The following is a 57,671-nucleotide window of genomic DNA, read 5'->3' on the forward strand; positions in this document are numbered from 1 at the left end:
TGGTGCGGTCGCAGGACTGCGCTGGAGCGAATCAACACGGCCACGACTTCGTTTAAGACACCGGCCAGTCAGCCGACGGTCCATCGCCAGCACATGTTTCGTCGCCGTACGTCAGGAAGGTTCCAGTGGCTCAAGACGTCCAGTACTTTGACCGCCGCGAAATGGAGTGTTCACACGATGTTTCACCGCGAATTCGGCCACCTCCCGAGACTGATCCGCGAGGCAGGCAACGTTGAGCGGACCAAAGTCATCGCTGGCCACTTCGACTTGATCGCTGGTGCATTGCACCACCATCACGGTTCTGAGGATCACCTGGTGTGGCCGCTGCTGAAGAAGCGAGCAGGCGCGGCTGCCGAGAAGCACCTGCGGTTGATCGAGGATCAACACGACGAATTGGCGGTCCGCCTCGAATGGCTGATCGAGGCGATGCGGAAGTGGGTCGCCGACGATGCCGCTGCGTGTGGACGGGAAACTGCCTGCGCTGCAGAAAGCTTCGCCGAATTGCTGGCCGAGCACATGGCAGCCGAAGAGGAACTGGTGGTCCCTTTCATGGAGCAGCACATCTCCGCGGCCGAGTGGGACGCGATGGTCGCAGAGGGCGCCGCCGGGGGCGACCCTGCGACGCTTCCGCTTGCTTTCGGAATGCTCATGTATGAAGGCGACTACGGAGTCGTGGAGCGAGCGCTGGGCAACATGCCCGCAGACGCGCGTCCGGCAGTCCGCGGCTGTGCTGCTGATTCCTATTCCCAACATGCCAGGCGTGTGTACGGCACGGCGACGCCGCTGCGCAGCACAGAACTTTGAGGACAAGGGGAGATTCAACATGCCAACTTACAATCATCCGTTGCTATTTGGCGCCTTGCTCGAGACCCCGTCCGGCCGACCGCTAGAGGTTCTGCGGCTCGCCGACAGCGCCGAGAGCTGTGGGCTTGACGTTGTCAGCTTGCCGGATCATCCGTATTGGCCCGATCGGTTGGACACGTTTACTCTGTTGTCGGCGATTGCCCAGCGCACCGCGCGAATCCGATTGTTGTGCAACGTCGCAAACTTGCCGCTGCGCCCACCCGCCTTTCTCGCGCGGGTTGGTGCCACCCTCGATTGGATCAGCGACGGCAGATTCGATTTGGGCATTGGCGCAGGTGCCCAACAGCTCTGGGATCTGATTGTCGCAGAGGGAGGCCCGCGACGAGGTGCCGCCGAGTCTGTCGATGCACTCGAGGAAGCTGTTCAGATCATCCGCGAACTCTGGTCACCTTCGGCGCGAGTGAGCTTTGATGGCAATCACTACCGGCTTGACGAAGCCGAGCCGAGCCCGCTCGCCTCGGGCAGCATCGGTATCTGGGTCGGCGGGTACCGCGCCCGCATGCTCGGGATCATCGGCCGGCTAGCGGACGGCTGGATTTCCAGTTCGCCCATGTGCAGCCCCGCCGACATCGCGGCCGGCAACGAGCTCATCGATGCGGCCGCAGAGTCGGCCGGCCGAGCGCGTGACTCGATCCGCCGCGGCTACAACATCGAGGTGAAATTCGATGCGTCAGATAAGGGCTTCTTGCAAGGGCGGTCTAACAAGATCGCCAAAGAGCTGGCGGAGCTGTCCCTGACGCAAGGAGTCAGCATGTACCTTCTGTATCGGGTCGAATCCGCAGATACGCTCTCTCGCTTCGCCGAGGAAGTCGTCCCTGTCGTGCGCGAAATGGTAGAAGCCGGTTAGTCATTGGGTGATTGCTTCCGGCAACAGCGTTGAGACGCCCCGGTCCTCGGCCTTGGGGTTCTCAGACATTCGCTTACGGTAGTCGCGAGGTGCTTCGCCGAACTTCGCTCTGAATAGTCGTGAAAAGTGGGAGGCGTTGTCGAGTCCCCAGTTGGCGGCGATTGAATGTACTGACAGATCGGCGAGCGCCGGATTGGTTAAATCCTTGCGACAGTGGTCGATCCGCCGATCACGGATCCAGCCCGATACCGTCTGACCTTCCTGCTCGAATAGCTTTTGCAGATAGCGCACCGAAATGTTGTGTGCCGCAGCAATCGTTGAAATGTTCAGGCCGCTTTCATCGAGATTACCCTCGATGAACGCACGGACCCGCAGCAGTAAACTCTTTCTGTCGGCGCAGATACTCCATTCGGTCGAGTCGGTCAACTGTTCGACAAACGAGGCGGCGAACATGTCGACTACGGCGTCGGCGAGATAGGCTGTGGAGCTGCCAAATTCGCCAGTTGAGCTCTTTCCTAGCTCGACGACGAAAGATGAGACCATCTGTCCCAGGCCGGCGTGGCCGTTAATTGGTTGGGCCGTGAGCTGCGACAGTTGTGGTCCTGGCAGCCGCAGCAAGTTGCGGCGAAACTGTACGGTCTGCATATGGAACGGGCCGCGCGTGATCAACTCGTACGGGCGCGCGGTGTCATAGACGACATAGTCGCCCGACTTGAGCACTGCCTCCCTGTCGCCCTGAGATACCAGACAAGAGCCTGCTAGCTGCACGCCGACCTTGACGTAATCGGGTGCGCCGCGGTCGATCAACTTCTCGGTACGTCTGACCGTAACGTCGTTGGCGACAAGCACCCGTCCCAGTTGCACCGCACCCAAGGTGGCCGGACGCAGGACCCCGTTGAATGCCTTGACGTCGTCCATCGACATCGCCACGGGCAGATAGTTCGCTGAGACAGCCTGACAAAATGCATCAAATCGCTTGGCGCCGGTACGTCCGTTGGTGCACAACATCGCTAACCCTTCGTGAGCGCCGAGCGAACCCGCGTAGCCGGTGCTCATAGACAGCTATATTCCCGAGAGCTAGAACGACTTTGTCCGCCCGCGTATTCGACAGCGACGCGTGTGTAGTGAAAACACCTGCACCGTAGGGCTTCCCGCCTAGTACTTTAAATGGCCACGATCGACCGGGATCTGGCATCCCGACAGCGCGGCCGAACCGCTACCGGCGAGCCAGGCCACAACGTCGGAGATTTCCTCGGGCACAAGACAGCCGAGCCGCTCCGGGTCGGTGATGCCCGAGGGTTGCAGGGGCATCGGTGACAGACTGTGCAGATAACTCGGGTAGCGGGCCAGAATGTCCGACATCCCTTCAATTCCGATCATCGGCGTCTTCACCGCGTAGGGGTGGACGGAGTTCACCCGGATTCCGTATTCGCCGACTTCGAGCGCCAATGCGTTGGTCAGCCCTACCACGCCGTGTTTGGAAGCGGAGTAGTGACCGTTGCCCGGAGTGGCTTTGATCCCCGTCGACGAACTCACAATGATGATCGAGCCGCCGTTTCCCGCCGCGATCATTGCCGGCACCGCTGCGCGGGTGGTCCGCCAGGTGCCGTTGAGGTTGACGTCGATGACGGTGTCCCATTGTTCCTCGGACATCTCCCAGAGCCGATTCCAACTCAACACACCGGCATTGGCCACCACGATGTCGAGGCGGCCGAACTGAGCGACTCCGTCGGCTACGACCTGTTGCAAAGCGGCCAGGTCGCGGATATCGACTGCACGGGCCAGCACGTCGCGGCCGGTGCTGTTGACTGCTCGCGCGGTCTCAGCCAGCTCGTCGGGGCTCGCCGGCGGATAGGTGACGGTCTCCGAGACCGGAGCGCACACGTCGATCGCGATGACGTCGGCTCCCTCGGCTGCCAGGCGTATCGCGTGCGCCCGGCCCTGCCCGCGCGCCGCGCCCGTGACCAACGCCACCCGTCCCTTTAGACTTCCCGCAACTTCTACCACCGCGATCCCTTTCCGGAAGGTAGACAGAGAATCTCGACGCCACCAAGTGCCCCTGCCCATTTCAGAACGCAAGCGGCGAGCCGCCGCGTACGGCCGCAAGATGTGACGCAGCACACTTTTCCGGTCTTCGATAGTTCCAGTGAATCAACGGCGGGCCACCGCTGCACGGCCGTGCCGAAACCTCTGCTTGGCAACCGGATTCAAACTGCGGTGGTGATAAACCCACCATGTCCCCGCACTAATACCCTCGTACTTCGGTGGGCCTCCGCGCGCGCCGCGCGGATAAATTCAGACAGTGTGACCACACGTATCGGGGCAATTTCCAATGGATTCGCCGGCGAAGCTTCTTCCGCCACGCCGGTCACCGAATCGGCGGCCGGTGACGCAGAGTTACGAATGCGTTTTGAGGGCGAGGTAATCCCGCTGCTATCGACGCTCAATCACATCGCAAAGCAGTTGACCAAGAACGCGGCTGATGCCGACGATCTCGTGCAGGAGACGATGCTTCGGGCCTACAGCGGATTTATCGCAAGGCAATCCCAAATACGAACCAAGGCATGGTTTGTCCGCATTATGCAGAACATTTGGATCGACGATTACCGTCGTGTGCAACGCAGGCCCATCGAGTGCCTGACCGGCGATGTGGCGGACTGGGAATGGAACGCCCGATACCGCTCGGCCTCGTATGCGCGAGATGCCGTCGAGTCCCAGGTCATCGCGACCTCCGCGGATACGCATGTCAGGGAAGCATTTCGGGCCCTACCCGACGAGCTGCGCCGGGCGCTGTACTACGCGTACGTCGAAGGACTGCCTCACAAAGATATAGCGGAGCTCGAATCAATTCCCCAGGGCACGGTGATGTCGAGGCTGCATCGTGGCCGCGGCCAGTTACGAAAGCTGCTTACCGAGCGCTTGTCGTCTGTGTATTTCGCGGCGCATGCCGACGACGCCGATGTGGCGTGAGTGTGATTAGCGGAATCCGAGACGACACAGCGCACTACGATAGCCAATAGTGACCGTGGCCGACTATCCACTAGAACGCGCGACCGAATTGGGACGGTTGGCCGCGCTGTTGGATGACGTGCAGTCGGGCCGCGGCCAGGTATGCGTTATCGAAGGGCCCAGCGGCATCGGAAAATCGCGATTGCTTGCCGGCTGTATGGATATGGCCGCGGAGCGCGCAATGCAGGTGCTGCGGGTGCGCTGCAGTGAGCTGACGCGCGACCATCCATTCGGTGTCGCTCAGAATTTGTTCGGCCCGACGCTGCTGCGATCTGACCCGGTGACGCGTGCTCGGCTCATGCAGGGGCCGGCGTCGCTGGCCGAGGCGCTGTTCAGTCAATGCGTCGCGACCGACGAATTCGCGGTGCTGCACGGGCTGTACTGGCTGACCGTCAACCTTGTCGAGCAGCGTCCGCTGGCGGTTTTCGTCGACGATCTGCCATGGGCGGACCAGTCTTCGCAGCGGTTCTTCGCCTACCTCGCGGAACGCTTGGACGATGTGCCGGTCGCCCTCGTCGTCACGATCAGAACGGGTGATCCGGGTTCGGAGTCCGCGCTGATCGGTTCGGTCTGGGATTCCGCGACCACCGCGGCAATCCGGCCCTCGACGCTGAGCCTGCAGGCGGTGGCGACGATGCTTGACCGAGCGCTTCCGGAGCACCGGGTGGACGACGATCTTGTCGCCGCGGTCATGGAGCTGACCGGTGGGAACCCATTCTTCGTGGGCGCGGTCACCGACGCGATGCGAGGGGGCGAAGACCCGACGTCGACTACTCCGGGATCGGTACGTCGCCAGATCATCCGTCGGCTGGCACGGTTGGGCTCACCGGCAAGTGCATTGGCCAAAGCGGGCTCGGTGATTGGTGATGACGCCAGCCTTCGCGATGTGTCGCGACTTGCCGGCCTGCAGGTTGATCGTGGGATCGTGCTGGCCGAACAACTCGCCGCCGCGAACATCCTGCAACGAGCCGACCCGGTAGTGTTCGCGCACAGCATCATTCGTGAAGCAACCTATGATCTGCTGCCGGCCGAAGAACGTTTGACATTGCATGCTCAGGCGGCGCGGATTCTGGCCGACGGCGGTGCGGAGTCGGAGGTCGTCGCTGAGCATCTGCTGCTGGCGGCGGCCGGCGGCGAGCCGTGGGTTCTGCAGGCATTGCGCGACGCGGGGCGTGCGGCGGCGCGAAAGGGCGTGCATACAGCCGCGCTTCGTTACCTGCGTCATGCGTTGCGGGTTGCTCCGATAGACCGGATCCCGCCGTGTCTGCTCATCGATCTCGGGCTGAGCGAAGCCGCGGCCGGTGAGGTGATCTCGTTGCACCGCTTCGAACAAGCGCTGGGCTTGATGGAGGACCCCGCCGAACGAGCCGATGCCTTGTACTCGCTGGGGGAGACGCTCTACCGATTCGGTCGATTCGCCGAGGCCGGTGCGACGTTCCGGCGTGGCGCCGAGTTCTTCGACGACGGGCAAGGCGACATTCGAATGCGGTTCGAGGGTGCCGCGTGGAGCGCTGAAGCTCATCTCGGACCGACCCAGAGCATGCCGGCTGAGGCGATCGGCGGCGACGGCCCGCATCACCGCATGGTCCTTGCGGTACAAGCACTTCGAGACTCGTTGAGCACGCCGCCGGCCGATCGAACGGTTCTGCTGGCGTTGCGGGCATTGAGCAGTGGAGCCCTGCTTGCCGACCAAGGCGCCCAGGGCCCCAGCGTCGATATGGCGACACTCGCGCTGCTGCATTGCGAGCAGCTGGTCGCAGCCAACGAGGTGGCCGACGCCACTGTCCAGGACGCCCTCGACCGGGGCGCGGAGCTGGCCTATGCCGAAGCGTCGCTGATACGAGGGCATATTCTCTACGCTCGCGGGCGCATAGTTGAGGCCGCAGCCGATGCGCAAGCTGCTCTGGAGCGCCTTGAACTCAGGGAGCATGTCTATGCGCACAGTGCGCGGGCAGTCGTCGTCCAGTGCATGATCGAACGTGGCGAGCTGGATGCGGCCCAGGAAATGCTCGATTACACGACCACTCATCTCACGGAAACGCCGGCGATCAAGGCGCATCTGCTGGTCGCCCGTGCGCGTCTTCGCCTGATATGCGGCGAAATAGATTCTGCGGTAATAGATTTAGATGAATTACGAGGATCCCTTCACGGCGAGTTGGACCAGAACCCGTCGATATTGCGTTGGCGCTCGCTTGCCGGCATCGCAGCACACCGGCTCGGCGATGTTCACGCGGCGTAACGACTATTCAACGAAGAACTCGACCTGGCCCGCTCCTTCGGCCTGCCGATCAGCATCGCCGTATCCACGCGTCGCAGGGCAAGCACAGAATCGGGCGAGCGGGCAGTGGCCAGTCTGCGGGAGGCGATAGAGATCCTGCAACCTACCGAAGCGCCGCTGCAGTTGGCGCGTGCTCATGCCGCCCTAGGCCGCCGGTTGCGGCGTCAGGCCCAGCAAGTGGAGGCGCGTAAACACCTCAAGGTTGCTCTGGACCTGGCGTACCGTTGCGGCGCAACAACATTGGAAAGATACACGCGCGAGGAGCTGGCGGCGGCAGGGGCTCGGCCGCGCCGGCCGGTGGTGACGGGAGTCGAATCCCTGACGCCCACCGAGGCGCGCATCGCCCGTCTTACCTCTCAAGGACTTTCGAATCGCGACATCGCCGAACAACTCTTCGTTTCGAGCAACACCATCGCATGGCACCTGCGAAACATCTTCCGCAAACTGGCCATTGATTCACGAGACCAGCTCGATGCACACCTGAACGAGCCTGGCCGACTCTGAGTCCGAAGTGTGACGGCGCTCACACTGTGCGGGTCCGAAGAGCTGAATAAATCGTGTCGCCATTCTCTTTCAAGAGGAAGACCGGTCATGAGAGGGAGTGCGGGATGGCGAGCATCTTCGATCCGGATGATTTGCATGCGATCACACGATCGGTGGCTGGACGCAACGACGGACAGGCCACGTGCGCGCAGATCGTCGACGAATTGAAGCAGATCTATCCGCGGTACGTCAGCGACAAGAACCCATGGCTGTTCAACAGGTCTGGCGGCGGGCAGGGCCAGCTGAAGGTGTTGCACTGTTCGATGTTTGAGTACCTCCTCCTCTATGGCACCCCGACCGGTACCCCACGCCGCTCGGGGCGCGAGTGGATTGAGGTGTGGGACTTCGTGTTCGACGGCGAACTTTGGTGCTGCGAGGAGGGCAAACTCGAGCCCACGGTTTATCGGCCCGGGCGCGTGGCCCACCTGGGCAAGGGCCGGACAATGGGCTGGGCGGTGCCGTCGGCGACATTCATGCTGGAGTACGCCCGCGGGCCCGTCCAGGCCATGCCGCCATTTGGCGTAGCCGACTCGATACTTAACACGCTCGCCTGCTGGACCGCGGGCGCGAGCGTTTCCCGGTCATGCCGTATGGCGTAGCCGATACCACCGAAATCAGCTCCTCTAGACTGATCAGTCGTTCTACCCAGGTGAAGGGGAGTGTTTTTGTGCTGCGTAGCCACGCTGCTGGTTCGCTACGGGATCGCGACGCCGGCCAGCAGGTGACGCTGGTCGGATGGGTGGCTCGCCGCCGCGACCACGGTGGCGTCATCTTCATCGACCTGCGCGACGCCTCCGGCATCGCACAGGTGGTGTTCCGCGCGGCCGACGTGCTGGAACAGGCGCACCGGTTACGCGCCGAGTTCTGCGTCGCGGTGCAAGGCGTCGTCGAGATCCGCCCGGAGGGCAACGCCAACGCCGAAATACCTACCGGCGATGTCGAGCTGAACGTCACGTCACTGACCGTGCTGGGCGAAAGCGCGCCGCTGCCATTCCAGCTGGACGAGCCGGCGGGGGAGGAGCTGCGGCTGAAGTACCGCTACCTCGACCTGCGCCGCGACGGCCCGGCCGCGGCAATTCGGTTGCGCTCCAAGGTGAATGCCGCCGCCCGCTCGGTGCTGTCGCGTCACGATTTCGTCGAGATCGAGACACCGACGATCACCCGTTCGACGCCGGAAGGTGCGCGCGACTTCCTGGTGCCGGCCCGGCTGCACCCCGGGTCGTTCTATGCCCTGCCGCAGAGCCCGCAGCTGTTCAAGCAGTTGCTAATGGTGGCCGGCATGGAGCGCTACTACCAGATCGCCCGCTGCTACCGCGACGAGGATTTCCGCGCCGACCGGCAACCGGAATTCACCCAGCTGGACATGGAGATGAGCTTCGTCGAGGTCGAGGACATCATCGCGATTTCCGAGGAGATCCTGACGGCGCTGTGGGGGCTGATCGGTTATCAGCTTCCGACACCGATCCCGCGGATCAGCTATGCCGACGCCATGCAACGGTTCGGCTCCGACAAACCCGACATGCGATTCGGGCTGGAGCTCGTCGAGTGCACAGAGTTCTTCTCCGACACCACATTCCGGGTCTTCCAGGCGCCGTATGTCGGTGCGGTGGTGATGCCGGGCGGCGCCTCACAGCCCCGGCGCACCCTGGATGGCTGGCAGGAGTGGGCTAAACAGCGCGGACACCGCGGGCTGGCCTACGTGCTGGTGGGCGACGACGGCGAGTTGAGCAGTCCGGTGGCCAAGAACCTGACCGACACCGAACGCGGTGGCCTGGCCGCTCACGTCGGCGCCAATCCCGGCGATTGCATTTTCTTCTCGGCCGGGCCGGCGAAGTCCTCGCGCGCTCTGCTGGGCGCCGCCCGCGGCGAGATCGCCAACCGGCTCAACCTGATTGACCCGGACGCCTGGGCGTTCGTCTGGGTGGTCGACCCGCCGCTGTTCGAGCCCGCCGAAGACGCGACCGCCGCCGGTGACGTTGCAGTGGGCTCCGGCGCCTGGACCGCGGTGCATCACGCGTTCACCTCGCCCAAGCCGGAAGACGAGGGCGCCCTGTCTTCCGATCCCGGTCGCGTGCTGGCCGATGCTTACGACATTGTCTGTAATGGCAACGAGATCGGCGGCGGCTCGATCCGTATCCACCGCCGCGACATCCAGGAACAGGTGTTCGCGGTGATGGGCCTGGACACGGCCGAGGCCGAGGAGAAGTTCGGATTTCTGTTGGAGGCGTTCACGTTTGGTGCGCCTCCGCACGGCGGAATCGCATTCGGCTGGGACCGCATCAACGCGCTGCTGTCCGGGGTGGACTCGATCCGTGAGGTGATCGCATTCCCGAAGACCGGCGGCGGCGTCGACCCGCTGACCGATGCGCCCGCGCCGATCACCGCGCAGCAGCGCAAAGAATCCGGAATAGACGCCAAACCCAAAAAGGTTGACGAAGCATGACGGACTCCAGCTCGATGGCCGAAATGGCCAAAACGTTCAACAAGGACATCGTCGTCGAATTTCGCGCCAATGCCGGCAAGGTGGGCGGGCAGTTCGAAGGTGCCAACCTGCTGCTGCTCACCACGACGGGCGCCAAGTCGGGTCAATCCCGGATATCCCCGCTGGCATATTTCAACATCGACGGCAAGCTGATCATCATCGGCTCGTTCGCCGGTGCGCCCAAGGATCCGGCCTGGGTGCACAACCTTCGGGCAAACCCGCAGGCGCACATCGAGGTCGGCACCGACGCATTCGATGTGACGGCACACGAACTGCCGCTCGCCGAGCGCGACCAGCTGTTCGACAGGGTCACCGCCGCGGCGCCGGGCTTCGCCGAATATCAGTCGAAGACCAGCCGGGTCATTCCGCTGTTCGAGTTGCAGCGCAGGTAACGCTTCTCGCGTTGCCGCCGCTGCTGGAGCTGCGGTAAATAAGCGGGATGAGCACTTCACTGCTGACGCGGCCGTTCGCGGGGAGAGCCGCCATGGTCGGCGGGTGGAAACGGGTCCGTGGCGTGTGGTTCTACCTGGTGCAGACCTCGGTCGCGGCGGGGCTGTCCTGGTACATCGCGCACGACCTGCTCGCGCACCCGCAACCGTTCTTCGCCCCGATCGCCGCGGCGGTGTCGCTGTCGACGAGCAACGTGCTGCGCGCCCAACGCGCCATCCAGATGATGATCGGCGTGACCCTGGGCATCGGGACGGGAACCCTGGTGCAGGGGCTACTCGGACCCGGTGCGGTCTCCATCGCGATCGCCGCGCTGATCGCGTTGTTTGCCGCGGTTTTCATCGGTCAGGGCTACATCGGCCAGGGGATGATGTTCGCCAATCAGACCGTCGTCTCGTCGATTCTGGTGCTCGCCCTCTACCGCAGCGGTGTCGGTTGGGAACGCATCTACGACGCGCTGATTGGTGGCGGCCTGGCCATCGTCGTCGCCATGCTGCTGTTCCCGGCCAACCCGCTCGTGGTGCTGCGCAACGCGCGCATCGAGGTGCTACGAACCCTGCACTCGGTGCTGGTCCGTACCGGCGATCTCGCCCGCGGCCGTGAAGTTCCCGCACCCGATTGGCCGTTGCCGGCCGTCGACAGGGTGTACGAACAGCTGGGCGGACTGATCCAGGCGCGGACCACGGCGCGCCAGGTGGTGCGAGCCGCGCCGCCGCGGTGGGGACTTCGCGACGCCGTCGCGGGTGCGGATCATCAGGCCGTGCACCTGGCCCTGCTCGCCGGGTCCGTGCTGCAGCTGGCCCGCGCCGTCGTGCCCGCCTCCCTTGCCGCCCCGGACGGCCGCCGCGAGCGCCTTCCGCAACCCGCCGAGGCGGTGCTGGACGACCTCGCGAAGGCGACCGCACTCGCCGACTCCGATCCCGTGACCGCAAAGGCGCATGTCGAGTCCGCCCGCCGGCATGCGGCGACGATGGTGTCGAACGCCCGCGAGAGAACCGAGGTGGTGCTCGCCGATGTCGTCGAGGCATGTGTCGACGATCTGCAGCGGGTGATCGAATTGCGCCAGGCCTGACCAGCTCAGGACGGGCCGGTCAGGAACTCCTGCACCAGCTTCTTGGGCGCCTGGGTCAGCCAGGCCTCGGTGATCAGCTCTTCGAGACCGCGCACGTCGATCTCGGCCAGCTTGACCAGCACCGCGGGATAGCCGTTGAAATGCGGGGTGGTGAAGTAGATCCTCGGCTCGTCGGCGACCAGCGCGAACTTGACGCCCTCATCGGACACCCGGACGCCGAGGAGGTCACCTTCGGGAGGCTCCGTGCCACTCGCGCAGAGCGCCGCGCGGTCCGACGGGCGCAGCGGTCGCTCCCACGCCAGCAGCTTCTTACCGACTCGCCAGTCATGCGGCGACTGCTCGGAGACCAGTGGCAGCTCACCGACGATCCGGGCGACGTCATCCCAGGTAGCCACAGATCGATTGTGCTCCCGCTATGGTGCGGTTGGCGCCGTATTGGTTAGCCTTCGCCAACCACCCATCCGGAGATGTCAGGAGGTCACTCGTTGTCTTCTGCAGTGGAAGTTCCGGCCACCCGCCGCCACCGCGTCACCCACCGCACCGAGTACCGCTATTCGGACACGGTGACCAGCTCCTATGGCCGCGGCTTTCTCACTCCGAGGGACTCGCAGCGGCAGCTTTGCATCGCGCACCGGCTGACGATCGACCCGACCCCCGCCGACATCTCCACCGGCGTCGACGGCTACGGCAACGTCAGCTCCTATTTCCATGTCACCGAGCCGCATCACACCCTGACGGTCACCAGCGACTCGATCGTCGACGTATATCCGGCGCCCCCCGAGCGCTGCAGCAACGGGCCGGCGATCGAACCGTGGGAGGCGGCCCGGCCGACCGGACGCAGGGGAGCGCTGGCGACCGAGTTCGCCCTGGACCTGAATCCGCCGGAGATCACCGATGAAGTCCGCGACTACGCGGCGCCCAGTTTCGTGCCCGGGCGCCCGCTGATCGAGGTGCTGCGCGACCTCGCGTCCCGGATTTTCACTGACTTCACCTACCGATCGGGGGCGACGACGATTTCCACGGGAGTCAATGAGGTTCTGGCGGCCCGGGAAGGGGTATGCCAGGACTTTGCGAGGCTGGCGATTGCCTGCCTGCGAGCCAACGGGTTGGCGGCCAGCTATGTGTCCGGCTATCTGGCCACCGACCCGCCGCCCGGAAAGGATCGAATGATCGGCATCGACGCGACCCACGCCTGGGCTGCGGTGTGGACTCCGCAGGCGCCCGGACAATTCGAGTGGCTGGGAGTGGATCCCACCAACGACCAGATGGTTGACCAGGGCTACATCGTCGTGGGACGGGGCCGTGACTACGCGGACGTGCCGCCGTTGCGCGGCATCATCTACACCGACTCGGAGCGCAGCGTGATCGACGTGGCCGTCGACGTCGTGCCGTTTGAAGGTGACGAACTCTATGCGTGACTTCAATTGCCCCAACTGCGGTCAGCGCCTGGCGTTCGAGAACTCCACGTGCCTGAATTGTGGCAGTGCGCTTGGATTTTCACTCGAACAGATGGCGCTGCTGGTGATCGCGGAGGATGGCGCAAGCGAGCATGTTGGCATCGTGGATGCCGCCGAGTTTCAATTGTGCGCGAATCTGCAAGTCGCCGAATGTAATTGGCTGGTCCCCGTCAACACTCCGCGGCTGCTGTGCACAGCATGCGTGCTGACCACCGAACGGCCTAACGATGCCGATACGGTCGGGCTGGCGGAGTTCGCCGCGGCCGAGGCGGCCAAGCGCCGGCTGATCGTCGAGCTGCACGAGCTGAAGCTGCCGATCATCGGCCGCGACCAGGACCCCGATTTCGGGCTGGCCTTCCGGCTGCTGTCCAGTGCGCATGAGGAGGTGCTGACCGGCCACGAGAACGGTGTCATCACAATCGATTTGGCCGAGGGTGACGACGTCCATCGAGAGCAGCTGCGGGTCGAGATGGACGAGCCGTATCGGACTCTGCTGGGGCACTTTCGGCACGAGATCGGGCACTACTACTTCTACCGACTGGTCGCTCCGTCAAGCGATTACGTGCAGCGATTCAACGAGTTGTTCGGCGATCCCGATGCTGATTATCAGCAGGCGCTGGACCGGCACTACAGTGAGGGCGCGCCCGAGGGCTGGCAGGACAGCTTCGTGTCGTCGTACGCGACCATGCATGCGGCCGAAGACTGGGCCGAGACGTTCGCCCACTACCTGCACATCCGCGACACCCTGGACACCTCGGCATGGTGCGGCTTCGCGTCCGCGTCGGCAACCTTCGACCGGCCGCCGTTGGGGCCCAGCGCCTTTCCCAACATCATCGATATGTGGATACCGCTGTCGTGGTCGCTGAACATGGTGAACCGGTCGATGGGCCACGACGATCTGTATCCGTTCGTGCTGCCGGTCGCGGTGCTGGACAAGATGCAGTTCATCCACAATGTCATCGAAGAGGTGACGTCTAACTCGCAGGCCGCCGTCGCCAGCTAGTGGCGATCGCGAGGGCGGCGAAGCCGGGCGAAGCGGGTCGCCACCATCGGGCTAGGCCGGCATCACCCGCCGTTCGTCGGGGCCCCACAGCGGCTGCATGCCGCCGGGCAGGGTCAGCTGCGTCTCGGTCATGACCGCGGCCAAATTGCGCAACTCGGTGTGAATCGCGGCCAACAGGTCGGCCAACTCTTCGCGGTGGCCGTCGGCGCCCGCCTCCTGCAGCTCGGCGGGATGCGACCGGCGCAGCAGTGTGCTGATCTCTTCGACCATCCGTTCCGGGCGCGACGAGCCCGACGCGCTGGGCAGCTCTTTGAGATTGGCCCGCAACCGGTCCAACTGGTACAGCAGCGAGCGCGGGTTGTTCGCGTCGAACAGCATCAGCTCGGTGACCGCGGCGACGTTGACATGGCCGACCGTGCGGCGCCGGTAGATGACGGACGACTCGCAGGCCACCAGCATCGACTCGATGACGGTCTGCTCGGCGGCCGCGCGGCGGACCGTGGTGAGCGTGGCACCCAGCAGCGCGGTCAGCCACAGGCCGCGTTCGATCCGTTTGCCGATGTCCATCATCGCCCAGCCCACGTCGCGCACCATCGACTCGTTGGCCACGCCCGAAAGGGTCAGCATCCCGGCCAAAGTGCGCGCATGTGCCGATGCGAGCAGGGTGTCGGCCTCGGCCAGCGACTGCGGCGGCTCGGGCCGTTGGGCCAGCGCGCGCTCCAGGTTGGCCAGCACCACCCAGGTGTCGTTGGACATCTGATCGCGCACCGCCCTGGCGGCCAGCGCAAGCCCCTCCACCGACTGGATCAGGGATCCCGGGCGATTCGGGTCGACGGTAAGTGCCCACAGCGTCGAAGGGACGATCGCGATCATCTCGGCATGGTCGTTGTCGGTCCCGGTGTCGCTGCCGGTGATGCTGCCCAACGCGGCCATCAGCACCGGCACCACCTCGCTTTCCTCGGTGTCCTGCTGGTGCCGGTACACGTGGAAGCGGTCGCGGGCGGCCATCAGCAGCCGGGCCGTGCTTTCGGCGCGCTCGCCGTAGCGCCCGATCCAGAACAGGTCGGACAGGACACGCGGCGAGCTGACTCCCCAAGTACCCGCGGCGGTCTTCACCGGCGGCACCTCGGTGGGCAGCGTAATGGTCTCGGCTCGCGCGCGCTCCGTCGGGCGCACCCAAACATCTTTGGCAGCAACAGTCTTCAACGAATATGCCGCAGCCCCTGGTGCCAGGACGTAGCCGACGCCGCCGATCATCGGGGCATAGCCGCTGCGTTGGGCGACCGTGAACAACCGCATGCCGACACCGGCCGAGGACAACACTCCGGAGTGATCGGTGGGCGCCGAGGAGAACTGAGGCAACTCCTGACCGGCCCACTGCCAGGGCATGTGCTCGATCCGCGCAGCCAGTTCGGTCAGCTGGGCCACCGAAAGCGTTGGTCCGACAATGGTTTCCCCGCCGACAGTCGACTTGATCAACAGCGACGAGAGGTTGGCCAGCAGATGCGAGAGTTCCTTAGCGATGCCACCCCAATACACCGCCGCGGTGTTCAGCAGAGGTGCCTCGCCGAGCAGCCGTTCGGCCACCTCTGGCAGAAAACGCAGCAGCCCAGGGCTTTCCAGGATTCCGCTGCCCAGCGTGTTGACGACTGTCACCGTGCCGCGGCGCTGCGCCTCCACCAAGCCGACCACCCCGAGCCGGGAATCTGCGCGCAAATCCAACGGGTCGGCGTAAAGCGCGTCGACGCGCCGAAGGACGACGTCGACGCGCTTCAGCGTGCCCAGCGAGCGCATCCACACCTTGCCGTCGCGGACCACCAGGTCGGCGCTTTCCACCATCGGAAAGCCCAGCAGCGTAGCCAGATACGCTTGATCGAACGCGGTCTCCGAGTAGATACCGGGGCTGAGAATCACCACGACCGGGTCCTGCGCGTCATCGGGTGCCGCGTCGATCAATGCCAGCCGCAGCGCCTGCGCGAACGGAGTATTGGGCCGCGGCGCGATCCGCTCGTACAGATCGGGAATCGCGTGCGCGAGGACGCGTCGGTCGGCCAGCGCATACCCCGCACCCGACGGCGCCTGCGTCCAGTCCGCGTTGACCTCGAAGCCGCCGCTGGGCAACCGGCTCAGATCGCACGCGTGCATGAATAGCTGGTGGTGGCCCGGCACTTCGATGCCGCTGGCCGCCCGCACGTAACCGGGGTGGGCGAACACCAGTTCCGGTGGCAGCATGCCGTCGGTGAGCAAGCTCCGTGGCCCGTACAGGTCGGCGAGCACGGCATCGAGCAGGCGCGAGCGCTGCACCAGCCCGGCCTCGAGCACCTCCCAATCGGCCGCGGACACCACGATCGGCAGGGTGTCGAGGCTCCACGCCCGGGGCTCGAGCGGGTGCCCGCTGGAGGGGTCGACCTCGGTGTAGGTGATCCCGTCGTTGTCGATCAGGCTGTGCACCACCGAGCGCAGCTGATTCAGCCCGGTGCGGCCGCGCTCGGCGACCGTGTCGGCCAGCTCGGCCCAGGCCGGTCGCACCGCGCCGTCTTCGTCGAGGAACTCGTCGTAGCCGGCACCTTGTGAGCTGGTGGGGCGCAGGTCGAACAGCGCTTCCTGGGCGCGTGCGGTGCGGTATCCGGCCAGCAGCCGATCGGCGTCGTAGCGGTCGGTTCCGACCGCTGAGGGATCGAGTGCCATTGTGATGCCAGTTCTGGTGGACGCCATTACTGCTGCACGGTACGCACGCGCCGAAGGTCGAGAATGCCCGGCGCGCCGATATCGGTGAAGATCCGGGCCTGCTTCTCCCGGATGCCCGACACGTCCAGGTTGCCCGGGGTAAAGCCGGTCGCCTCGAAGCGGCGGGCCCGGCGCGCCTCGGCCTCGACGGCGTTGACGGGCGGCTCGTCGTAGGCGCGGCCGCCGGGATGGGCGACGTGATAGGTGCAGCCGCCGCGTGAGGTTGCCGACGTGAGATCGATCAGCTCGAACTGCAACGGCACATCGGTGCTGATCGTGGGATGCAGCGCGCTGGGTGGCTGCCAGGCCTTGTATCGCACGCCGCCCACGTGGATGTCGGGGTTGTCGGTGGCCAGCAACGGTACCGGGTAGCCGTTGCAGGTCACCACGTAGCGGTGCCGGTCGGCGCCGATGATGCGGATCTGCAAACGCTCGACCGAGGAGTCGACGTAGCGGGCGGTGCCGGTCGCGGTGGCCTCCTCGCCGAGGGTGTTCCACGGCTCGATCGCGCCGCGCAGCTCGATTTCGACCCCGTCGAAGACGGCGGTGCCAATGCGCGGGAAGCGGAATTCGGTGAACGGGTCCAGCCAGCTGGTCTCGAACGCGATGCCGTGCGCGCGCAGATCGGCGGCCACATCCGCGATATCGTGAATCAAGAAGTGCGGCAACAGATATCGTCCGTGCAAGTTGGCTCCGTGCCGGATCAGCGGGGCACGCAGCGGCTCGTCGGTGAACCAGGCCACCAGCGAGCGCACCAGCAGCGATTGCACCATCGCCATGCGCAGATGCGGCGGCATCTCGAACCCGCGTAACTCCAGCAGACCGAGCCTGCCGCGGGCGCTGTCGGGGCTGTAGAGCTTGTCGATACAGAACTCGGCGCGATGGGTATTTCCGGTGATGTCGGTCAGCAGGTGGCGCAGGGCCCGGTCGGTCACCCACGGTTGTGGCCGGCCCTTCTTGGAAGACGAAGCCAGCCGGGCGATCTCGGCGAACGCGATCTCGAGTTCGTACAGCGCCTCGGGGCGGCCCTCGTCAACCCGCGGCGCCTGCGAGGTGGTGCCGACGAAGCGGCCGGCGAACAGGTAAGACAGCGATGGATGCCGCTGCCAGTAGGTGAGCAACGAGATCAGCAGATCTGGACGGCGCAGCAGTGGCGAGTCCGCCGGCGTCACGCCGCCCAGGGTGATGTGATTGCCGCCGCCGGTGCCGCCGTGGCTGCCGTCGACGTCGAAAGACTCCGTGGACAGCCGGGCCAATCGTGCTTGTTCGTAGAGGGTTTCGAGCTGTTGTCGCTGTTCGTCGAAACTGGCGGTGGGCGCGATATTGACTTCGATGACGCCGGGGTCGGGGGTGATCGTCGTCGATTGCAGCCGCGGGTCGGGCGGTGGGCCGTAGCCCTCGATCACGATCCGGCTGCGGTTCATCGCCGCCGCGGCCTCGACGCGGGCGATCAGATCGACGAAGTGTTCCAGCGCATCGGTGGGCGGGATGAACACGTACAGCAGCCCGTCGCGGGCCTGCGCGACCAGCGCGGTCGGCGGCGCGGTGTCGTCGTCGACACCCTCGGCGCTGGTCGACTCCGTCGACAGCGCGTCGTGCACGGTGGTGGGGTCGACCTCGAACGACGGCCGTGCCGGATTCCAGCTGATCGATTTCAGCGGCAGTCGCAGTCCTGCGGGTGAATCCCCTTCGAGCAGCACGATGCGGCCGCGGCGCAGCTGCCAGTTCGCGCTAGCCCAGCCGAGTTCGTCGTCGAGACGATGCAGTGGCAGCACGAATGCGGCTGGGGCCGAGGTTGTTTCGTCGAGGTGAGCCAGCAGTGCGGCGCGGGCGGCGGCACTGTCGGCGGCTAGGTCGTCGTCGGCCTGGACCGCGTCGCCTGCTGGCAGGCGGACCTTGGCCGCGAGCCGGGCCAGCGGATCCTCGTAGGCCGGGCGGACCTGGGACAGCGGCAATCCCAGGCTGTCGGCGATTCCGGCGAGCACCTTGTAAGCGGTCTCGCTATCCGCTTTCGAGCCCATCGTTCCCGGTGCCCAGGGGTCGGCCAGCAGCGCGTCGTCGGTCCACAGCGGTTGCCCATCGGTGCGCCAGTAGAGCGCGATCTGCCAGCGCGGCAATGGTTCTCCCGGATACCACCGGCCCTGTCCGCGATGAATCAATCCCTGCGGTGCCCACGCGGACTTCAGCCGGGCCGCCAAATCGGATGCGCGCTGCCGTTTGTGCGGGCCGTCGGCCGCGGTGGTCCACTCCTCGTCGATCTGGTTGTCCACCGAGACGAATGTCGGCTCGCCGCCGACCGTCAGCCGGACATCTCCGGCGGCCAGGCGTTGGTCGACTTCGCCGCCGACCGCACAGATCGTTGTCCACGCCGCGTCGGTGTAGGGCAGCGTGACGCGTGGGTCCTCGTGGATGTGGGTGACGGTGTTGGAGAACTCCAAGGTGGTCGCGCACGGGTCGGTGCTGCCGCTGATCGGCGCGGCGCTCGAGGGATGCGGGGTGGCCACCAGCGGGATATGGCCCTCACCGGCAAACAGCCCCGACGTCGGGTCGAGTCCGATCCAGCCCGCGCCGGGGATATAGACCTCGGTCCAGGCGTGCAGATCGGTGAAATCGGCGGCGGGCCCCGACGGCCCGTCCAGCGCCTCGACGTCGGAGGCCAGCTGCACCAGGTAGCCGGACACGAACCGGGCAGCCAGCCCGAACTGCCGCAGGACCGACACCAGCAGCCAAGCCGAATCCCGGCATGAGCCGACGCCGGTGCGCAGCGTGAAATCCGGTGTCTGGACACCGGGTTCCATGCGCAGGCTATAGGCGACATCCGCGTTGACCGCGTGGTTGAGCGCGACCAGGAAGTCGATGGTGCGGGTGCCGGCTGGCACCGAGAAGTCATGCACCCATGCTTGCGCGAGCTCGCCGGGACCCGAGCCTTCGGCCTCTTCGTCAACTGGGCGCAGGTAGGGCTTGAGATCCTCCGCGAGCGCCTTAGGATAGATCAATCCTGAAGCGGGAGGCCATGTTTCCGCCCAGTCCTCGATGAAAAAGTCGAACGGGTTGATCACCTTGAGGTCGGCGATGAGGCCGACGGTGATGGTCAACTGGCGCGTCAGATTCGGGAATACAAGCCGGGCAAGGAAATTGCCGAGTGCGTCTTGCTGCCAGTTGATGAAGTGGTCGGCGGGTTCGACGCGCAGCGAGTAGGCCTCGATGGGTGTGCGCGAGTGGGGCGCCGGGCGCAGCCGTACGACGTGCGGGAAAACCTGGACCCCCCGGTCAAAGGTGTAACTGGTGCGATGCTCCAGCGCAACTTTGATGCTCATAACCGCTGATCTCATCACACGGGCAGCGGCGCCGCAGCGCGCCGTGCGTCAGCGGGAACCCGGCTGGCTAGGTAGGCTGCGGCCCCGGCGGCGGTCCCGGCTGGTAGCCGGACTGTGCCAGCGGCACCACCTGACCGCCCGAAAGCTTGCGGTAGGCGTAGGTCAGGATCAGCGCCACGACAGGGGCCGCCACCAACAGGCCGACGCCGCACGCCAGCGCACCGACGAAGATCGTCGCCATGGATACCAGCCACACCAGCAGGGAATTGACGAAATTCGACCCGACCAGCGAGAAGCCCGACGAGAACCCCTTGATGGCGGACTGCGAGCGATCGACCACGAACAGGATGATGAACTGGGTGAAGATCCCCACGATGACGCCGGGCAAGAAGCACGCGGCATAGCCGATCGAGGTGACAATGCTCACCAGGAACGCGGCGAGAAATGCCATGCCGAGGTTGCGCGGGTTGAAGAAGGACCCGACGCTCACCGGCCGGCCATCCGCGATATCCAGGCATCCGGACAGGAACCCAGCTTGGGCATACGCGGTCACAATCACCGACACGATGTAGCCGAGCCCCACGAGGGCCATTCCGGTGGGACTGAGGTTCATCGAGAAGCCGTAGTCGTAGTCGGAGGAGTCGAAGGGTGTGACATTCGCGCTCATGTTTTGGCCCACGAAGTTCAGGGTGGACGCAGCGGCGAATAGCAGGCCGTAGACAAGGGTGGGAATGACCAACGCGACGGCGTTCTTGGTGAAGGTGTTCCAGGCCCAGCTGAACGCCTCAGCGACGCTGAATTGCGGTTCCGTCGGGCCGCCGTAGCCGGGCTGCGGTGGATAGCCCGCCGCAGCGCCGTAGCCGGGTGGCGGCGCCGGGGGGGCGCCGTAACCGGGCGGCGGGCCGTAGCCCGGGGGAGGCGGAGGCGGTGCGCCATATCCCGGCGCGCCGCCGTAACCCGGCGCCCCTTGAGGTGGCGGTGGCGGCGGGTAGCCCGCAGGGTTCTGGTTGCCCGCGTCGGGGTCGGCCGGATTGCCGGGGTGCTCTGGGGGCTGGCTCATTTGCCGTCCTCATTTGCCGTCGGAGTAACTTGCCGGGCACACGCGCAGAACTTGGCATTGCGCAACTTAACAAATAAGCAGCCACGGGGCGAGGCTCGACTTACGTGTCGCGCGACCGATCTCCCCGGGCGTGAGCGGTCAGGCCCGGGGAGAGCCGGCTAACTAGGCGAACTGCTGTCCGGGCGGCGGCCCAGCGGGAGGTCCCGGCTGGTAACCAGGCTGCTCCACCGGAACGACCTGACCGCCGGAAAGCTTGCGGTAGGTGTACACCTGGATGAGCACCGAGATCGGCAAGGCGACGATCACGCCCACCCCGCACAACAATTGACCGACCACCATCACCGCGTACTGCACGAGCCATGACAGCAGCGCGGGGCCCACGTTGGCCCGAGCGAGCGCGATGCTGGCTTTGATGGACTCAACCGGCGACAGCGATCGGTCGACGACGAACGGAAGCGCGAACAAGGTGAGGAACACGAAAATCAGGCCCGGAACGATGCACAGGATCGATCCGACCAAGGTGCCGACCGCCACGAGCAACGAGGCGACGAACACCGGGCCGAGATTGCGTGGCTTGAAGAATGTTCCGATGCTCACCGGCTTGCCGTCCGCGATGTCCAGGCAACCGGTCAACAATCCCGCGTTCATGACTACCGCGGCGATGAACACCAGGATGTAGCCGACGATCATCACGGCGATCGACGCCGGACCGTAGGCGATCTCGACGCCACTGGTGGTCTCGCCGTAGCTGGTCGTGTAAGTGCTGCTGGTGGTCTGGCCGAAGGCCATCGGTAACAGCCCGGCGACAAGGGCGAAGACGGTGATCACTGCCCCGTAGGCCAGGACCGGAACGATGAGTGCCGCGGGGTTCTGCATGAACTTGGCCCACGACCACTTCACCGCCTCACCGACGTCGAACCGCGGGGCACCCGGGTCACCCGCCGGGCCGCCGAAGCCGGGTTGCGGCGGGTAGCCGGCCGGGGGTGCGCCGTAGCCGGGTGGCGGCGGTGGTGGCGTTCCGTAGCCGGGTGGCGGCGGTGGTGGCGTTCCGTAGCCGGGTGGCTGGCCGTAGCCAGCAGGCGGCGCGCCATACCCCGGCGCGGCGTGCCGAGGCGGTGGCGGTTGATCCGCAGGGTTCTGGTTGCCGAAGGTGGGGTCGGCCGGGTCGCCTGGGTGTTCTGGGGGCTGGCTCATTTGCTGTCCTAATTTGCTGTCGGAGTAGCTTGCTGGCACACGCGCGGAACTTGGCAATGCGGAACTTAACAAATAAGCAGCCGCGGGGCGAGGATTGGCCTTTGCTTGTTTTACGGGTCGGCGCTGCCAATGCGGGTGCCTGTCCGTTCTGCGTGGTATGCCTGAAACCGTGTCCGACGGTCTGTTTGACCTGCCTGGCGAATCGCGGATGGCCAACGACGCCCTGGGCGTCTCGGCCGGCGCGCCGCTAGCCGTCCGGATGCGGCCGGCATCGCTGGACGAGGTCGTCGGGCAGGATCACTTGCTGGCAGCGGGATCGCCGCTGCGCCGCCTCGTCGAGGGCTCGGGGGTGGTCTCGGCCATCCTGTACGGCCCGCCGGGAAGCGGTAAGACCACGTTGGCCGCACTGGTTTCGCAAGCGACCGGCCGCCGCTTCGTTGCACTATCGGCGTTGTCGGCCGGCGTCAAAGACGTCCGGGCGGTCATAGACAGCGCGCGCAGGGCGCTGCTTTCCGGTGAGCAGACGGTGCTTTTCATCGATGAGGTGCACCGGTTCTCTAAAACCCAGCAGGACGCGTTGCTCTCCGCGGTGGAGAACCGGGTGGTGCTGCTGGTCGCGGCGACCACCGAGAATCCGTCGTTCTCTGTCGTGGCGCCGCTGCTGTCGCGGTCGCTGATCCTGCAGTTGCGCCCGCTGACTGCCGACGACGTGCGCGCCGTGGTGCAGCGCGCGATCGACGATCCCCGGGGCCTGGGCGGTCAGATCGGGGTGCAGCCCGAGGCGATCGACCTGCTGGTGCACTTGGCCGCGGGCGACGCCCGCCGCGCGCTGACCGCGCTGGAGGTCGCCGCCGAAGCCGTCGAGGCGGGCGGCGAGCTGGCCGTCGCGGCCGTCGAGCAATCGCTGGACAGAGCCGCCGTGCGCTACGACCGCGACGGCGATCAGCACTACGACGTCATCAGCGCATTCATCAAATCGGTGCGTGGCTCCGACGCCGACGCGGCGTTGCACTATCTGGCCCGCATGCTCGTCGCGGGGGAGGATCCGCGGTTCATCGCGCGCCGGCTGATGATTCTCGCGAGCGAGGACATCGGGTTGGCCGACCCAACGGCGCTGCAGATAGCGGTCGCCGCCGCGCAGACGGTGGCACTGATCGGCTTGCCTGAGGCGCAATTGACGTTGGCGCACGCCACCATTCACTTGGCCACCGCGCCGAAGTCGAACGCGGTGACCACCGCCCTGGCGGCGGCGATGAACGACATCAAGGCGGGCAAGGCGGGTCTGGTGCCGGCCCATCTGCGCGACGGCCACTATTCGGGCGCGGCGGCACTGGGACATGCACAGGGCTACAAATACGCCCACGACCATCCGGATGGCGTTGTCGCACAACAATACCCGCCGGACGAGCTGGTGGACGTCGACTACTACCGGCCGGCCGGGCGTGGCGTCGAACGTGAGATCGCCGGGCGGCTGGACCGGTTGCGCGCGATCATCCGCCGCAAGCGCGGCTAGCCGTCAACGACGAAATTCAGACCAACTCGGGAACCCGCAGGCGCGCGATTGCCAGCTCGAACTCGGCGACGTCGACGATCTCGGCGCCCAAGTCGCGCGCACGCCTGCTGCGCAGCTCGCTGGCTTCCTCGCTGTTGCGGGCCATCGCCTCCTGGCTGTCGAACGTTGAGCACGACACCGCCCGCCGGCCGGCCGGGTGGTCGATCATCAGGCTGGAGCTGGAGAACCCCTCAAGTCTCTCCATCTCCGGAAGCACCGCCATGCGATAGAAGTCCAGCGATCGCTCGAGCTGGTCGGGCACCACCTTGAGCCAGGTGGCTCGCACAAACGCACCCTCGGGTGACCGGTGCCGGCGGTGCAGCGACGCGATGTGCCATTCTTCGACGCTGGCGCTGCCGTCGAACATCAACGCGACGTGGTCACGGACGATGCTCACCCGCTCGGCACTAGAGCGCATCGACGCGATGGTTTCCCAGGAGCTGGTGGCGATGCAGCGGCCGGATTGTCGATCGACCAACAGTGACATCCCGACATATCCGTCAATCTCGCGCATTTCTGGTATGGCGACATCGCGAATATGCGCGATTCCGATGTCGACCGACAAGGGTTGCCCCTCGATGGTGAAAGAGCGTGCGTACACGACGGCTCCCAACTGTTCGGGGCAGCGCCCCCGGTGGCGCCACCGGTCCCACCAAACACCTTCCTCCTCCCGACTACCGGTGGCAATGGGTTCACGGCGCGACGTGTGGCCGCGCTCACAAACGATTGGCTGGTCAGCGCGGCCGCGTCGTACTCTTGAGCGGATGCATACCGACGTGCTCGATGTGGACACCACCAGTCGTCGCATCGTGGATCTGACCGACGCGGTGCGCAGGTTCTGCTTCTCCTACGGCGATGGCCTGTGCAACGTGTTCGTCCCGCACGCGACGGCCGGGGTCGCGATCATCGAGACCGGTGCCGGCTCCGACGATGACCTGCTCGACACGCTGCAACGGTTGTTGCCGCGCGATGACCGCTACCGGCACGCGCACGGTTCGGCCGGTCACGGCGCCGATCACGTGTTACCCGCGATCGTGTCGCCGTCGGTGACGGTGCCGGTCGCGGCCGGCGAGCCGCAGCTGGGCACCTGGCAACGCGTCGTTTTGGTCGACCTCAACCAGGACAACCCGCGGCGGTCGGTGCGACTGAGCTTTTTGGAGGGCTAGCTGCCAGGTAACCGACGCCGCCGCGACCGGTACTGTGAGCGGTCGAATCGCGTCGTTAGACGGCTTCTCAATAGCCCGGCGAATAGGCTGGAATTCGGCCTCAACGCAACACGCGCGTTCTCCCGGAGGGTCCGGGAGAACGCAAGGAATATAGGAAGAAGCGGAGAACAGTGCAGACACACGAGATCAGGAAGCGGTTTCTTGATCATTTCGTGAAGGCGGGTCACACCGAGGTGCCGAGCGCATCGGTGATCCTCGACGACCCCAACCTCCTGTTCGTCAACGCCGGCATGGTTCAGTTCGTGCCGTTCTTCCTGGGCGCGCGCACCCCGCCGTATCCGACGGCCACCAGCATCCAGAAGTGCATCCGCACGCCGGATATCGACGAGGTGGGCATTACCACTCGGCACAACACCTTCTTCCAGATGGCCGGCAACTTCTCGTTCGGCGACTACTTCAAGCGCGAGGCCATCGCTTTGGCGTGGGACTTGCTGACCAACAGCGTTTCCGAAGGGGGCTACGGCCTCAGTCCGGAAAAGCTCTGGGCCACGGTCTATCTCGACGACGACGAGGCCGCAGGACTCTGGCAGGAGATCGCCGGGCTGCCGGCCGAGCGGATTCAGCGCCGCGGCATGGCCGACAACTATTGGTCGATGGGAATCCCGGGGCCGTGCGGCCCGTCCTCGGAGATCTACTACGACCGCGGACCGGAATTCGGTGACGAGGGCGGCCCGATCGTCAACGAGGACCGCTACATCGAGATCTGGAACCTCGTGTTCATGCAAAACGAACGCGGCGAGGGCACCAGCAAAGAAGACTTCGAGATCCTAGGACCGTTGCCGCGCAAGAACATCGACACCGGCATGGGTGTGGAGCGGGTCGCGTTCATCCTGCAGGGCGTTCACAACGTGTACGAAACCGACCTGATGCGGCCGGTCATCGATTTGGTGGCCGCGCGTGCGCCGCGCGGCTACGACGCCGGCAACCACAACGACGATGTCCGCTACCGCGTCATCGCCGATCACAGCCGCACTGCCGCGATCCTGATCGGCGACGGGGTGAGTCCGGGCAACGACGGCCGCGGTTACGTGTTGCGCCGGCTACTGCGCCGGGTCATCCGCTCGGCCAAGCTGTTAGGCATCGAAGGCCCGATCGTCGGCGACCTGATGGTCACAGTGCGCGACGCGATGGGCCCGTCCTATCCCGAACTAGTCGTCGATTTCGACCGGATCCGCCGCATTGCCGTCGCCGAGGAAACCGCGTTCAACCGCACGCTGGCGTCGGGCTCGAAGTTGTTCGACGAGGTGGCCGGCACCACCAAAGCGGCTGGGGCCAAGGTGGTTTCCGGTTCGGATGCCTTCACCCTGCACGACACCTACGGCTTTCCGATCGAGCTCACGCTCGAGATGGCGTCGGAGGCCGATCTGCGGGTCGACGAGGTCGGCTTCCGGGAACTCATGGCCGAACAGCGCAGGCGCGCCAAGGCTGATGCCGCCGCGCGCAAACACGCACACGCTGACTTGACGGCTTACCGCGAGCTGGTCGATGCCGGCCCCACCGATTTCACCGGATTCGAGGAGTTGAGCTCCGAGGCAAGAATTCTGGGCATCTTCATCGACGGCAAGCGGGTCCCGGTGGTCGCACACGGCTTACAAGGGGACCCGGCCGCGGCGGATCGCGTCGAGCTCATTCTGGACCGCACACCGCTGTACGCCGAATCGGGTGGCCAGATCGCCGACGAGGGCACCATCAGCGGAACGGGTGCCGGACAGAGCGCGCGGGCCGCGGTCACCGACGTCCAGAAGATCGGCAAAACCCTTTGGGTACATCGGGTTAACGTCGAGTCCGGCGAGTTTGTCGAGGGTGACACCGTGATCGCGGCGGTGGACGCTGGCTGGCGCAAGGGTGCCACTCAGGGACACTCGGGTACCCACATGGTGCACGCTGCGCTGCGACAAGTGTTGGGCCCCAACGCTGTTCAGGCGGGGTCGCTGAACCGTCCGGGATACCTGCGCTTCGACTTCAACTGGCAGGGGCCGCTGTCCGACGAGAAGCGCACCCAAGTAGAGGAAGTGACCAACCAGGCCGTGCAGGCCGACTTCGAGGTGCACACATCCCTTGAGCAGCTCGACAAGGCCAAAGCGATGGGCGCGATGGCGATGTTCGGCGAGGCCTACCCGGACGAGGTGCGGGTGGTGGAGATCGGCGGGCCGTTCTCGCTGGAGCTGTGCGGTGGAACCCACGTGCACAACTCGGCGCAGATCGGTCCGGTGACCATCCTCGGCGAATCGTCGGTCGGGTCCGGGGTGCGCCGGGTGGAGGCCTACGTGGGACTGGAGTCGTTCCGCCACCTGGCCAAGGAGCGGGCGCTGATGGCCGGGCTGGCGTCATCGCTGAAGGTGCCCTCGGATGAGGTGCCCGCCCGGGTGGCCAATCTGGTCGAACGGCTCAAGGTCGCCGAGAAGGAACTCGAGCGCGTGCGCAAAAGTACACTGTCCGCGACCGTGGAAAAGGTCGAGCCCGACCGCAGGGGCGCCGTCCTTGTGTTCCCGCATCGGACGTCTGGGCAGACCGCAGCCGAGGTGCGCTCCCTGGTCGCCGGCAAGATTCGCCAATACCCCAGCGACCCCACGGTGGTTGTGCTCATCTCTGAAAGCGATGGCGATACTGTGCCCTATGCCGTCGCCGCCAATCAGGCCGCCCAAGACATCGGAGTCCGGGCCGACGACCTGGTCAAACGACTTGCTGTCGAGGTCGATGGGCGCGGCGGTGGCAAGCCCGACCTGGCGCAGGGTTCAGGCAAGAATCCGGCCGGCATCGACGCGGCCCTCGATGCGGTTCGCGACGAGGTTCTCAAAGCGCAGGGCGTTTGAGTGTTAGTGGCACAGCATCGCTTGCCCGACCGGCCCGGCGATCCTAACCAGGACCCCGGGCGGGGACGGCGGCTCGGTGTCGACGTCGGCAGTGTGCGCATCGGTGTGGCGTCCAGCGATCCCGACGGCATCCTCGCCACCCCGGTGGAAACGGTGCGTCGGGACCGCTCGGGCAAGCATCTGCGACGGCTGGCCGAGCTCGTCACCGAACTGGAAGTAGTCGAGGTGATCGTCGGATTGCCCCGCACGCTGGCCGACCGCACCGGCCCGTCGGCACTCGACGCGATCGAGATGGCCGAGGCGCTGGCCCAACGGGTGGCGCCGACGCCGGTGCGGCTGGCCGACGAACGACTGACCACCGTCAGCGCACAGCGTTCGCTGCGCGAGGCGGGGGTGCGGGCCAGACAGCAGCGGGCGATGATCGACCAGGCGGCGGCCGTGGCGATCCTGCAGAGCTGGCTCGATCAGCGCCGGGTCACTCTGGCCGAGTCCGGGGTCCAGTCTGCGGCGGGGGATGTCATCGATGGTTGATAGCGCACGGGGCGAGCGGGCCGAACCGGCCGCGGTCGGTCCACCCCGCCAACGGATGAGCCGGATGGCCCGGAACCGGGCCGAGCGTGGGCGCCGGCGGCGCCGTGCCATCGGCCGCGCCGTCTTGGGTGTGCTCGTCGTGATCGTGGTGGCGGCGATTGTCGTCGGCTCCAAAATGTGGCACACGATGTTTGGCATTGGCGACGATTACAGCGGAGACGGCAAGCGCGACATCGTGATTCAGGTTCAGGCCGGCGACTCCACCACCATGGTCGGCGAGACGTTGCAGAACCAGGGCGTGATCGCCACCGTCCGAGCATTCGTCAACGCCGCGCACGGCAACGCCGCGATCAACTCGATCCAGCCGGGCTTCTACCGGATGCGCACCGAAATCCCGGCGGCTTCGGCGGTCGCGCGGTTGGCCGATCCCGGCAATCGGGTAGGCAAGCTGGTGATCCCCGAAGGGCGTCAGCTCGACGACACCACCGACACGAAGTCCAATGTGGTGACACCGGGAATCCTGACGCTGATCTCGCGGGCCACCTGTGTGGATCTCGACGGAAACCGGCGCTGTGTGTCGACCGACGACCTGCGGGCCGCGGCGAGCAACATCCCACCCATTGCGCTGTCCGTGCCGGCCTGGGCCATCCAGCCCGTCGCCGAGCTGGGCAGCGATCATCGCCGGCTCGAGGGCCTGATCGCGCCCGGTACCTTCAACGTCGATCCCTCGGCCTCGGCGCCCGACATCTTGACGAACCTGATCAGCGCCGGATCCGTGGTGTACACGCAGTCCGCGCTGATGGAGACCGCCCAGGCGATGAGGCTGTCGCCGTACGACATCTTGGTGGTGGCCTCGCTGGTGCAGCAGGAGTCCTACTCGCAGGACTTCGCGAAGGTGGCGCAGGTCATCTACAACCGGTTGAACGCACACCACACCCTGGAGTTCGACTCGACGGTGAACTATCCGCTGGACCGCCGCGAGGTAGCCACCAGCGATGCCGACCGGGCCCTGAAGACGCCGTGGAACACCTACGTCTCCCAGGGTTTGCCGGCCACCGCGATCTGCTCACCCGGCATCGATGCGCTACATGCCGCCGAGCATCCCGAGCCGGGTGATTGGCTGTACTTCGTCACGATCGACGCCCAGGGGACCACGCTGTTCACCAGGGACTACAAGCAGCATTTGGCCAATATCGAGTTGGCTAGGCACAACGGTGTCCTCGACAGCACGCCCCACTAGCGGGGCCCCCGGCAAGGCGGCCGTTCTCGGGTCGCCGATCGCGCATTCCAAGTCCCCGCAACTGCACCTGGCCGCCTACCGCGCGCTGGGCCTGGACGACTGGACCTACGAGCGCATCGAGTGCGGCGCCGAGGAGTTGCCGGGTGTGGTCGGCGGGTTCGGGCCGCAATGGGTCGGTGTTTCGGTGACGGCGCCGGGCAAATTCGCCGCGCTGCGGTTCGCCGACGAGCGCACCGAACGCGCCGAGCAGGTGGGATCGGCCAACACGCTGGTGCGCACACAAGGCGGCTGGCGTGCCGACAACACCGACATCGACGGCGTCAGCGGAGCGGTCGGCTCCGCCTCGGGATGGGCGCTGGTGTGTGGATCGGGGGGCACCGCGCCCGCGGCCGTCGCAGGCCTGGCCCAACTCGGCGTCAGCGGCATCACCGTCGTGGCCCGCAACCCGGAGAAGGCGTCCCGGCTGGTGGACCTGGGCGCCCGGCTCGGCGTGCCGGCTCGGTTCTGCGAGTTGGACAGCGCCGGGCTGACCGACCAGGTGGCGGCGGCCGAGGTGCTGGTCAGCACCATCCCGGCCGACGTGGCGTCGCAATACGCCGGCATCTTCGCGACGATTCCGGTGCTGCTGGACGCCGTCTACGACCCCTGGCCCACCCCGCTGGCCGCCGCGGTCGCCGCGGCGGGCGGCCGGGTGATCAACGGTGTGCAGATGCTGTTGCACCAGGCCTTCGCGCAGGTCGAGCAGTTCACCGGGCTGCCCGCGCCGCGCGAGGCGATGACTTGCGCGCTGGCCGCCCTGGACTAGCGTCCCGCGCGTGCGGGCAACAGCGGCGGCAGTGGTTCTCGTCTGGCTGGCGACGCTGAGCTGCTACGACATCCGGCAACGCCGGCTGCCCAACCGGCTGACGCTGCCCGGGGCCGGCGCGATCCTGACGGCCGCCCTCTGCGTCGGGCGCGGGTGGCCCGCGTTGGCCGGGGCCGCGGCCCTGGCCGGGCTGTATCTGCTGGTGCACGTGGTGGCGCCGGCCGGGATGGGAGCCGGTGACGTGAAGCTGGCGATCGGCCTGGGCGCTCTGAGCGGCTGCTTCGGCGTCGCGGTGTGGTTCGCCGCGGCGCTGGCCGCGCCGCTGCTGACCGCGCTGCTGGGTGTGGCCGCGGGGCTGCGTGGCGCCGCCACAATGCCGCACGGTCCGTCGATGTGCCTGGCCACCGCGGGCGTGGCCGGTTTGGCCCTGTTCGGCTGAGCCCGCTCAACCCCGAGATGCATGCCGCGTATTACCCTGGGCAGCAACGTCTTTCCCCGCGTTGGGCTGACGGACGAAGAGTTGCTTCTAACCGTCTGCGCCGCAATGATTTCGGCAGTCGGATGGGGGGTCTGGGTCTACTAGTAACAACTCTACGTGTCTGCTCGGCCCGGGACCGAGTAAACGTAAGTTATGTCTATCGCTGACTTTTCACTGCTGGACGTGCCTCGTAAGACGCCGATCGACCAGCCTGATGAGTATCTGCGTGCCGCGATGGCATGGCATTTTGGCCCCAAGACCGGATCTACGTTCTGGCTGCGTAAGGTGGCGGATCTGGATTTCGACCCGTTGACCGACATCAGCACGTTCGAGGACTTGCGGCGATTCCCTAATGTCGTCTCTGAGCTGCGCGACGTACCGATACCGGATCTGATTCCGCGTGGCTATGGGAGTCCTGCGCCGATTCCTCGGGTGACAGAGACCGGAGGCACCACCGGTGCACCCAAACGGATCATTCAGACACCCGACTGGGTACAACAGGCTGCTCTGTGGACGCTGGAAGAGTTCGAGGCGGGCGGATATGCACGCGGCCGCGGGTTACTCGGCATTGTGCCTGCTGGACCGCACGCCATCGGCACCACTGCGCTTATGGCCGCCGAGCGGCTCGGATCGATCTATTACACCGTGGACCTGGACCCGAGATGGGTCAAAAGGCTGGTGGCACACAAAGAGGTCGAGCAATCATCGGCCTACGTCGAGCACATCGTCGAGCAGGCTGGCTATATCTTGCGGACGCAGGACGTCGGGAACGTTTTCACAACTCCGCCGATCGTCGCGGCCATCGCGCGTAATGACGACTTGGTGAAATTGATGAACGAGAAAGTCCGCTACGTTGCAATCGGCGGCACGCAGGTGGATGCCGACACATATCTATTGCTGCGGAACATCTTTCCCGATATCACAATCACGTTGATCTATGGCAACACGATGATCATGGGCATGATGAAGACCCGGACATTGCAGCCCGAGGATGGCGTCTTCATCCACGATCCGCGGTCGCCATACATGGTGTTCCAGGTCGTCGATCCCGACACCGGAAACACAGTGCCCTACGGTGACCGGGGCCAGGTCATGATCAGCTTTGTGGGCAAGTCGATGTTCATACCCAGCAACCTCGAGCGCGACATGGCGATCCGGCATGCCGGCCTGCCCGGGCAGATCGGTGATTCGATCGGTGCGGTGCGCCCTGTCTCTTCCTTCGACGGGCAGGAAGTCACCGAAGGCGTGTACTGATGACCGTGGCGAGTCCTGACGCAGACGCTGCATTCACCGATCTCGTGGTGATTGACGCGCTGGGCACCGACGGCGCATATCGTGCTCGCCGCACCGAAATCATCGCCGACACCGCGGGTGCGGCGGTAGCCGAATTGAGCATGCTGCCTGCGCTTTTCGTCGGGCGAAGCATCGACGCGCAGCGCAAGGTCCCGCCGCTCCCTTTTCCGGAACGAGCCCGAATCGTCAACGAGGCCGCCGCCCACTTTATTGATACGACGATCGCGGGACTGACCTTCGACCGGTACGTCGAACTGGCTGCCCGAGTGGCGGGGATCCCTATACGCATCGCCACCGACTGTGCCCGCGTGATACCAGACCAGTGTCGAGGGGCGTTGACGTCCATTGCGGCCGCGCGGCCCGCGGGTGCCGCCATGGATTGGCGGGACGATCGGACACGCCACGGGGCAAGCGTGTGGGCGCGCCGCGGTCACGTGTACGGAGTGCACGCGTCTGGAAACGCTCTGGCACTCTTCGGTAATTGGGTCGAGGCGCTGCTGCTGGGTTACCGCGTGGCGGTCCGTCCCTCGCGGCGAGAGCCATTCACGACGCACCGGTTAGTAGCCGCCCTGCGGGAGGCCGGACTCCGTCCTGTGGACGCCGTTTATCTCCCAACCGACTACGCCGGCGCCGACGAGTTGTTGCGGTCGGCAGACCTCAGCATGGTCTACGGAGGCCAGGACGTCGTGGATAAGTACGCCGCGAACCCGGCCGTATTCGCCAACGGGCCGGGCAGATCGAAAATTCTGCTCACCGCCGAGCACGATTGGCGTGACTACCTCGACGTCATCGTCGACTCCATCATTCACCTTGGGGGTATGGGCTGTATCAACACCACCGCCGTGCTTTATGAGGGCGACCCCCGGCCGTTGGCGGAAGCGATCGCGGATCGCCTCGAAGCGATCACACCTCTGCCATCAACGGATCCCGATGCAATGCTGCCGACACAACCCATCGACCGCGCCAACGCTCTTGCCGGATTGCTGGCGGGCGTCGCCGAAGGGGCGATGCCGCTATTAGGGGCCGATCAAGTCGTCGCTGACGTAGGTGCGGGCTACGCGGCGATGCGCCCCGCGGTGCACCTGCTCAAGACACCGAACCTCAAGCAGCTCAACACCGAACTGCCATTTCCGTGCGTATGGGTATCCCCGTGGTCACGGTCGGACGGGCTCGCGCCACTGAGCCGGTCTCTGGTTCTCACCGCCGTCACCACCGACGAACAACTGCTCGACGATCTTGTCGACGAACCCAGCATCACCAATCTCTATAGCGGCCACCATCCGACCTATCACACTGCGCCGGAAATCCCGCACGACGGATTCGTCGCGGACTTCCTCATGCGCAATAAGGGATTCATCCGCGACTGACTAGCAGACCCCAAGCCGATTGGCCCTGCTGGACCGGCACCAGCTTCTTCTGACCTCGCGCTCGGATTTAAGTACACGCGTGCCCCCATGGGAGAATGGGACTCGTGTTGCGTTGGATCACTGCCGGGGAGTCTCATGGCCGCGCGCTGGTCGCCGTGGTCGAAGGCATGGTCGCCGGTGTGGAGGTCACCTCCACCGAAATCGGCGACCAGTTGGCCCGTCGCCGCCTCGGTTACGGCCGCGGCGCCCGCATGCAGTTCGAACGCGACGCGGTGACCGTGCTGGCCGGGGTTCGCCACGGCGTGACGCTGGGTGGGCCGATCGCGATCGAGATCGGCAACACCGAGTGGCCGAAATGGGAAACCGTGATGGCCGCCGACCCGGTCGATCCCACCGAGCTGGCCGACATCGCGCGTAATGCGCCGCTGACCCGGCCGCGGCCCGGGCACGCCGACTACGCCGGCATGCTCAAGTACGGCTTCGACGACGCGCGGCCGGTGCTGGAACGCGCCAGCGCGCGAGAGACTGCCGCCCGTGTCGCGGCGGGCACGGTGGCGCGATCGTTTCTGCGCCAGGCACTCGGTGTCGAGGTGCTCTCGCATGTCATCGCGATCGGTCCGTCGCAGCCCTACGACGGACCGTCGCCGGGGCCCGGCGACCTGGACGCGATCGACGCCAGCCCGGTGCGCGCCTACGACAAAGGCGCCGAGCAGGCGATGATCACCGAGATCGAGGCCGCCAAGAAGGACGGCGACACGCTCGGCGGTGTGGTGGAAGTCGTGGCGCTGGGCCTGCCGGTCGGGCTGGGTTCGTTCACCAGCGGCGACAACCGCCTGGACAGTCAGCTGGCCGCCGCCGTAATGGGCATCCAGGCCATCAAGGGCGTGGAGATCGGCGACGGTTTCCAGACCGCGCGCCGCCGCGGCAGCCAGGCTCACGACGAGATGTACCCCGGTGCCGACGGCGTGATCCGCTCGACCAACCGGGCCGGCGGCCTGGAAGGCGGTATGACCAATGGCCAGGCGCTGCGGGTACGGGCGGCGATGAAGCCGATCTCGACGGTGCCGCGGGCACTGGCCACCGTCGACATGGCCACTGGCGACGAGGCCGTCGCCATCCACCAGCGCTCGGACGTGTGCGCCGTGCCGGCCGCCGCTGTCGTCGTCGAGACGATGGTGGCGCTGGTGCTGGCCCGCGCCGCGCTGGAGAAGTTCGGCGGCGATTCGCTGGCCGAAACCCGGCGCAATGTCGAGGCCTACCAGCGCGCGGTGGCCGAGCACGAAACGCCGGCCGCTCGCGCCAAGGCATCGGGGTAGGCGCCCCGTGACCCCCAGGGCGGTACTCGTCGGCTTGCCCGGCTCGGGCAAGTCGACCATCGGCCGTCGGCTGTCCAAAGCGATGGGCGTCGGTTATGTCGACACCGACGTGCTGATCGAACAGCACACCGGCCGCACCATCGCCGACATCTTCGCCACCGACGGGGAGCAGGAATTCCGCCGCATCGAGGAAGACGTGGTGCGCGCGGCGCTGGCCGACTCCGACGGTGTGGTGTCGCTCGGCGGCGGCGCGGTGACCAGCCCGGGGGTGTGCGATGCGCTCGTCGGCCACACCGTCATCTACCTGGAGATCGGCGCCCGAGAAGGGGTGCGGCGCACCGGCGGCACCTCCGTACGCCCCCTGTTGGCCGGTGGAAACCGCGCCGAGAAATACCGTGCCCTGATGTCGCAACGAGTGCCGCTGTACCGGCGCGTCGCGACGCTGCAAGTCGACACCAACCGCCGAAACCCCGGGGCAGTGGTGCGCTACATCATGTCCCGGCTTCCCCTGCAAACCACCCAACAGCCGGTCAACCCCGGCACTCCGAATGCCAGCAAGGCCACCACATGACAGAACCCACCCCACCGGTCACCCTGCAGGTGGCCGTCGACCCGCCGTACCCGGTAGTGATCGGCACCGGCCTGCTCAACGAGCTGGGCGAGCTGCTCGGCGGCCGCCACCGGGTCGCGATCCTGCATCAGCCAGTGCTGGCGCAGACCGCTGAGGCGATGCGCAGCTACCTGGCCGACCAAGGCGTCGACGCACACCGCGTCGAAATCCCGGACGCCGAAGCCGGAAAAGATTTGCCGGTCGTCGGCTTCATCTGGGAAGTGCTGGGCCGCATTGGAATTGGCCGCAAGGACGCCCTGGTCAGTCTGGGTGGCGGCGCGGCTACGGATGTCGCGGGTTTCGCGGCGGCCACCTGGTTGCGCGGCGTCTCGATCGTGCATGTGCCGACGACGTTGCTCGGGATGGTCGACGCCGCGGTGGGCGGCAAGACCGGTATCAATACCGACGCCGGCAAGAACCTGGTCGGCGCTTTTCATCAGCCGCTGGCCGTCCTGGTGGACCTGACGACGCTGGAAACGTTGCCGCACAACGAAATCGTGGCCGGGATGGCCGAAGTGGTCAAAGCCGGGTTCATCGCCGATCCGGTGATCCTCGACCTGATCGAGGCCAACCCGCAGGCCGCGGTGGACCCGAAGGGTGACGTGCTGCCGGAGTTGATCCGTCGCGCCATCGCAGTCAAGGCCGAGGTGGTCGCCGCGGACGAGAAAGAATCCGAGCTGCGCGAAATCCTGAACTACGGGCACACTTTGGCGCACGCCATCGAACGCCGGGAGCGTTACCAGTGGCGGCATGGCGCGGCGGTATCGGTGGGGCTGGTGTTCGCTGCCGAGCTGGCCCGGCTGACCGGCCGCCTCGACGACGACACCGCCGCGCGTCATCGCGCCATCCTGACCTCGCTGGGCTTGCCGGTCAGTTACGACCCCGAGGCATTGCCGCAGCTGCTGGAATTCATGGCCGGAGACAAGAAAACCCGCGCCGGCGTGCTGCGGTTCGTGGTTCTCGACGGACTGGCCAAGCCGGGCCGGTTGGTGGGGCCGGACCCGGGTCTGCTGGTGACGGCGTATGCGGGAGTGTGTGCGCCATGAGCAGCACGGTCAACGTCATCAACGGCCCCAACCTGGGCCGGCTGGGCCAGCGTGAGCCCGAGGTCTACGGGGACACCACGCACGATCAGCTGGCCGCGCTCATCGAACGTGAGGCTGCCGGGCTCGGGCTCAAAGCCGTTGTACGGCAAAGTGATAGCGAAGCAGAACTGCTGGACTGGATTCATCTGGCCGCCGACGCGGCCGAACCGGTGATCCTCAATGCCGGCGGCCTGACCCACACCTCGGTGGCACTGCGCGACGCGTGCGCCGAACTGCGTGCACCGTTGATCGAGGTGCACATCTCCAATGTGCATGCCCGCGAGGAATTTCGGCGTCACTCATACCTGAGCCCGGTGGCGACCGGCGTGATCGTCGGGCTCGGTGTTCAGGGCTATCTGCTTGCGCTGCGCTACCTGGCTGAAGCGAAGAAGGACTAGCGGCTAGTCCTTCTTCGGATCGCTGTCGGTACGAATCACCTCGGTTTTGGTGTCATCGGCACCAGTGGCGATCGTTTCCGTGGCTGACTCCCGCTCGACCGTCGGGATCGTCTCGGTGGGTGCGTCGCGTTCCACGGTGGCCACCGCCGACGTCGATGCCTCCGCCTGCGCGCCGGGATGCTGTACGGCCATCTCGCCGGTCGGCGCCTCATCGGCACTGGCGGCGGTGAACACGTCGGTGTCAGCCCTGTCCTCGCCCGGTCCGGCTGGGCGGTCGGCCGGGGGATTGCGGTCCACCCGCCAGCGGCCGACGGCCACGCCGATGATCCCGGGCAGGAAGACGCAGAGCGCGGTGAAGGCCGCGAATGTCGTCACCTCGTTGATCAGGCCCCCGGTGTAGAGGCCCTTGTAGAACAGCGCTATGAGCCAGGCGACGGCCCCGCTCAGAATCCCGGCGAACAGGCCGGCCAGCAGCCAGGTCATCGCCAGATCCTGGCGGCGATCGGGATCCGCGGTGGCTTTAGCGTCGGCTCGGCCGTCCATCACCCCCCACACCACAACGCCGATGACGAACAGCAGCAGCAGTACCACGCTTACCAGCCCGGCCTGCGTCTGCCATGCGTTGATGATCGCCCCCTGGAACAACCGGACGACAACCATCACCGCCGCGAACGACAACCCGCGCAGCATCCAGTTAGTCATGGGCAAACAGCGTAGCGAGTACCGTCGTGAGTCGTGACACATTCCCAGCGTCGAGACAATTTAAAAGACCAGATCGGTGCCAGCGGTTTGGACGCGATGCTGGTCACAGACCTGATCAACGTGCGCTATCTGTCAGGTTTCTCCGGATCCAACGGCGCGTTGCTGGTCTTCGCGGACGATCGCGAAGCGATTTTGGCCACCGATGGCCGTTACCGCACCCAGGCCGCAGCGCAGGCACCCGATCTCCAGGTGGCCATCGAGCGGGCCGTCGGGCGCTACCTGGCGGGGCACGCGGCCGACGCCGGCGTGTCCAAATTGGGCTTTGAAAGCAGTGTGGTCACGGTCGACGGCTTCGACACACTGACCGATGAGGTGGGTGAGCGCAGCGGGAACACCGAGCTGGTGCGGGCCGCCGGAATCGTCGAAGCACTGCGCGAGATCAAGGACGCCGGCGAGGTGGCGCTGCTGCGGCTGGCCTGCGAGGCGGCCGATGCCGCACTGAAGGACCTGGTGGCGCGCGGCGGCTTGCGGCCCGGTCGCACCGAACGTGAGGTCGGCCGCGAGCTCGAGGCGCTGATGCTCGACCACGGCGCCGACGCGATCTCGTTCGAGACGATCGTGGCCGCCGGGCCGAATTCGGCGATCCCACACCACCGGCCGACCGACGCGGTGCTCGCCGACGGCGATTTCGTCAAGATCGACTTCGGTGCGCTGGTCGCCGGCTATCACTCGGACATGACCCGCACGTTCGTGCTCGGCAAGGCCGCGGACTGGCAGCTGGAGATCTATCAGTTGGTCGCGGAGTCGCAGCGGGCCGGCCGGGAGGCGCTGCGGGCGGGTGCGGACCTGCGCGAGGTGGACGGCGCCGCGCGTGCGCTGATCGTCGACGCGGGGTACGGCGACCAATTCAGCCACGGTCTGGGACATGGCGTGGGTCTGCAGATCCACGAGGCACCGGGTATCGGGGCCACCTCGGCCGGGACGTTGCTGGCCGGGTCCGTGGTCACGGTGGAGCCCGGCGTCTACTTGCCCGGCCGTGGCGGTGTCCGCATCGAGGACACGTTGGTCGTCGCCGACGACGCGACGGAAACCAGCGGCCAGACCGCGGAGCTGTTGACTCGGTTCCCCAAAGAGCTGGCCATCCTGACATAGCTGGCGGTGCGTCGGACTTTCCTATGAAAACTCGCCGGCCCCTGCCCGAACTCCGGCGGCTGGGTAATGTTCGGGCAATGGCCTATGTCGCGCTGATCGTCGTCCATGTGGTGGCCGCACTCTCCGCGCTTGCCGGGATGTGGCTCACTGCAGCATTTTTCGTCAGCCACGACAATGACGGAACCGGCGCCATCACCAAGCACATCCGCCGGGCGGCCCCGCGCGGCCCGATTCTGGTCGCGGTCGGTGTTGGGTTGGGCTTCATCGGCAACATCGCCGCGAACCACCTGCCAGTGTCGCCCGCCTCCGGCATCGTCGCCCCGTCCAACGCGACGGACCTGTGCGATCTCAACGACGGACTTTTCGGCCTGTGCGGTGCCGGACAGCTTCATTAGCGGCGCGGTTAGTGCGCAACCGGCGCGCGGGTAAGCTGCATCCGGTGCTGCTCGCACCATGTGCGGCGGAACCCGCCACCGGGCAAAAGCTCGGCCCTGGAAAATTGGCCATCCTGTAGGAGATAGACCGACCGTGGCATCGACTGCCGACTTCAAAAACGGACTGGTGCTGGTGATCGACGGCCAGCTGTGGACGATAACCGAGTTTCAGCACGTCAAACCGGGTAAGGGCCCGGCTTTCGTACGTACCAAGCTGAAGAACGTGCTCTCGGGCAAGGTCGTCGACAAGACATACAACGCCGGCGTGAAGGTGGATACCGCCACCGTCGACCGCCGCGACGCCACCTACCTGTACCGCGATGGCTCGGACTTCGTGTTCATGGACAGCCAGGACTACGAACAGCACCCGCTGCCGGAATCGCTGGTCGGCGACGCCGCCCGGTTCCTGCTGGAGGGGCTGCCGGTGCAGGTGGCCTTCCACAACGGGGCACCCCTGTACCTCGAGCTCCCGGTGTCGGTCGAACTCGTCGTCACCCACACCGAGCCGGGTCTGCAGGGCGACCGATCCAGCGCCGGCACCAAGCCGGCGACCGTCGAGACGGGTGCGGAGCTCCAGGTGCCGCTGTTCATCAACACCGGCGACAAGCTGAAGGTGGATTCCCGCGACGGCAGCTATCTGGGCCGGGTCAACTCCTGACCATGCCGGACGGTAAATCGCCGAGGCCCGCCAAAGGACGTCATCATGCCCGCAAGCGAGCCGTGGACCTGCTGTTCGAAGCCGAGGCCCGCGGCCTGAGCCCGGTCGAGGTGGCCGACGTGCGCGCCGCGCTGGCGCAAGCCAACCCCGACGTCAAGGCGCTGCATCAGTACACCGTGGCGGTGGCGTACGGCGTCGGCGATCAGATCGCCCACATCGACGACCTGATCAGCAGCCACCTGCAGGGCTGGACGCTGGACCGGCTGCCCGCGGTCGATCGCGCGATCCTGCGAGTCGCGGTGTGGGAGCTGCTTTATGCCGACGACGTGCCGGAACCGGTCGCCGTCGACGAGGCCGTGCAGCTGGCCAAGGAGCTGTCCACCGACGACTCACCGGGCTTCATCAACGGAGTGCTGGGACAGGTCATGCTGGTGACGCCGCAGATCCGGGCGGCCGCCCGGGCCGTTAGGCAAGCCACGCCAACAGGCCTGGCCACGACACCGGAGAACTCTGAACCGCCGTCATGAGCCGATTGGAGCTCCGTGCCTTTCTCGCCGCCTTCCTGGCAGCGACGGTGGTGCTGGGCGCCGTGATCTGCGCCGCCTACGGGCTGACCGTTGTCGCGTCGGCGCTGTCGATCTATGCGCTGGGTGTCGGCGCCTGGCTGTACCACTCGGTAGAGCGTCTGATTGTGGCCCGCCGGATCAGCACGGTGCGGTCGGCCGCCAAGCCGCTACAGCCACTGCTGCCGGTGATGGCCGCGATTATGGGCCTCACCCAGGCCATGGTGCGCTCGCTCAGCGACGTCACCGACCTGCCGGCCCGTGGACGCGAGCTGCCGATGCTGCGCTGGATGGACAACACCCGCGGTGGCCGGCGGGTGGTCGACAGCGACGAAACCGAGCGCTGACCAATCCAGTTGAATCCTTAGCGAAAAGATCGCGGACTCAGGCCATACCGGATAACAATGGTGGCGGAGCATTTCCGTGCCTGCCGCGATACGTCATAGCTGCACTGGCGGCCGCAACCGCACCAGAGAACGGTGACGACATGAATCCCTACAGTGCCTACACGCGCCGGCTGCGCGTCTCCGCGCTGGCGGCGGTGGCCAACCCGTCGTACACGCGCATCGACACCTGGAACCTGCTCGACGACGCGTGCCGTCACCTCGCCGAGGTTGACCTGGCCGGGCTGGACAAATCGCACGAGGTGGCGAAGGTCAGGCGGCTGATGGACCGTCTGAATGCCTACGAGCGGTATTGGCTGTATCCCGGGCGAGAGAACCTGGCGACCTACCGTGCTCACCTCGAAAGCCTGTCCACGGTGCGGCTCGCCGAGGAGGTGTCGCTGGCGGTGCGTCTGCTCAGCGAATATGGCGACCGTACAGCACTTTTCGACACGTCCGCCCCGTTGGCCGACCAGGAGTTGGTGGCCGAAGCCAAACAGCAGCAGTTCTACACCGTGCTGCTCGCCGACGACTCGCCCACGATGGGACCCGACTGCCTGGCCGAAAGCCTGCGGGAGCTGCGCGGTGCCTCCGATGATGTGCAGTTCGAGCTGCTGGTGGTGTCGAGCGTCGAGGACGCCATCACCGCGGTGGCGCTGAACGGCGAGATTCAGGCTGCGATCATCCGCCACGACGTGCCGCTGCGCTCGCGTGACCGGGTCCCGCTGATGAACACACTGCTGGGCGCCACCGACGATCCGGTCAGCCGCGACTGCGGCACCGACTGCATCGAATGCGGCGAGTGGATCCGCGAGCTACGACCGCACATCGACCTCTACCTGCTCACCGACGAGTCGATCGCGGCCGGCAACGACGCGGAAAACGGCGTCTACGACCGGACGTTCTACCGACTCAACGATGTCACCGATCTGTACAGCACGGTGCTCGCCGGGCTCCGGAATCGTTTCGCAACACCGTTTTTCGATGCTCTACGGGCTTATGCGGACTCGCCGGTCGGCCAATTCCACGCGCTGCCCGTCGCGCGGGGCGCCAGCATCTTCAACTCGCGGTCACTGCAGGACATGGGGGAGTTCTACGGCCGCAACATCTTCATGGCGGAGACCTCGACCACCTCGGGCGGCCTGGACTCGCTGCTGGACCCGCACGGCAACATCAAGAAGGCGATGGACAAAGCCGCGCGAACCTGGAATTCCAACCAGACGTACTTCGTCACCAATGGCACGTCGACAGCCAACAAGATTGTCGTGCAGTCGCTGACCCGCCCGGGCGACATCGTGCTGATCGACCGAAACTGCCACAAGTCGCACCACTACGGTCTGGTGCTGGCCGGCGCCTATCCGCTCTATTTGGACGCTTATCCGCTGCCGCAGTTCGCGATCTACGGCGCGGTGCCGCTGGAGACGATCAAGACCAAGCTGCTGGACCTGGAGGCGGCCGGCGAACTGGACAAGGTGCGCATGGTGTTGCTCACCAACTGCATCTTCGACGGCGTCGTCTACAACCCGCAGCGGGTGATGGAAGAGGTGCTGGCGATCAAGCCGGACATCTGCTTTTTGTGGGATGAGGCGTGGTACGCCTTCGCGACTGCCGTTCCCTGGGCCCGGCAGCGGACCGCCATGGTTGCGGCGGATCGTCTCGAACAGATGCTGGCGTCGCCGGAATATGCTGCGGAATACCGTAATTGGGCCGCATCGATGGAGGGGATCCCACGGTCGCAGTGGGTGAACCATCGGCTGCTGCCCGACCCCAGCAAGGCGCGGGTGCGCGTCTACGCGACGCACTCCACCCACGAGTCGCTGTCGGCGTTCCGGCAGTCGTCGATGATCCACGTGCGCGACCGGGATTTCAATTCGCGCGCCCGCGACGCGTTCGGTGAGGCGTTCTTGACCCACACCTCGACATCGCCGAATCAGCAACTGCTCGCCTCGTTGGACCTGGCACGCCGGCAGGTCGACATCGAGGGATTCCAGTTGGTTCGGCAGACCTATGACATGGCACTGGTGTTCCGGCACCGGGTCCGCAAGGACCGGCTGATCAGCAAGTGGTTCCGCATTCTCGACGAAGCCGACCTGGTGCCCGAGGAGTTCCGGGCGTCCGCGGTCAGCTCGTATCGCGAGGTTCGGCAGGGTGCGCTGGCGGAGTGGAACGAAGCCTGGCGGTCGGATCAGTTCGTGCTGGACCCGACCAGAGTCACCCTGTTCCTCGGCAACACCGGAATGAACGGGTACGACTTCCGCGAGAAGATCCTGATGGAGCGCTTCGGAATTCAGATCAACAAGACATCGATCAACAGCGTGCTGCTGATCTTCACCATCGGTGTCACCTGGTCGAGCGTGCATCATCTGCTCGACGTGCTGCGCCGGGTGGCCACCGACCTCGACCGGGAGAGGGAGCTGGCCAGCGTGGCCGACTGGACGCTGCACCAGCGCCGCGTCGAGGAGATCACCCAGGATCTGCCGCATCTTCCCGACTTCAGCGAATTCGATATCGCCTTCCGCCCGGTGGATGCCTGCGCCTTCGGTGACATGCGGTCGGCGTTCTACGCGGGGTACGAAGAGTCCGACCGTGAGTACGTGCAGATCGGCAGCGCGGGCCGGCGGATCGCCGACGGCAGGAAATTGGTGTCCACCACGTTCGTGGTGCCCTATCCGCCGGGCTTCCCGGTGCTGGTCCCGGGTCAGGTCGTCTCCAAAGAAATCCTGTATTTCCTGGCTCAGCTCGACGTGAAGGAAATCCACGGATACAACCCGGAACTCGGCCTGTCGGTGTTCACGCCGGAGGCGTTGGCACGCCTGGAAGCCCAACGAAGCGCCGCGGCCGCCGCGGTGGGTTCTGCGTTTCCGGCGTTCGAACTTCCTTCGGACACATCCGTTTTAAATGGGGCGCGCAACGGTGACCGCGTCCAGCACGCGGTCACCGAAGGCGCTTGACAGCTGGTTCGTCGTTAGCCGCCGCAGGGCGGCCGCGCCACCATCTGTGGGCGGAAACCGTACTGCGGGGCATGGCGCCCCACGTTTCGAGCGGCCATGTTCGCCATGGGCATCCCGGGCATACCGGCCGCGGCCGCTTGCGCCGGCGCAACCAGGGGAGTGCCGATCGCCGATGAGACGCGGGTTATCTCCGACGCTGTGGTCCAGCTCGGCGGCACCGATAGCTTGCCGATCAGGGTCGCGTTGCCAGTGCTGGCCGTGACGTTTCCGAAACGGGTCGCTCCGGACAGCGCGCCACCGAGTATGCCGGCGTCGGCAGCTGCCGCCGCCGCACCGTCCCCGATTGCCACCGCACCGTCCCCAGCTGCCGCCGCTACGTCACCCCCGGCAACCAATCCCGTCCACGTCTGAAGCCGGCGACGATGGTGGCAAGGGAGTTCATCATGTTTGAGTTCGGGCCCCAGTTGTTCATGAAGTCCGTCCACCAATCTGGGGGACCGTCGTCTTTGAGTCCGTTGGCTCCGGGGTCTCGATCGTCCGCCCCATTGACGACCTGTGGTGGTGGGCCAGGGGCTGTCAACTGCGCCGCGGCCATCGACGCGAGCGCGTAGCTGGTCATCGCTTGGGCGTCTTGAGCCCACATCTCGATGTATTGCAGCTGGGTGGCCATGATTGCCGGGCTGTTCTGGCCGAGGAAGTTGGTCGCCACCAGGTGAGCCAGTTGGCTGCGGTTAGCCGCGACCACTGATGGCGGAACGGTTGCAGCGAATGCGGTTTCGTAGGCGGCCACGGCTGCGTCGGCTTGCCTGGCGTTGCGATCGGCCCAGGCGGCGGTGGTTCGCAGCCATCTCGTATAGCGTGCCGCGGCGGCTCCTGCCGGTGATGCTGAGACCGGGCCGTGCCATTCGTCGTCTACCAGTGTGGTCATGGTCGAGGCAAAGGCCGACGCGGCATCGTTCAGTTCTGCGGCGACATGTCGCCATGCAGATGCTGCGGCCAGCATCGAGCCTGAGCCATCTCCCGTGTACATCATTGCGGAGTTGACCTCGGGCGGGCGCAGTGCGAAATCCGGTGGGGCAATCATCGCTCATCCTTCTAGTTTGCAATGGTTCTGATGTTGGAGCCCAGGCGAATTGCGAGCGGTTCAGCTCATAAGACATGGTGAATGACGGGTCAACACATGGCAAGTGCGCGCACGGCTGACACCGGAGGTCTTATGGACGGCCGCAGAATTCGGGGGCGTCGTTGAGGACCGTATAGGCGAGCTGCTCGAGCAATAGGGCAGCCTCCTTAGGCGCGTCGAAGCTCACATTCAGCACCTGTTTGGTGATCTGTAATGCGAGCGGGGAGTGAGCGGCGAGTGTCTGCGCAACGGTTATCGCGCAGTTCAAATGCTCTCCGGGTGACGAGATCTCAGTGACGATGCCCCACTGTTCGGCCTGTGAGGTGTCAAGGCGTCTGCCGCGCAGCACCAGGTCGCTTGCGCGCCCAGCACCCACGGCTCGAACTATTCGGGTGAGTCCACCTGAGGAGGGCAGGATCCCGATACCTATCTCGGGGAGGCCGAAAACTGCTGCAGTGTCGGCGATTCGTAGGTCGGCCGCCAGTGCCAGTTCGAGTCCGCCGCCCAGGCAGTAGCCGGTGATCGCGGCTACCGTCGGTTGCGGCAGCATAGCGAATTCCTCGTATACCCTGCCCGAGCCGCGGTAGTACTCGACGATGTCGCGCGTGGTCATGGTCTGCAGTTCGGTGGTGTCCGCGCCGGCCGAGAACACGGTATCCCCGCCTGTGATGACCACGGCCCGGCTGGATTTGACTTCCGGACTGCTCAGTGCGCGTTGCAATTCGGATTCCATGTGCGACGAGAGCGCATTGAGCTTGCGCTCTCGTCGCAGCATGATCACCGCAACGTCACCATCACGCCAGACGTCAACCGCCCCGGCAATGTCATCGAACACGTCAACCAGCATAATATATGGTAAGACTACGCATATATGGCGCGTGACACTTTTTGTAGCCGGGAGTCACTTCACGTCAGCCGGTGTGCGAAACGAGAGCAGCTGTCCCAGGCCGCGCTTGCTGGCCTCATTCGCGATGACGAGGCGTTGAATCTCTGAGGTGCCTTCCCAGATCCGGTCGACCCGCAGCTCTCGCCAGAGCCGCTCAACCGGATAGTCCCGGATATAGCCCCGGCCGCCGAAGATCTGCACTGCTCGATCGGCCACCCGATTAGATGCTTCGGACGCGGCGAGCTTTACTGTTGCAGCCTTGGCGTGCAAGGTCTTTCGCTGATCCGGGTCCGTCAGATCGGCCTGGTCGAACTCCCAGGCAACCTGGTGGGTGAGGGCTCGATTGGTGGTGATGTCGACGACCGAGTCGGCGATCATCCCCGCAATGAGCTGCCGGTTGATCAGGGGCTGGCCGCCCTGCACTCGTTCCCGCGCCCAGTCGACGGCGTGCGTCAGTGCGCGTTCCGCGGCACCGATGGTCCGCGCGCCGATCATCAATCGCTCCTCGGTGAACCAATCCCGGGTTAGTTCGAGCCCGGCGCCGACGCCGCCCAGTACTGCATTCGCACCCACTCGCACGTCGGTGAGCTGAATTCGGGGTGCTCGTAGACGAACGTGTGGGTGTAACGCGGGACGTTGGTGATCGCTACACCTGGTGTGTCGACATCCACCAGGAACATGGTCGGAGCGTGCTCCGGTTCGACGTAGGCGAGCACGATCAGATAGTCGGCGACGTCTCCTACGGTGACGAACCACTTTTCGCCGTTGATCACGTAGCCGCCGTCGCCGTCCGGGGTCGCAGTGGTCTTGGCTGCCGAGAAGTCCGATCCGGCATCGGCTTCCGAGATAGCAACCGCATCACGCCTGTCGCCACGCGCGCTGGGGATCAGGTATCGCTCGCGTTGCTCCGCAGAGGCGTGCACGAGCGGGTTGGCCGGCCGCCACACCGTGTCCCACAGTGCGTTTGTCAGCTTGCCCAGTTCGTCTTGCACCACGACCTGTTCCAGCACGCTCAGTCCAGCCCCGCCGAACTCGGTTGCCGTGTTGATCGCCTGCAAGCCCGAGTCGAGCACGGCGGCCTTGATCGAGGCGTGCGACTCGGCCGTCAGTCCGTTGTTGCGCTCACACTCGTCCTCGAATGGCATGATCTTCTCGGTGAGGGTGCGGGCGCGGGCTTTGAGCTCGCCTAGCCGTTCGGTGTATGCGAATTCCATTTATCATCAATTCCTTTCAATAGTTGATGCAACGAGTTCGGGTGCCGGATGTCCGGCGCCCAAGGCATCGGCGCCGCCGTCGATGACGACGGTGGTGCCGGTGACATAGCTCCCCGAAGGTGACGCGAGAAATGCGATCACTTCCGAGACTTCGGCTGGCGTGCCGAATCGGCGCAGCGGCACCGCCGCTTCCCAGGTGGCACGGTCCTCGGGGGAGTAGTTGCGCTCCATGCCTTCTGTCGTGATCGTGCCCGGCGCGATGCAGACGGTCCGAATCCCGAACCGGCTCCATTCCAGGGAAAGTCCCGCCGCCAGGTTCTCCAGTGCGGCTCGGGCCGCGCTCGCGTGCACCATCGAGGCGATACCGCGTCGCGGTGAGAACGCGATGAAGAAGATTGCACCCGACCGCTGTGGGATCATTGTGCGCACCGCGACCTCACGGGTCACCGCCCATGCCGCATCGACCGTGACGCGGTGCACGGCGCGCCACCCCTTGACTGTGATCTCTTCGGCGGGGGCACTGAACTGTCCGCCCGCGTTGTTGACCAGGATGTCGATCCGGCCGAACCGTTCGAGCGTGCGATCGGTCAAACGCTGAACCTGTTCGTCCTCCCTCACGTCGGTTGCAACGGCGAGTGCTCGCGCGCCAAGGGCTTCGATCTCGGCCGCCGTCTTCTCCAGCGGCTCCGGCCGCCGGCCGGCGATCACCACGTCGGCGCCGCACCTTGCCAGGTCGAGGGCAACGGCCCGGCCGATGCCGGTGCCGCCGCCGGTGACCAGGGCGACCGTCCCGCGGTGCGCGTCGGACCGTAGTACTTGGCTCATTTAGGCGACCGGCAGATCGAGGAACGCTGTACCGCGCTTGATGAGTTCGTTCGCGATGATGACCCGCTGGATTTCTGAGGTGCCCTCCCAGATCCGGTCGACGCGTACCTCGCGGTACATCCGCTCGATGGGGTAGGCCCTGTCGTATCCGCGGCCACCGAAGATCTGCAGGCAGCGGTCGACTACCCGACCCGCGGCTTCGCTCGCTGACAACTTCGCGATAGATGCCTTGGCGTGCAACGTCTTGCGGTCCACGCCATTGTCGGCCTCCCAGGCGGCCTGGTGGGTGTAGGAACGGTTGACGGCGATGTCGACCGCGCAGTCCGCCAGCATCGACTGGATCATCTGAAAGTCGCTGATCGGGGTTCCGAATTGTTTGCGCTGGATGGCCCAATCGCGGGCCAGCCGCAGCGCGCGCTCGGCCACCCCGACGGTACGTGCGGCGATCATCAGACGTTCGTCGGTGAACCAGTCCTTGGTGAGTTCAAAGCCCTGTCCGATCTCGCCCAGGACGGCATTGGCAGGGACGAAGGCGTCCTCGAAGATGAACTCGGGGTGGCCGTTGACGGCGGAGTGCATGAAGTGCGGTGTCCGGCTCAAGCGGACGCCTGAAGTGCTCTTCTCGACAAAGAACAGAGTGGATTTGTTGTCGGGCAGCACATTTGCCTGCACGAGCAGGAAGTCCGCGATGTCACCGCAAGTGACGAACCACTTCTCTCCGTTGAGCACCCACCCGCCGTCTACCGGAGTGGCAGTGGTCGCGATCGCGCCCGCGTCGGATCCGGCGTCAGGTTCGGTGGTGGCAAATGCGTCGAAACGCTCCCCGCGCAGGATGGGCAGCAAGTAGCGCTCCCGCTGCTCGGGCGACGCCAATGCCAGCACGTTGGAAGGCCGCCACGGTATGTCCCATAGGCAATTCGTGACTTTGCCGAATTCCTCCTCGACGATCACCTGCTCGAGCAGTGTGAGTCCCGCTCCACCCCACTCGACCGGCATGTTGATGCCGTACAGCCCGGCATCCATCGCCGCTTTGGCGAGCTTGTCGACTGTTTCCTGCGGAAGCGGGCCACCAGCCTGCTCGGCTTCGTTCTCGTAGCCCATCAGCAGTTCGGCGTATGCCGCTGCGCGCGCCTTGAGTTCTTGTTGGTCGGCGGTGTACGTGAAGTCCATCGCAATCTCCTAGTAGTGCTTGACGATTCGAGCGTCCAGAGCTGTTGCCCCAGACGGAGTGACTAACAACGGGTTGATCTCGAGTTCGGCGATTTCGGGGTGAGCCGCGGCGTATTGGCTGAAGCGGGCAATGGTCCGGGCGGCTGCGGAGACGTTTACCGCCGGCTTGCCGCGGTGTCCGCGGAGCAGCGGCGCGGTGCGTAACCGCTTGAGCATCTGCATTGCCGTGGCTTCGTCGATCGGCGCCAGTGCCACCTGTACATCGCGCAGCACCTCGGTGGCGGTGCCGCCCATCCCCACCAGGACGGTCGGTCCGAAACGGGAATCCCAACTGGCCCCGACGATCAGCTCGACCCCATTTGCCAGATCCGCCATCTCCTCGACCGAGAACGATGGTGGGCTCAGCTTTGCGGCAAGGCGGGCATGCGCGTTGACGAGGAGTTCGCGCGATGCCAAGCCCACCACTACACCGCCCGCATCGGACTTGTGTAGCAGTCCCAATGCCTTGAGGACGAACGGCGGACTCAGTTCTTCGGCGGCGGTACGCAGTTCGTAGATGGTGCGAATCTCGCGCGCCGCGGCGAATTCGATTCCCGCAGCCGTGAAAGCGCGGCGTGATGCCATGTAATCGGTGGCGGTCACGGGCTGTGCCGGTTTCGGCAGCTTGAGCGGGGTCGCCGTCGATGCCTGTCCGGTTACCGCGGCCAGCGCGGTGGCAGCATCCTCGATCGCGGCGAAGACGGGTACGCCGCCGTCGCGAAGGGCCCGGGTGGCCGGCGCATCGGGGAAGATCGACTGCACCGCTGTCGGTTTGGCGCCGGCAGCATCGGCGGCGATCTGTTTGGCGGCCGCACACTCGGCTGGTCCCAGACCCGTCAGACCGTCCTCACCGCTCGAATAACCGCCGAAGTACCCGGTCATCAGGATCGCGTCGACCTCGTCGCATTCCTGCAGCACCGCGAAGGCCCGCGCGTAGCTGTCGGGATTCATCTCGCCCGCACCAGCCAGGTCGACTGGGTTGCTGACGTGGGACTGTGACCACAGCACCTGCCGGAGTCGGGTCTGGGTGGGCTCGCTGAGCGCGGGAACATCGAGTCCCGCTGCCTCGGCCACGTCACAGGCGATGACGCCGTGCCCGCCACCGTCAGTCAGGACGGCGACCCGGCGTCCCCGCGGAACCGCCCGTTGCCGCAGGGCGCACAACACGTCAGCGAGTTCACGGGGAGTGCGCACCAGCGTGGCGCCTGCTACCGCGCACGCCGCGGTGATCACCGCCGAATCGCTGGTGAGAGAACCGGTGTGGGACTGGGCGCCGCGGGCAGCGGCGGTGCTCGCACCGGCGGCCAGTACCACCACCGGCGTTCCCGACCGGACCGCGGCCGCGGCCGCGTCGACGAATCCGCGGCCGTCCCGGAAGTCCTCGATATACACGGCGATCGCGGACGTCTCGGGGTGGGCCGCGCAATCGTCGATCAACTCGACAAGGTTTACGTCGGTTTGGTTGCCCAGTGAGACGAACCGCGAGATACCCAGGCCCCGAACGGCGAACAGCTGATCCAGTTCGATGGCGAGATTGCCGCTCTGGCTCAGCAGCGCGACGTCGCCGACTGCGAACTGATTCGACGACAGATAGGTCGCGGTCGTGTTATCAACGAGGCCAAGACAATTGGGGCCGACCAGCACCGCTCCTGCGTCTCGCACACGGGCTATCAGAGCATTCTCGCGTGCTCGTCCCAACTCGCCGGCCTCACCCAGACCCGCTGTGATCGCGACGATGGCACGCGCGCCCTTGGCAAGCACGCCATCGACGGCAGCCTCGAATCCGGCTTCGGGCACCGCGATGACTGCCAGGTCGATGGGCCCGTCCAGTTCGGCAATCGATCTGACCATCGGTTGTCCGAGGATTTCACCGCCACTTCGGTTGACCAACTGGATGCGGTGTCGATACGCGCCGCGACGCGCCTGCATCGCAACGGCATTGCCCCACTTGGCCGGATCGGTGCTGGCACCGACGACCGCGATCGAGGACGGGTTGAACAGGCTGGTCAGATCCCGGCTCACTTGTGCACCCGCAAGGCTCGCGCCGGGCACGCGTTCACCGCGTCGTGGGCATGGTTGTGCTCAGCGGAAGGCACGTTGTCGTCGCTCATCAGGTGGGCGTAGCCATCGTCATCGAGATCGACGAGTGCCGGAGCGGCTGCCTGGCAGAGGCCGTAGCCCTGGCAGGTGTCTTGGTCGAGGACGAGTTTCACGAGACCTCCAATGGGTTGGTGTTGATACGTGCCTTGAGTACGGGAATGGCCGCGGCGAGACGCTTTCGGCGTTCGGTGGTGCGGTAGTAGGCGTTGCCCGACAGCCCGATCAGCATCCGGTCGTGCTCGAGCACTACTTGTGCGACGGACAGAGCCAACGCGGGGTCGCCCTGGCGGTTGCCGCCGGCGACATCGAGCGCGACCTGAGCTGCTCGGTCGAGATAACGCAACCACCGCCTGCTGGTGCCCCGCAGGATGAGCCTGGTGACGTCACTGCGCTCCCGCGAAAGCGTCGACTCGTCCTTGAGGAAGCCCAGCAGTTCGGGAAGCGACTGCTCCGGCTCGGGGGTGAGGCCCAGCCAAGCGGTCGGCGTCCGGGCTGACTTTTCCCGAACGCTGCCCAACCTTTGAGCTGTGGCGTAGATCGCCCTAACCCTTGACATGTGATGCTGCACACTGGCACAGTAACAAACTAATCAGTTAGTTAGCTAGTTCCAAATTTTTCGGAAGCCGAGCAGAAGGACGCATCGCACCGATGAACGAGACATCCGTCAAGGCCAGACCGCGCCCGAAAAGCGACGTCAAACCGCTGGAGCCGGGGTTGGATTCGCGCTACTACACAGATCCGCGGGTCGGCGACCTCGAGCAGCGGCGGATCTTCGACCGCAGCTGGCAGCTGGTCGGACACGTGACCGATCTGCCGAACCCGGGGTCGCGCATCGTCGGTTCGGTGGGACGTAAAGAGGTCGTAGTCGTCCGCACCGAGGACGGCAGCATCCGCGCCCACCTCAACACCTGCCGGCACCGCGGCACCCGGCTGGTGGCAGGGCCGGGTGAGGAAAAGGCGCTGCGGTGCCCGTACCACGGCTGGACGTATCACCTCGACGGCACGCTCGTCGGGGCACCGGAGAACCGCACGATCCCGTGCCTCGACAAATCGAAACTGTCACTCTTCGGCGCCCGAGCCGAGGTGTTCTGTGGACTGATCTTCGTCAACCTCGACATGGCCGCCGAACCGCTTGGACCGCAGTTAGAGGGCGTCCGTCCGCTACTGGAGCGTTACCTCGGCGGCACGATGGAGCCGTTCGGCAAGGCGCGCATCCACGTCAACAACCCCGACCACACGCAACAGTCGAACTGGAAGGTGGCGGTCGACAACTACCTCGAGGGGTACCACGTCCCGGTCGCGCACCCAGGCCTCATGCGACTGCTCGACTACAAGCGTTATTCCGTAGAGACCGCCGATATCTATGCCGTCTACAACGCGCCGTTGCGCGACAAGGCGTCGGACAACTGGGCCGAGCGGCTTTATCAGCGAGTGGTACACCCCATGCCCGGGCTCATCGAAGAAGACCACCGCGTCTTTCGCTACATCGCGATCTACCCGAACACAGTGATCGACTTGCATCCCGACCACGTGCTGATTTGGAAGATGAACCCGCGTGGCGTCGATGAGGTCGACGTTCCCGGCGTCTATCTACGACGAGCGAACTGCGAAAAGCGCACCCGCATCGCCCAAAAGCTCAACTTCTACATCAGCGCGATCACCATGCATGAGGACGAAGACCTCGTGCAGCGGATGCAAATCGGTTTGGGCAACACCGATTTTCAGCCAGGGCCACTGTCCATGCGTGAGCGCGGTGTCGCGTGGTTCGCCGGTCGCATCCGCGCCGACTTGGGCGACCTGAACGAAGAGCTCGGTCGGTGAGGATGGTGCCTTCCGATACCAGCAGGCGCACCAGAGCCGAAATCGCGGCCGAGACCAGGGAAGCGATCCTGTCCGCCGCTTGCGAAATCATTAGCGAAGAGGGCTTTGAAAGCATTCGGATGCGGATGGTCGCCGAGCGAGCCGGGGTATCCACGGCGGCACTGCACTACCACTTCGACAACCGTGAGAAGCTCTTCGCCGCGGCGCTGCGCTATTCCTTCCAGAACACCGGTCGCGATATTTATCAGGCAAACACCGCAGCCGGTACCGCGACAGCACGCCTGGCGCGCGTCATCTCCGCGTCGCTGCCGACCACCGTCGGCTTGCGCAGAGAGTGGGCCATGTATCAGGAGTTGTGGTGTCGAGCGATCCGCGACCCGGAGTCACGCGCTCTGGCCATTGAGTTGGACCGCGCGCAGCAAGACTGGATCGCAGAAACCCTCGCCGATGGCGTGGCCAGCGGAGAGTTCGAGCTATGTGACATCGGGGCGCTCGCTCGCATGATCAGTGCGCTATGTGACGGTTTCGGTGGGCAGTTGATGCTCGGGAACCCTTCGCTGACCATCGATTCCGTCCGTGCGGCGATCTGGGAACAGGCTAGCGGTGCGCTCGGGATCGGGGACGAGTTCCCTGAAGATCTACGGCGATGAACACTGGTATCCAACGCCGCAGGTTCCTCTCCGGCAGTGCGGCCGTCGCAGCGCTTCTTGGGTTGCCCGGCTGCGCTTACCTGACGCCCACACTGCAAGCGGCCCAGACCGAGCCCGTCAAGCCCGAGATCGACGGTGATCTCGTGTACTTCAATTGGGCGGATTACGTGCATCCCAGCGTGTTCCAGGGATTTGAGCGCGAATATGGCGTCAAGGTGATCCAGTCGAATTTCGACTCGATGGAAAGTATGCAAGCCAAGCTCGCCGCCGGAAATCGCTACGACATCATCTTTCCCTCGGCGCAATGGGTGCAGAAGATGGTTGCTGCCAATCAGCTACGCGTCATCGACCCGTCGACGCTGAAGAACGCCCCGCTGATCTTCGACCACTACGCCTACTTCAGGAACCCCTGGTACGACCAGCATTCCGCGCATTCCATCCCGTTCACGATGTACAAGACCGGAATCGCTTGGCGTAAAGACAAACTCGGCGAAAAGCTCACCGGCAGTTGGTCGGACCTATGGAACGAGACATCGAAAGGGCACACGTTCGTCCTGGCTGACCGCAACGAAGTGCTCGGCATGGTTGCGCTGCTACTCGGGTACGACGTCAACACCGCCGACGACCGGGAGCTCGCGGCCTTGGTCAGGAAGTTTCGCAGCCTGCGTCCGTACCTGCGCGGCTTTTCCAGTGACGACTACAACAACTTGCTGTCCGGTGACGCCTGGATGCACCAGACCTGGAGTGGTGATATTGCCGCGTTGCTCCGGCAGGCGCAGGATCCGTCGATCTACGGATTCGAAGCGCCGATCCAAGGCGCACCGATCAATACCGATGCTTACGCGATCCCGGTCGGTGCGCGCCATCCAGGCACCGCGCTGCTCTTCATCGACTACATGCTGCGTCCGGAGAATGTCATGAAGAACATCAACCACATCGGTTATCCGATGCCAGTCCACGGGACTGAGAGCACATACGCCGATATCGTCGCGGATTTCCCGTCGTGCGCCGTCACCGTCGACGACCTGTCACGCAATCTGTATTACGCCAACAACAGTGTGGCCAAGACCCAAGCCCGTGACGCCGCCTACACGGAAATGACGGTCGGGGCATGACCACGACAACGCTGCAGACAGGAACCCCGACGCCGCGGCGCGTCCGTGGGGAACGCATGTGGACTTGGATGTTGGTGCCGGGCACCTTGTGGATGTCGGCATTCTTCGTCTTCGCGCTCTTGCTGCTCATTGCATTGAGTTTCGGAACCACCGATGCATTGGGCAACCCGCGCTTTGGCAGCACGCTCGACAACATCGCAAGCATCTTCACCCCGACCTATGTTCGGGTTATGCTGCGCAGCTTGGTGTATGCGGTAGCCGCTGCAGTGATCTGTCTGCTCATCGCCTACCCGGTTGCCTACGCGATCGCCCGGCACGGCGGGCGATACAAGAACGCTCTGGTCGCACTGCTCGTAGTGCCGTTCTTTGCCAATTACCTGGTGCGGATGTATGGCTGGCAGACGCTGCTGTCCGACGAGGGCATCCTGATGAGCTGGCTGCGCCCGCTGGGCATCTCGGCGGATTTCCAGATCCTCAATACCGCTGCCGCTGTGATCGGTGGTCTGGTCTACGGCTATGTCGTCTTCATGATCCTGCCGATCTACGCCTCGTTGGAGCGCATGGACGGCTCGCTCATCGATGCCGGGCGGGACCTCTACGGAACCTCGCTGCGTACCTTCTTGTCGGTGACCGTGCCCATGTCGAGGGCAGGCGCGTACGCGGGACTGGCACTCGTATTCCTACCTGCGATAGGCGATTTCATCAGTGCGCAGTTACTGGGCGGCCCCGACAACCTGATGATCGGCAACCTCATTCAAAACAAGTTCTTCGCCGGCCAGAACTGGCCGGGTGGCGCCGCACTGACCATGGCATTGATGATTTTGCTGCTGGTCTGCATGCTCGCCTACCTGCGACAGACCGCGCGCGATGCCAGGGCGGCACGCCGATGAGGGGATCACCGATTAATCGCAAGCCCCGCTTCGCCATTGGCGTCACGGTGCTGTTCTTCGTCCTGCTTTACCTGCCCATCATTTCGGTGGTTCTGTTCTCCTTCAACAGCAAGAAATCGCTCACCGTGTTCGACGGCTGGTCGCTTCGTTGGTATCGGGCGTTCTTCGACGACAACGAGCTGATTCAATCCCTGCACACGAGTGTGACTGTGGCGGTTATCGCGATGATCGGTTCGGTTGCGATCGGCGTCCCGCTGGCCTTCGGTCTGGTCCGTGCGCGCTCGAAGCTGGGCAACGCCGCTAACGCGATCATGCTGATTCCACTGATCACCCCGGAGATCGTCACCGGTGTCGCATCACTGATGCTGTTCAAAGGCGTTGGGCTGCACCCCTCATTGATAACCCTGATTCTCGCGGAGACGACGTTCTCGATCTCTTATGTGACGGTGATCCTGCGGGCAAGGGTCGCGGAGCTCAATCCCGAGATCGAGACTGCCGCGATGGACCTTGGCGCCACTCGCTTTCAGGCGCTTCGTCTGGTGACGCTACCGACGATGCTGCCGGCCATTATGTCGGCCGTCATCCTGATTTTCACGCTCGTCTTCGATGACTTCGTTCTCGCGTTCTTCGCCAGCGGTGTGGATCCTCAGCCGCTGTCAGTTCGCATCTACTCTGCGATCCGGTTTGGAATTCAGCCTTCGATCAACGCCGTCGGCACGCTGATGTTGGTTGCCTCATTGGTACTCATCGGGATCGCCTTACTGGTCCCGCGATTCTTCGGTAGGCGCGGCAACGGCCTCAACTTATTAGGAGGATGAGAATTGTCCACAACGATAGGTGATGTGAACTTGGTTCCAGCCGGCGAATCGGCGGGACCGCCCGCTGAGCCCGCCGTGGCTGCGGTCTCGCTCCGCAACATCTCGAAGTCGTACGGTGATAGCGCAGTGGTGCGGGACTTAAACCTTGACGTCGCGGCGGGTGAATTCTGTTCCCTGCTGGGACCTTCCGGCTGCGGGAAGACCACCACCCTGTGGATGCTGGGCGGCTTTGTCAATCCGACCTGCGGCCAGGTGTGGTTGCACGGCAACGAAGTCACGCATTTGCCGCCGAATCGCCGCGACATCAACACGGTTTTCCAGAGCTACGCACTCTTCGACCATCTCTCCGTGTGGGACAACGTCGCGTTCGGGTTGCGCCGCCGCAAGGTTGGCAAATCCGAGATAACCCGGCGCGTCGGTGAGATGCTCGAAATGGTGCGACTGACCGGTCGGGACAAAGACAAACCGAGCGCACTGTCCGGAGGCCAGCGCCAGCGTGTCGCGCTGGCCAGGGCGCTGGTCAACCGTCCATCTGTGCTGTTGCTCGACGAGCCACTTGCGGCGCTGGATCTCAAGCTGCGCAAGACGATGCAGGTGGAACTCAAGCGCATCCAACGTGAGGTCGGAATCACCTTCGTGTTCGTCACGCACGACCAGGAGGAGGCTCTGACCATGTCGGACCGCATCGCGGTGATGAGCGGCGGCATCATTCAACAATGTGGGACACCCGAGGGTATCTACGAGCGGCCCGCGAATCGATGTGTTGCAGAGTTCATCGGAACCGCCAATCTGATGACCGGAACATACCTGGGAACCGGTATCACACTGCCGGCGGGCGTGGTGCTACGCACGGGTCGGCTCGACGGTCGTGTCGCCGGCGACGAGGTCACGATCGCGGTGCGCCCCGAGAAGATTTGGATGTCCGAACTCAAACCCGACATGGTGCAGACCGATGCCATTCTCAAGGCGACTATTTACGGTGGAGCCACCACCACATACCTGTTCGAAATTGCACCGGGAATTGAGCTTTCGGTGCTCGAACAGAACTTGGACTCGGCGCGCACCGAGGAACGTTGGGCCGATGGCGAGCGGGTCCGAATCGGTTGGCACGCCGAACACTGTCTCGTACTCTGAGGAGAATAAGGAACTAGAACAATGTCCTA

General features: G+C 65.2%; 56 protein-coding genes (1 of these 56 running past the window's edge). 37 read left to right on the forward strand and 19 right to left on the reverse strand.

Features of this window, described 5'->3' with window-relative positions; genetic code table 11:
• The first annotated feature begins 177 nt into the window (after positions 1-177).
• Positions 178-804 (forward strand): hemerythrin domain-containing protein, encoded by a 627-nt coding sequence (locus DB708_RS13230; protein WP_165839818.1) that lies wholly within the window; start codon positions 178-180, stop codon positions 802-804.
• Positions 728-1,711, forward strand: coding sequence for an LLM class flavin-dependent oxidoreductase (locus DB708_RS13235; RefSeq protein ID WP_201263514.1), 984 nt, complete (start codon positions 728-730; stop codon positions 1,709-1,711). The genes DB708_RS13230 and DB708_RS13235 overlap by 77 nt, the downstream gene beginning before the upstream one ends.
• Here DB708_RS13235 and DB708_RS13240 read toward each other — a convergent pair whose 3' ends face one another.
• Together DB708_RS13240 and DB708_RS13245 are read right to left on the reverse strand one after the other, a co-directional pair.
• Positions 1,712-2,767, reverse strand: coding sequence for an AraC-like ligand-binding domain-containing protein (locus DB708_RS13240; RefSeq protein ID WP_235616754.1), 1,056 nt, complete (start codon positions 2,765-2,767; stop codon positions 1,712-1,714). It abuts the gene before it with no gap.
• 99 nt (positions 2,768-2,866) lie between these two features.
• Positions 2,867-3,718 carry a mycofactocin-coupled SDR family oxidoreductase gene (locus DB708_RS13245; protein WP_235616755.1) on the reverse strand — a complete coding sequence of 284 codons (852 nt, stop codon included), beginning with the start codon at positions 3,716-3,718 and terminating at the stop codon, positions 2,867-2,869.
• 297 nt (positions 3,719-4,015) lie between these two features.
• Here DB708_RS13245 and DB708_RS13250 point away from each other — a divergent pair, with 297 nt between their 5' ends.
• The 7 genes from DB708_RS13250 to DB708_RS13280 all read left to right on the forward strand — a co-directional run bounded on the left by DB708_RS13250 (position 4,016) and on the right by DB708_RS13280 (position 11,542).
• Positions 4,016-4,681, forward strand: a complete 666-nt coding sequence (locus DB708_RS13250) for a sigma-70 family RNA polymerase sigma factor (protein ID WP_108922488.1) — start codon at positions 4,016-4,018, stop codon at positions 4,679-4,681.
• 49 nt (positions 4,682-4,730) lie between these two features.
• Positions 4,731-6,959 carry an ATP-binding protein gene (locus DB708_RS13255; RefSeq protein ID WP_108922490.1) on the forward strand — a complete coding sequence of 743 codons (2,229 nt, stop codon included), beginning with the start codon at positions 4,731-4,733 and terminating at the stop codon, positions 6,957-6,959.
• Between the two features lie 105 nt (positions 6,960-7,064).
• Positions 7,065-7,502 (forward strand): helix-turn-helix domain-containing protein, encoded by a 438-nt coding sequence (locus tag DB708_RS13260; RefSeq protein WP_165839819.1) that lies wholly within the window; start codon positions 7,065-7,067, stop codon positions 7,500-7,502.
• Positions 7,503-7,606: 104 nt separating this feature from the next.
• On the forward strand, positions 7,607-8,140 hold the full coding sequence (locus tag DB708_RS13265; RefSeq protein WP_108922494.1) for a hypothetical protein: 534 nt from the start codon (positions 7,607-7,609) through the stop codon (positions 8,138-8,140).
• Positions 8,141-8,190: 50 nt separating this feature from the next.
• Positions 8,191-9,984, forward strand: coding sequence for an aspartate--tRNA ligase (gene aspS, locus DB708_RS13270; protein ID WP_201263515.1), 1,794 nt, complete (start codon positions 8,191-8,193; stop codon positions 9,982-9,984).
• Positions 9,981-10,415: a nitroreductase family deazaflavin-dependent oxidoreductase gene (locus DB708_RS13275; RefSeq protein ID WP_108922498.1), complete on the forward strand. Its 435-nt coding sequence runs from the start codon at positions 9,981-9,983 to the stop codon at positions 10,413-10,415. Before aspS ends, DB708_RS13275 begins: the two co-directional genes overlap by 4 nt.
• A gap of 47 nt (positions 10,416-10,462) precedes the next feature.
• Positions 10,463-11,542, forward strand: a complete 1,080-nt coding sequence (locus DB708_RS13280) for an FUSC family protein (RefSeq protein ID WP_108922500.1) — start codon at positions 10,463-10,465, stop codon at positions 11,540-11,542.
• 5 nt (positions 11,543-11,547) lie between these two features.
• Here DB708_RS13280 and DB708_RS13285 read toward each other — a convergent pair whose 3' ends face one another.
• Positions 11,548-11,937 (reverse strand): MmcQ/YjbR family DNA-binding protein, encoded by a 390-nt coding sequence (locus DB708_RS13285; RefSeq protein WP_108922502.1) that lies wholly within the window; start codon positions 11,935-11,937, stop codon positions 11,548-11,550.
• Between the two features lie 72 nt (positions 11,938-12,009).
• Here DB708_RS13285 and DB708_RS13290 point away from each other — a divergent pair, with 72 nt between their 5' ends.
• Complete coding sequence (locus DB708_RS13290) at positions 12,010-12,960, forward strand: transglutaminase family protein (RefSeq protein WP_108922504.1); 951 nt, start codon at positions 12,010-12,012, stop codon at positions 12,958-12,960.
• A complete protein-coding gene (locus tag DB708_RS13295) occupies positions 12,953-14,002 on the forward strand; it encodes a zinc-binding metallopeptidase family protein (RefSeq protein ID WP_108922505.1) in 1,050 nt (349 codons plus the stop codon). The genes DB708_RS13290 and DB708_RS13295 overlap by 8 nt, the downstream gene beginning before the upstream one ends.
• A 51-nt stretch (positions 14,003-14,053) precedes the next feature.
• Here the strand turns inward: DB708_RS13295 and DB708_RS13300 are convergent, their stop codons facing one another.
• The 4 genes from DB708_RS13300 to DB708_RS13315 form a co-directional block, all read right to left on the reverse strand.
• Positions 14,054-16,690, reverse strand: a complete 2,637-nt coding sequence (locus DB708_RS13300) for a circularly permuted type 2 ATP-grasp protein (protein WP_108924171.1) — start codon at positions 16,688-16,690, stop codon at positions 14,054-14,056.
• Positions 16,691-16,716: 26 nt separating this feature from the next.
• Complete coding sequence (locus DB708_RS13305; RefSeq protein ID WP_108922507.1) at positions 16,717-20,046, reverse strand: transglutaminase family protein; 3,330 nt, start codon at positions 20,044-20,046, stop codon at positions 16,717-16,719.
• Between the two features lie 67 nt (positions 20,047-20,113).
• Positions 20,114-21,106, reverse strand: a complete 993-nt coding sequence (locus DB708_RS13310) for a hypothetical protein (RefSeq protein WP_108922509.1) — start codon at positions 21,104-21,106, stop codon at positions 20,114-20,116.
• Positions 21,107-21,268: 162 nt separating this feature from the next.
• On the reverse strand, positions 21,269-22,300 hold the full coding sequence (locus DB708_RS13315; RefSeq protein ID WP_108922511.1) for a DUF2189 domain-containing protein: 1,032 nt from the start codon (positions 22,298-22,300) through the stop codon (positions 21,269-21,271).
• Between the two features lie 157 nt (positions 22,301-22,457).
• On the opposite strand from DB708_RS13315, the gene DB708_RS13320 reads away from it, so the two are divergent.
• A complete protein-coding gene (locus DB708_RS13320; protein WP_108922513.1) occupies positions 22,458-23,813 on the forward strand; it encodes a replication-associated recombination protein A in 1,356 nt (451 codons plus the stop codon).
• A gap of 16 nt (positions 23,814-23,829) precedes the next feature.
• Here the strand turns inward: DB708_RS13320 and DB708_RS13325 are convergent, their stop codons facing one another.
• A complete protein-coding gene (locus tag DB708_RS13325) occupies positions 23,830-24,453 on the reverse strand; it encodes a hypothetical protein (protein WP_108922515.1) in 624 nt (207 codons plus the stop codon).
• A 175-nt stretch (positions 24,454-24,628) separates the two neighbouring features.
• Between DB708_RS13325 and DB708_RS13330 the strand changes: the two genes are divergently transcribed.
• The 12 genes from DB708_RS13330 to aroQ all read left to right on the forward strand — a co-directional run bounded on the left by DB708_RS13330 (position 24,629) and on the right by aroQ (position 37,014).
• On the forward strand, positions 24,629-25,018 hold the full coding sequence (locus DB708_RS13330; protein ID WP_201263545.1) for a secondary thiamine-phosphate synthase enzyme YjbQ: 390 nt from the start codon (positions 24,629-24,631) through the stop codon (positions 25,016-25,018).
• A 170-nt stretch (positions 25,019-25,188) separates the two neighbouring features.
• Positions 25,189-27,891, forward strand: a complete 2,703-nt coding sequence (gene alaS, locus DB708_RS13335; RefSeq protein ID WP_108922519.1) for an alanine--tRNA ligase — start codon at positions 25,189-25,191, stop codon at positions 27,889-27,891.
• Positions 27,892-28,422 (forward strand): Holliday junction resolvase RuvX, encoded by a 531-nt coding sequence (ruvX, locus tag DB708_RS13340; RefSeq protein ID WP_108922521.1) that lies wholly within the window; start codon positions 27,892-27,894, stop codon positions 28,420-28,422.
• A complete protein-coding gene (gene mltG / locus DB708_RS27700; protein ID WP_235616756.1) occupies positions 28,415-29,662 on the forward strand; it encodes an endolytic transglycosylase MltG in 1,248 nt (415 codons plus the stop codon). Before ruvX ends, mltG begins: the two co-directional genes overlap by 8 nt.
• Positions 29,637-30,467 (forward strand): shikimate dehydrogenase, encoded by an 831-nt coding sequence (locus tag DB708_RS13350; protein ID WP_235616757.1) that lies wholly within the window; start codon positions 29,637-29,639, stop codon positions 30,465-30,467. The genes mltG and DB708_RS13350 overlap by 26 nt, the downstream gene beginning before the upstream one ends.
• Before the next feature lie 10 nt (positions 30,468-30,477).
• Positions 30,478-30,906, forward strand: coding sequence for a prepilin peptidase (locus DB708_RS13355; RefSeq protein ID WP_108922524.1), 429 nt, complete (start codon positions 30,478-30,480; stop codon positions 30,904-30,906).
• Positions 30,907-31,098: 192 nt separating this feature from the next.
• Positions 31,099-32,199, forward strand: a complete 1,101-nt coding sequence (locus DB708_RS13360) for a phenylacetate--CoA ligase family protein (protein WP_108922526.1) — start codon at positions 31,099-31,101, stop codon at positions 32,197-32,199.
• On the forward strand, positions 32,199-33,605 hold the full coding sequence (locus DB708_RS13365; protein WP_108922528.1) for an aldehyde dehydrogenase family protein: 1,407 nt from the start codon (positions 32,199-32,201) through the stop codon (positions 33,603-33,605). The genes DB708_RS13360 and DB708_RS13365 overlap by 1 nt, the downstream gene beginning before the upstream one ends.
• 104 nt (positions 33,606-33,709) lie before the next feature.
• Positions 33,710-34,921, forward strand: a complete 1,212-nt coding sequence (gene aroC, locus DB708_RS13370; RefSeq protein WP_108924175.1) for a chorismate synthase — start codon at positions 33,710-33,712, stop codon at positions 34,919-34,921.
• A 7-nt stretch (positions 34,922-34,928) separates the two neighbouring features.
• On the forward strand, positions 34,929-35,492 hold the full coding sequence (locus DB708_RS13375; RefSeq protein WP_108922530.1) for a shikimate kinase: 564 nt from the start codon (positions 34,929-34,931) through the stop codon (positions 35,490-35,492).
• Positions 35,489-36,577: a 3-dehydroquinate synthase gene (gene aroB, locus DB708_RS13380; protein WP_108922532.1), complete on the forward strand. Its 1,089-nt coding sequence runs from the start codon at positions 35,489-35,491 to the stop codon at positions 36,575-36,577. The genes DB708_RS13375 and aroB overlap by 4 nt, the downstream gene beginning before the upstream one ends.
• Entirely contained in the window at positions 36,574-37,014 is a 441-nt protein-coding gene (aroQ, locus tag DB708_RS13385; RefSeq protein WP_108922533.1) for a type II 3-dehydroquinate dehydratase, read from the forward strand. The genes aroB and aroQ overlap by 4 nt, the downstream gene beginning before the upstream one ends.
• Before the next feature lie 3 nt (positions 37,015-37,017).
• On the opposite strand, the gene DB708_RS13390 is transcribed toward aroQ, so the two are convergent.
• Positions 37,018-37,716: a B-4DMT family transporter gene (locus DB708_RS13390; protein WP_201263516.1), complete on the reverse strand. Its 699-nt coding sequence runs from the start codon at positions 37,714-37,716 to the stop codon at positions 37,018-37,020.
• A gap of 33 nt (positions 37,717-37,749) precedes the next feature.
• Between DB708_RS13390 and DB708_RS13395 the strand changes: the two genes are divergently transcribed.
• The 6 genes from DB708_RS13395 to DB708_RS13420 all read left to right on the forward strand — a co-directional run bounded on the left by DB708_RS13395 (position 37,750) and on the right by DB708_RS13420 (position 43,857).
• The gene (locus tag DB708_RS13395; RefSeq protein WP_108922537.1) at positions 37,750-38,868 is read left to right on the forward strand and encodes a M24 family metallopeptidase; all 1,119 of its coding nucleotides are present in this window, start codon (positions 37,750-37,752) and stop codon (positions 38,866-38,868) included.
• A 77-nt stretch (positions 38,869-38,945) separates the two neighbouring features.
• The gene (locus tag DB708_RS13400) at positions 38,946-39,263 is read left to right on the forward strand and encodes a hypothetical protein (protein WP_108922539.1); all 318 of its coding nucleotides are present in this window, start codon (positions 38,946-38,948) and stop codon (positions 39,261-39,263) included.
• 133 nt (positions 39,264-39,396) lie between these two features.
• Positions 39,397-39,960, forward strand: a complete 564-nt coding sequence (gene efp, locus DB708_RS13405) for an elongation factor P (protein ID WP_108922540.1) — start codon at positions 39,397-39,399, stop codon at positions 39,958-39,960.
• Positions 39,961-39,962: 2 nt separating this feature from the next.
• Positions 39,963-40,487, forward strand: a complete 525-nt coding sequence (nusB, locus tag DB708_RS13410) for a transcription antitermination factor NusB (RefSeq protein ID WP_108922542.1) — start codon at positions 39,963-39,965, stop codon at positions 40,485-40,487.
• Positions 40,484-40,870 carry an antitermination protein NusB gene (locus tag DB708_RS13415; RefSeq protein ID WP_108922544.1) on the forward strand — a complete coding sequence of 129 codons (387 nt, stop codon included), beginning with the start codon at positions 40,484-40,486 and terminating at the stop codon, positions 40,868-40,870. The genes nusB and DB708_RS13415 overlap by 4 nt, the downstream gene beginning before the upstream one ends.
• 140 nt (positions 40,871-41,010) lie before the next feature.
• A complete protein-coding gene (locus DB708_RS13420) occupies positions 41,011-43,857 on the forward strand; it encodes an aminotransferase class I/II-fold pyridoxal phosphate-dependent enzyme (protein WP_108922546.1) in 2,847 nt (948 codons plus the stop codon).
• A 14-nt stretch (positions 43,858-43,871) separates the two neighbouring features.
• On the opposite strand, the gene DB708_RS13425 is transcribed toward DB708_RS13420, so the two are convergent.
• The 10 genes from DB708_RS13425 to DB708_RS13465 form a co-directional block, all read right to left on the reverse strand.
• On the reverse strand, positions 43,872-44,207 hold the full coding sequence (locus DB708_RS13425; protein WP_108924177.1) for a PE/PPE C-terminal domain-containing protein: 336 nt from the start codon (positions 44,205-44,207) through the stop codon (positions 43,872-43,874).
• A 23-nt stretch (positions 44,208-44,230) separates the two neighbouring features.
• Positions 44,231-44,941, reverse strand: coding sequence for a PPE family protein (locus DB708_RS13430; protein WP_108922548.1), 711 nt, complete (start codon positions 44,939-44,941; stop codon positions 44,231-44,233).
• Between the two features lie 130 nt (positions 44,942-45,071).
• Entirely contained in the window at positions 45,072-45,815 is a 744-nt protein-coding gene (locus tag DB708_RS13435) for an enoyl-CoA hydratase/isomerase family protein (RefSeq protein ID WP_201263517.1), read from the reverse strand.
• A gap of 66 nt (positions 45,816-45,881) precedes the next feature.
• The gene (locus DB708_RS27705; protein WP_235616758.1) at positions 45,882-46,439 is read right to left on the reverse strand and encodes an acyl-CoA dehydrogenase family protein; all 558 of its coding nucleotides are present in this window, start codon (positions 46,437-46,439) and stop codon (positions 45,882-45,884) included.
• The gene (locus DB708_RS27710; RefSeq protein WP_235616759.1) at positions 46,391-47,080 is read right to left on the reverse strand and encodes an acyl-CoA dehydrogenase family protein; all 690 of its coding nucleotides are present in this window, start codon (positions 47,078-47,080) and stop codon (positions 46,391-46,393) included. The genes DB708_RS27705 and DB708_RS27710 overlap by 49 nt, the downstream gene beginning before the upstream one ends.
• A gap of 6 nt (positions 47,081-47,086) precedes the next feature.
• Positions 47,087-47,905, reverse strand: a complete 819-nt coding sequence (locus DB708_RS13445) for an SDR family oxidoreductase (RefSeq protein WP_108922551.1) — start codon at positions 47,903-47,905, stop codon at positions 47,087-47,089.
• Positions 47,906-49,075: an acyl-CoA dehydrogenase family protein gene (locus DB708_RS13450; protein ID WP_108922553.1), complete on the reverse strand. Its 1,170-nt coding sequence runs from the start codon at positions 49,073-49,075 to the stop codon at positions 47,906-47,908.
• Positions 49,076-49,084: 9 nt separating this feature from the next.
• A complete protein-coding gene (locus tag DB708_RS13455; RefSeq protein ID WP_108922555.1) occupies positions 49,085-51,136 on the reverse strand; it encodes an acetate--CoA ligase family protein in 2,052 nt (683 codons plus the stop codon).
• Positions 51,133-51,327: a ferredoxin gene (locus DB708_RS13460; RefSeq protein ID WP_108922556.1), complete on the reverse strand. Its 195-nt coding sequence runs from the start codon at positions 51,325-51,327 to the stop codon at positions 51,133-51,135. Before DB708_RS13460 ends, DB708_RS13455 begins: the two co-directional genes overlap by 4 nt.
• Positions 51,324-51,770 carry a hypothetical protein gene (locus tag DB708_RS13465; RefSeq protein WP_133251009.1) on the reverse strand — a complete coding sequence of 149 codons (447 nt, stop codon included), beginning with the start codon at positions 51,768-51,770 and terminating at the stop codon, positions 51,324-51,326. Before DB708_RS13465 ends, DB708_RS13460 begins: the two co-directional genes overlap by 4 nt.
• Positions 51,771-51,862: 92 nt before the next feature.
• Between DB708_RS13465 and DB708_RS13470 the strand changes: the two genes are divergently transcribed.
• The 7 genes in view from DB708_RS13470 to DB708_RS13500 are tightly spaced (at most 24 nt apart) and all read left to right on the forward strand, a layout consistent with a single transcriptional unit that may run on beyond the window.
• Positions 51,863-53,035: an aromatic ring-hydroxylating oxygenase subunit alpha gene (locus tag DB708_RS13470; RefSeq protein WP_108922560.1), complete on the forward strand. Its 1,173-nt coding sequence runs from the start codon at positions 51,863-51,865 to the stop codon at positions 53,033-53,035.
• A gap of 2 nt (positions 53,036-53,037) precedes the next feature.
• Positions 53,038-53,685 carry a TetR/AcrR family transcriptional regulator gene (locus tag DB708_RS13475; RefSeq protein WP_108922562.1) on the forward strand — a complete coding sequence of 216 codons (648 nt, stop codon included), beginning with the start codon at positions 53,038-53,040 and terminating at the stop codon, positions 53,683-53,685.
• Positions 53,682-54,800: an extracellular solute-binding protein gene (locus DB708_RS13480; protein WP_108922563.1), complete on the forward strand. Its 1,119-nt coding sequence runs from the start codon at positions 53,682-53,684 to the stop codon at positions 54,798-54,800. The genes DB708_RS13475 and DB708_RS13480 overlap by 4 nt, the downstream gene beginning before the upstream one ends.
• Entirely contained in the window at positions 54,797-55,690 is an 894-nt protein-coding gene (locus DB708_RS13485; protein WP_108922565.1) for an ABC transporter permease, read from the forward strand. The genes DB708_RS13480 and DB708_RS13485 overlap by 4 nt, the downstream gene beginning before the upstream one ends.
• Positions 55,687-56,508, forward strand: a complete 822-nt coding sequence (locus DB708_RS13490; RefSeq protein WP_108922566.1) for an ABC transporter permease — start codon at positions 55,687-55,689, stop codon at positions 56,506-56,508. Before DB708_RS13485 ends, DB708_RS13490 begins: the two co-directional genes overlap by 4 nt.
• 24 nt (positions 56,509-56,532) lie before the next feature.
• Positions 56,533-57,642, forward strand: coding sequence for an ABC transporter ATP-binding protein (locus DB708_RS13495; RefSeq protein WP_235616760.1), 1,110 nt, complete (start codon positions 56,533-56,535; stop codon positions 57,640-57,642).
• 21 nt (positions 57,643-57,663) lie between these two features.
• Positions 57,664-57,671 carry the 5' portion of a flavin monoamine oxidase family protein gene (locus tag DB708_RS13500; protein ID WP_108922570.1) on the forward strand. The gene runs 1,306 nt beyond the window's last position, so only the first 8 of its 1,314 coding nucleotides appear in the window; its start codon is at positions 57,664-57,666; the stop codon falls past the right edge of the window.

Source organism: Mycobacterium montefiorense (assembly GCF_003112775.1).
Lineage (GTDB): Bacteria > Actinomycetota > Actinomycetes > Mycobacteriales > Mycobacteriaceae > Mycobacterium > Mycobacterium montefiorense.

Coding starts and splice junctions, on each gene's coding strand:
- DB708_RS13365 (WP_108922528.1), top strand. CDS start 32,199: ATGACCGTGGCGAGTCCTGACGCAGACGCTGCATTCACCGATCTCGTG.
- DB708_RS13295 (WP_108922505.1), top strand. CDS start 12,953: ATGCGTGACTTCAATTGCCCCAACTGCGGTCAGCGCCTGGCGTTCGAG.
- DB708_RS13470 (WP_108922560.1), top strand. CDS start 51,863: ATGAACGAGACATCCGTCAAGGCCAGACCGCGCCCGAAAAGCGACGTC.
- aroB (WP_108922532.1), top strand. CDS start 35,489: ATGACAGAACCCACCCCACCGGTCACCCTGCAGGTGGCCGTCGACCCG.
- DB708_RS13290 (WP_108922504.1), top strand. CDS start 12,010: ATGTCAGGAGGTCACTCGTTGTCTTCTGCAGTGGAAGTTCCGGCCACC.
- DB708_RS13275 (WP_108922498.1), top strand. CDS start 9,981: ATGACGGACTCCAGCTCGATGGCCGAAATGGCCAAAACGTTCAACAAG.
- DB708_RS13430 (WP_108922548.1), bottom strand. CDS start 44,941: ATGATTGCCCCACCGGATTTCGCACTGCGCCCGCCCGAGGTCAACTCC.
- DB708_RS13415 (WP_108922544.1), top strand. CDS start 40,484: ATGAGCCGATTGGAGCTCCGTGCCTTTCTCGCCGCCTTCCTGGCAGCG.
- DB708_RS27710 (WP_235616759.1), bottom strand. CDS start 47,080: ATGGAATTCGCATACACCGAACGGCTAGGCGAGCTCAAAGCCCGCGCC.
- DB708_RS13360 (WP_108922526.1), top strand. CDS start 31,099: ATGTCTATCGCTGACTTTTCACTGCTGGACGTGCCTCGTAAGACGCCG.
- DB708_RS13445 (WP_108922551.1), bottom strand. CDS start 47,905: ATGAGCCAAGTACTACGGTCCGACGCGCACCGCGGGACGGTCGCCCTG.
- DB708_RS13315 (WP_108922511.1), bottom strand. CDS start 22,300: ATGAGCCAGCCCCCAGAACACCCAGGCGACCCGGCCGACCCCACCTTC.
- DB708_RS13480 (WP_108922563.1), top strand. CDS start 53,682: ATGAACACTGGTATCCAACGCCGCAGGTTCCTCTCCGGCAGTGCGGCC.
- nusB (WP_108922542.1), top strand. CDS start 39,963: ATGCCGGACGGTAAATCGCCGAGGCCCGCCAAAGGACGTCATCATGCC.
- DB708_RS13305 (WP_108922507.1), bottom strand. CDS start 20,046: ATGAGCATCAAAGTTGCGCTGGAGCATCGCACCAGTTACACCTTTGAC.
- DB708_RS13300 (WP_108924171.1), bottom strand. CDS start 16,690: ATGGCACTCGATCCCTCAGCGGTCGGAACCGACCGCTACGACGCCGAT.
- DB708_RS13490 (WP_108922566.1), top strand. CDS start 55,687: ATGAGGGGATCACCGATTAATCGCAAGCCCCGCTTCGCCATTGGCGTC.
- DB708_RS13450 (WP_108922553.1), bottom strand. CDS start 49,075: ATGGACTTCACGTACACCGCCGACCAACAAGAACTCAAGGCGCGCGCA.
- DB708_RS13400 (WP_108922539.1), top strand. CDS start 38,946: ATGGCCTATGTCGCGCTGATCGTCGTCCATGTGGTGGCCGCACTCTCC.
- DB708_RS13465 (WP_133251009.1), bottom strand. CDS start 51,770: ATGTCAAGGGTTAGGGCGATCTACGCCACAGCTCAAAGGTTGGGCAGC.
- DB708_RS13390 (WP_201263516.1), bottom strand. CDS start 37,716: ATGACTAACTGGATGCTGCGCGGGTTGTCGTTCGCGGCGGTGATGGTT.
- DB708_RS13310 (WP_108922509.1), bottom strand. CDS start 21,106: ATGAGCCAGCCCCCAGAGCACCCCGGCAATCCGGCCGACCCCGACGCG.
- DB708_RS13475 (WP_108922562.1), top strand. CDS start 53,038: ATGGTGCCTTCCGATACCAGCAGGCGCACCAGAGCCGAAATCGCGGCC.
- DB708_RS13265 (WP_108922494.1), top strand. CDS start 7,607: ATGGCGAGCATCTTCGATCCGGATGATTTGCATGCGATCACACGATCG.
- aroQ (WP_108922533.1), top strand. CDS start 36,574: ATGAGCAGCACGGTCAACGTCATCAACGGCCCCAACCTGGGCCGGCTG.
- DB708_RS13420 (WP_108922546.1), top strand. CDS start 41,011: ATGAATCCCTACAGTGCCTACACGCGCCGGCTGCGCGTCTCCGCGCTG.
- DB708_RS13485 (WP_108922565.1), top strand. CDS start 54,797: ATGACCACGACAACGCTGCAGACAGGAACCCCGACGCCGCGGCGCGTC.
- DB708_RS13230 (WP_165839818.1), top strand. CDS start 178: ATGTTTCACCGCGAATTCGGCCACCTCCCGAGACTGATCCGCGAGGCA.
- mltG (WP_235616756.1), top strand. CDS start 28,415: ATGGTTGATAGCGCACGGGGCGAGCGGGCCGAACCGGCCGCGGTCGGT.
- DB708_RS13280 (WP_108922500.1), top strand. CDS start 10,463: ATGAGCACTTCACTGCTGACGCGGCCGTTCGCGGGGAGAGCCGCCATG.
- DB708_RS13320 (WP_108922513.1), top strand. CDS start 22,458: ATGCCTGAAACCGTGTCCGACGGTCTGTTTGACCTGCCTGGCGAATCG.
- DB708_RS13240 (WP_235616754.1), bottom strand. CDS start 2,767: ATGAGCACCGGCTACGCGGGTTCGCTCGGCGCTCACGAAGGGTTAGCG.